General features: G+C 44.4%; 36 protein-coding genes and 2 pseudogenes. 20 read left to right on the top strand and 18 right to left on the bottom strand.

Annotation, left to right across the window (positions count from 1 at the left end):
- Positions 1-208 (bottom strand): annotated as a pseudogene (locus RIG27_RS10195) (hypothetical protein); the annotation flags it as partial.
- On the opposite strand from RIG27_RS10195, the gene RIG27_RS10190 reads away from it, so the two are divergent.
- Together RIG27_RS10190 and RIG27_RS10185 are read left to right on the top strand one after the other, a co-directional pair.
- Positions 153-1,466 carry a DUF2330 domain-containing protein gene (locus RIG27_RS10190; RefSeq protein ID WP_446344815.1) on the top strand — a complete coding sequence of 438 codons (1,314 nt, stop codon included), beginning with the start codon at positions 153-155 and terminating at the stop codon, positions 1,464-1,466. The pseudogene RIG27_RS10195 and the gene RIG27_RS10190 sit on opposite strands and share 56 nt — an antisense overlap.
- 250 nt (positions 1,467-1,716) lie before the next feature.
- The gene (locus RIG27_RS10185) at positions 1,717-3,516 is read left to right on the top strand and encodes an LA_3751/LA_3752 family putative glycosyltransferase (protein WP_446344810.1); all 1,800 of its coding nucleotides are present in this window, start codon (positions 1,717-1,719) and stop codon (positions 3,514-3,516) included.
- Between the two features lie 373 nt (positions 3,517-3,889).
- Here RIG27_RS10185 and hrcA read toward each other — a convergent pair whose 3' ends face one another.
- From hrcA to RIG27_RS10170, 3 genes and pseudogenes are all read right to left on the bottom strand, one after another.
- The gene (hrcA, locus tag RIG27_RS10180; protein ID WP_446344808.1) at positions 3,890-4,978 is read right to left on the bottom strand and encodes a heat-inducible transcriptional repressor HrcA; all 1,089 of its coding nucleotides are present in this window, start codon (positions 4,976-4,978) and stop codon (positions 3,890-3,892) included.
- Positions 4,956-6,321 (bottom strand): annotated as a pseudogene (locus RIG27_RS10175) (RNA-guided endonuclease InsQ/TnpB family protein). Before RIG27_RS10175 ends, hrcA begins: the two are co-directional and overlap by 23 nt.
- 414 nt (positions 6,322-6,735) lie before the next feature.
- Entirely contained in the window at positions 6,736-7,095 is a 360-nt protein-coding gene (locus RIG27_RS10170) for a rhodanese-like domain-containing protein (protein WP_446344814.1), read from the bottom strand.
- A gap of 186 nt (positions 7,096-7,281) precedes the next feature.
- On the opposite strand from RIG27_RS10170, the gene RIG27_RS10165 reads away from it, so the two are divergent.
- From RIG27_RS10165 to RIG27_RS10120, 10 genes are all read left to right on the top strand, one after another.
- On the top strand, positions 7,282-9,021 hold the full coding sequence (locus RIG27_RS10165; protein WP_446344806.1) for a DUF3352 domain-containing protein: 1,740 nt from the start codon (positions 7,282-7,284) through the stop codon (positions 9,019-9,021).
- Positions 9,022-9,246: 225 nt separating this feature from the next.
- Positions 9,247-9,921, top strand: coding sequence for a phosphoribosylanthranilate isomerase (locus RIG27_RS10160; RefSeq protein WP_446344804.1), 675 nt, complete (start codon positions 9,247-9,249; stop codon positions 9,919-9,921).
- Positions 9,922-10,307: 386 nt separating this feature from the next.
- Entirely contained in the window at positions 10,308-11,945 is a 1,638-nt protein-coding gene (gene aepX / locus RIG27_RS10155; RefSeq protein ID WP_446344802.1) for a phosphoenolpyruvate mutase, read from the top strand.
- Entirely contained in the window at positions 11,946-13,088 is a 1,143-nt protein-coding gene (gene aepY / locus RIG27_RS10150; protein WP_446344800.1) for a phosphonopyruvate decarboxylase, read from the top strand.
- A gap of 51 nt (positions 13,089-13,139) precedes the next feature.
- Complete coding sequence (locus RIG27_RS10145) at positions 13,140-14,243, top strand: 2-aminoethylphosphonate aminotransferase (protein WP_446344798.1); 1,104 nt, start codon at positions 13,140-13,142, stop codon at positions 14,241-14,243.
- 48 nt (positions 14,244-14,291) lie between these two features.
- A complete protein-coding gene (locus RIG27_RS10140) occupies positions 14,292-14,969 on the top strand; it encodes a hypothetical protein (RefSeq protein WP_446344796.1) in 678 nt (225 codons plus the stop codon).
- A 48-nt stretch (positions 14,970-15,017) separates the two neighbouring features.
- On the top strand, positions 15,018-15,989 hold the full coding sequence (locus tag RIG27_RS10135; RefSeq protein WP_446344794.1) for an iron-containing alcohol dehydrogenase: 972 nt from the start codon (positions 15,018-15,020) through the stop codon (positions 15,987-15,989).
- 5 nt (positions 15,990-15,994) lie between these two features.
- Positions 15,995-16,702, top strand: a complete 708-nt coding sequence (locus RIG27_RS10130) for a CDP-alcohol phosphatidyltransferase family protein (RefSeq protein ID WP_446344792.1) — start codon at positions 15,995-15,997, stop codon at positions 16,700-16,702.
- Positions 16,703-16,804: 102 nt separating this feature from the next.
- A complete protein-coding gene (locus RIG27_RS10125; RefSeq protein ID WP_446344790.1) occupies positions 16,805-17,455 on the top strand; it encodes a class I SAM-dependent DNA methyltransferase in 651 nt (216 codons plus the stop codon).
- A 74-nt stretch (positions 17,456-17,529) separates the two neighbouring features.
- The gene (locus tag RIG27_RS10120) at positions 17,530-18,276 is read left to right on the top strand and encodes a phosphocholine cytidylyltransferase family protein (protein WP_446344788.1); all 747 of its coding nucleotides are present in this window, start codon (positions 17,530-17,532) and stop codon (positions 18,274-18,276) included.
- Positions 18,277-18,510: 234 nt separating this feature from the next.
- On the opposite strand, the gene RIG27_RS10115 is transcribed toward RIG27_RS10120, so the two are convergent.
- The 5 genes from RIG27_RS10115 to RIG27_RS10095 form a co-directional block, all read right to left on the bottom strand.
- Complete coding sequence (locus tag RIG27_RS10115; RefSeq protein WP_446344786.1) at positions 18,511-20,757, bottom strand: glycoside hydrolase; 2,247 nt, start codon at positions 20,755-20,757, stop codon at positions 18,511-18,513.
- Positions 20,758-20,861: 104 nt separating this feature from the next.
- A complete protein-coding gene (locus tag RIG27_RS10110; protein ID WP_446344784.1) occupies positions 20,862-21,116 on the bottom strand; it encodes a NifU family protein in 255 nt (84 codons plus the stop codon).
- A 790-nt stretch (positions 21,117-21,906) separates the two neighbouring features.
- Positions 21,907-22,299: a hypothetical protein gene (locus RIG27_RS10105; RefSeq protein ID WP_446343274.1), complete on the bottom strand. Its 393-nt coding sequence runs from the start codon at positions 22,297-22,299 to the stop codon at positions 21,907-21,909.
- A gap of 23 nt (positions 22,300-22,322) precedes the next feature.
- The gene (gene dusA, locus RIG27_RS10100; RefSeq protein ID WP_446344782.1) at positions 22,323-23,339 is read right to left on the bottom strand and encodes a tRNA dihydrouridine(20/20a) synthase DusA; all 1,017 of its coding nucleotides are present in this window, start codon (positions 23,337-23,339) and stop codon (positions 22,323-22,325) included.
- Between the two features lie 164 nt (positions 23,340-23,503).
- A complete protein-coding gene (locus RIG27_RS10095) occupies positions 23,504-24,583 on the bottom strand; it encodes an aromatic ring-hydroxylating dioxygenase subunit alpha (protein ID WP_446344780.1) in 1,080 nt (359 codons plus the stop codon).
- Between the two features lie 149 nt (positions 24,584-24,732).
- Between RIG27_RS10095 and RIG27_RS10090 the strand changes: the two genes are divergently transcribed.
- Both RIG27_RS10090 and RIG27_RS10085 read left to right on the top strand, forming a co-directional pair.
- Complete coding sequence (locus RIG27_RS10090; RefSeq protein WP_446344778.1) at positions 24,733-25,881, top strand: MFS transporter; 1,149 nt, start codon at positions 24,733-24,735, stop codon at positions 25,879-25,881.
- A 681-nt stretch (positions 25,882-26,562) separates the two neighbouring features.
- Positions 26,563-27,444 carry a hypothetical protein gene (locus tag RIG27_RS10085; RefSeq protein ID WP_446344776.1) on the top strand — a complete coding sequence of 294 codons (882 nt, stop codon included), beginning with the start codon at positions 26,563-26,565 and terminating at the stop codon, positions 27,442-27,444.
- A 2-nt stretch (positions 27,445-27,446) separates the two neighbouring features.
- Here RIG27_RS10085 and RIG27_RS10080 read toward each other — a convergent pair whose 3' ends face one another.
- A complete protein-coding gene (locus RIG27_RS10080; RefSeq protein WP_446344774.1) occupies positions 27,447-28,847 on the bottom strand; it encodes a UDP-N-acetylmuramoyl-tripeptide--D-alanyl-D-alanine ligase in 1,401 nt (466 codons plus the stop codon).
- 383 nt (positions 28,848-29,230) lie between these two features.
- On the opposite strand from RIG27_RS10080, the gene RIG27_RS10075 reads away from it, so the two are divergent.
- Positions 29,231-30,505: a hypothetical protein gene (locus RIG27_RS10075; protein ID WP_446344772.1), complete on the top strand. Its 1,275-nt coding sequence runs from the start codon at positions 29,231-29,233 to the stop codon at positions 30,503-30,505.
- A 163-nt stretch (positions 30,506-30,668) separates the two neighbouring features.
- On the opposite strand, the gene pth is transcribed toward RIG27_RS10075, so the two are convergent.
- The 5 genes from pth to RIG27_RS10050 form a co-directional block, all read right to left on the bottom strand.
- On the bottom strand, positions 30,669-31,274 hold the full coding sequence (pth, locus tag RIG27_RS10070; RefSeq protein WP_446343260.1) for an aminoacyl-tRNA hydrolase: 606 nt from the start codon (positions 31,272-31,274) through the stop codon (positions 30,669-30,671).
- 169 nt (positions 31,275-31,443) lie between these two features.
- Positions 31,444-31,674: a DUF2811 domain-containing protein gene (locus RIG27_RS10065; protein ID WP_446342984.1), complete on the bottom strand. Its 231-nt coding sequence runs from the start codon at positions 31,672-31,674 to the stop codon at positions 31,444-31,446.
- A 664-nt stretch (positions 31,675-32,338) separates the two neighbouring features.
- Positions 32,339-34,030, bottom strand: coding sequence for an HD domain-containing phosphohydrolase (locus tag RIG27_RS10060; RefSeq protein ID WP_446344769.1), 1,692 nt, complete (start codon positions 34,028-34,030; stop codon positions 32,339-32,341).
- 629 nt (positions 34,031-34,659) lie between these two features.
- A complete protein-coding gene (locus RIG27_RS10055) occupies positions 34,660-36,189 on the bottom strand; it encodes a DNA phosphorothioation-associated putative methyltransferase (RefSeq protein ID WP_446344767.1) in 1,530 nt (509 codons plus the stop codon).
- Between the two features lie 179 nt (positions 36,190-36,368).
- Positions 36,369-36,518, bottom strand: coding sequence for a hypothetical protein (locus RIG27_RS10050; RefSeq protein WP_446344765.1), 150 nt, complete (start codon positions 36,516-36,518; stop codon positions 36,369-36,371).
- On the opposite strand from RIG27_RS10050, the gene RIG27_RS10045 reads away from it, so the two are divergent.
- The 4 genes from RIG27_RS10045 (at position 36,496) to RIG27_RS10030 (ending at position 45,745) form a co-directional block, all read left to right on the top strand.
- Positions 36,496-39,858, top strand: a complete 3,363-nt coding sequence (locus tag RIG27_RS10045) for a helicase-related protein (protein WP_446344763.1) — start codon at positions 36,496-36,498, stop codon at positions 39,856-39,858. The two genes, RIG27_RS10050 and RIG27_RS10045, sit on opposite strands and share 23 nt — an antisense overlap.
- Positions 39,859-39,872: 14 nt before the next feature.
- Complete coding sequence (locus tag RIG27_RS10040) at positions 39,873-40,442, top strand: Uma2 family endonuclease (protein ID WP_446344812.1); 570 nt, start codon at positions 39,873-39,875, stop codon at positions 40,440-40,442.
- A gap of 123 nt (positions 40,443-40,565) precedes the next feature.
- Positions 40,566-41,213, top strand: coding sequence for a restriction endonuclease subunit R (locus RIG27_RS10035; protein WP_446342992.1), 648 nt, complete (start codon positions 40,566-40,568; stop codon positions 41,211-41,213).
- A gap of 488 nt (positions 41,214-41,701) precedes the next feature.
- A complete protein-coding gene (locus RIG27_RS10030) occupies positions 41,702-45,745 on the top strand; it encodes an Eco57I restriction-modification methylase domain-containing protein (protein WP_446344761.1) in 4,044 nt (1,347 codons plus the stop codon).
- Between the two features lie 168 nt (positions 45,746-45,913).
- Here RIG27_RS10030 and RIG27_RS10025 read toward each other — a convergent pair whose 3' ends face one another.
- The 3 genes from RIG27_RS10025 to RIG27_RS10015 all read right to left on the bottom strand — a co-directional run bounded on the left by RIG27_RS10025 (position 45,914) and on the right by RIG27_RS10015 (position 47,843).
- Complete coding sequence (locus RIG27_RS10025) at positions 45,914-46,204, bottom strand: acylphosphatase (protein WP_446344759.1); 291 nt, start codon at positions 46,202-46,204, stop codon at positions 45,914-45,916.
- Positions 46,205-46,479: 275 nt separating this feature from the next.
- Positions 46,480-47,115 (bottom strand): glycoside hydrolase family 24 protein, encoded by a 636-nt coding sequence (locus tag RIG27_RS10020; RefSeq protein ID WP_446344757.1) that lies wholly within the window; start codon positions 47,113-47,115, stop codon positions 46,480-46,482.
- 68 nt (positions 47,116-47,183) lie between these two features.
- On the bottom strand, positions 47,184-47,843 hold the full coding sequence (locus RIG27_RS10015; protein WP_446344755.1) for an SDR family oxidoreductase: 660 nt from the start codon (positions 47,841-47,843) through the stop codon (positions 47,184-47,186).
- A gap of 240 nt (positions 47,844-48,083) precedes the next feature.
- Here RIG27_RS10015 and RIG27_RS10010 point away from each other — a divergent pair, with 240 nt between their 5' ends.
- Positions 48,084-48,794, top strand: coding sequence for a DUF1997 domain-containing protein (locus RIG27_RS10010; RefSeq protein WP_446344753.1), 711 nt, complete (start codon positions 48,084-48,086; stop codon positions 48,792-48,794).
- Positions 48,795-48,943 lie beyond the last annotated feature (149 nt).

Below are 48,943 nucleotides of genomic sequence, written 5' to 3'. Positions count from 1 at the left end.
ACCAATGACCAATGACCAATGACCAATGACCAATGACCAATGACCAATGACCAATGACCAATGACCAATGACCAATGACCAATGACCAATGACCAATGACCAATGACCAATGACCAATGACCAATGACCAATGACGAAAATGTGAGGAGATGATGAAAAAGCTATTACAGGTATTAATTGCGTTATTTTTGGCGGTTTTTGCCATCATGATATTTGCGCCAAAAGCCTTAGCCTTTTGTGGATTTTATGTGGCAAAAGCAGATACACAGCTTTACAACCAAGCCTCTCAAGTGATTATCGCGCGGGATGGCGATCGCACGATTTTGACGATGGCAAATGATTACCAAGGAGATGTTAATGATTTTGCCTTAGTTGTGCCTGTTCCCGTGGTGCTAAAACAAGAACAGGTACAGGTAGGAAATCCGAAGATTATCGAACGACTGGATGGGTTTAGTGCGCCGCGATTGGTAGAATATTTTGATCCCGATCCCTGTATTCCTATGCCAAGATATAGTGGAGCTGCACGCGGAGTAGTCGAACTAGCAGACGAGTTTGGGGAGAATCGGGGAGACAGTGCTTTAGGTGTCACCGTCGAATCTCGTTTTTCGGTTGGTGAATACGATATTTTAATTCTCAGTGCTAAAGAATCCGATGGGTTAGAAACCTGGCTGAGGCGTAATGATTATCGCATCCCGCGTGGTGCTAGTCGGCTACTGCAACCTTATATTCGCCAAAATATGAAGTTTTTCGTGGCGAAGGTTAATCTGAAAGAATTTGAATCAGGGGGTTCTCAATTACTTCGCCCTTTACAGATGGCGTATGAATCACCGCGCTTTATGTTACCGATTCGCTTGGGAATGATTAATGCCACAACTGAGCAAGATTTAATTGTTTATATTTTATCCCGCAATGGTCAAGCCGAAGTTACGAATTATCGCACGGTTCAAATCCCGTCTAATGTGGGACTTCCTCTATTTGTTAAGGATGAGTTTGGTCAATTCTATAAAGCCATGTTTGAGACGGCGTATGATCAAGAACAGAAAAAAGTGGCATTTTTAGAATATGCTTGGAATATGGGATGGTGCGATCCTTGTGCGGCTGATCCCTTAAGCAGAGATGAATTAGAACAAGCGGGTGTGTTTTGGTTGGATACTAATGCAGCCAATAATGTGTTTATTAGCCGTTTACACGTTCGCTACAGTCGTGATACATTTCCTGAAGATTTAATGTTCCAAGAAACAGGGAGTCGGCAAAATTTTCAAGGTCGATATGTACTGCGACATCCTTACACCGGGGAAATGAATTGTCCCGCCGCTGATGAGTATAAACGCACGTTAAATCAAAGATTTGAGCAGGAGGCGCAGACGTTAGCTAAGCTGACGGGATGGCAAATTGGCGATATTCGTCGGAAAATGGATATTCCTGAGATGAAACCGAGTCGCTGGTGGCGCAGGATTTGGAATTGACGAGGGCGTGATGGTTATCTATAGGATGCATGTCAACGCCAGTAGGTTGGGTTGAGAGAGGAAACCCAACTTATCCGGGTAACTGGGGTATTGCGTGTAAACCTGACATGCTCCCTATCTCTAGGGTTCTAATCTAGGATAATATAGATAATCAGTGCCTAAATAGTTGCATTGTATTTTAAATCGAATGGTACTGAATTAAGGTTGGTGGGTTTCGACTTCGCTCAACCCACCCTACGGTATATCAAAAATGACGATAAAAGACTATAAGTTACCTCTCATTATTATCGGTGTTGGTATTTTATTTTCCTTGTACCTACAATGGCTAATACCTGAGGGGGTTTTCTTTAGTGGCGATGCGGGATTGAAGGCGTTATTGGCGAAACAGTTGAGTCAAGGTCAATTTAGATTTGATTTGGTGTCTCCTTCCTTACCTTGGGTACGTCAACTTTGGCAGAATGGCTTGTATCCCTTTGAAGAGCCGTTTGTTTATTATATTAATTATCGCTATTTTATTACGTTTCCCTATACCTTTCCCCTGGTAACGGCTCCCTTCCAGGCTTTGTTTGGCTATCGCGGATTATACATTATTCCTCTGGTGTCAACCTGGGTAATATGGTTCACCTGTTACTGGGTATGTAAACGGTTAGAATTATCCCAGACGATTGCATCAGTGGCTTTAATTGTTTTAATATTTGCTTCACCGTTAACCCTCTACAGTGCGATGTATTGGGAGCATACTCTCGCCTTGGCATTGGCATGGTTAGGGTTAGCGTTGTTCTTCTTTCCTCGACAAAATCAACCGCTATCGATTAGGCGGGTTATCGTTAGCGGCATTCTCATAGGCGGTTCAGTTTGGTTTAGACCTGAATTTTTAGCGTTAGTGAGTTTAATTATCGTTTTGGTGTATGCTGTGTCGTTGTGGAATTGGGCACGGCAACAGTTTAAGATTGATCAATTTAATCTGAGTAAACTCTATTATGTGACGGAACACCAAGAAATTTTTGCTATTAGTCTAATTGCCACGGTTGGCTTGTTTTTTCTCTCGAATAAAGTTATTTATAACCATCCTTTGGGAATCCATGGGATTCAAGTGGTGGAGGAAACAGGTTTATCTGAGCGACTGTTAGGGGGATGGAAGAATTTTCAGGGATTAAGCTTGGCTTTGTTTGAATTTTTACCGATTACTTTTTTTGCCGTTGCTTACCTGTTGATTGGGTTGGGTAGAAACTCCCAAATGCGGTTAACGATGCCAAAGATGGTTCTCTTAGGATTAAGTTTTGGGATAACGGCTTTGGTTGGACTTTCCGTAACTCAGGGGAGGATTTACAAAGTTTTATGGATTTTGGTTTTAGCGGGATTGTTGTTTCTGGCGTGGCTGAAAAGGTATGATGTAAGGTTGAATTTGGAAATGCTCCTGATTTATGGCGGTGGATTACTCTTTATCATCCTCGTCTCTTTAATGGTGCCGGAGGGAACAGCAGGTTTAATTGCTGGGGGTAAACAATGGGGAGCCAGGTTTTTATTGCTCCTCGTGCCGATTATTTGTTTGTTGGCGACGAAGCAGTTAGAGTTTATGCTGAATGTCTCGTCAGGGGGGTTAAAGTATATCGGTATTGTTGGCTTTGCTGCCCTTTTGCTGGTGAGTATTCATAAAAATAGTTATGCTGGGGTCAAGTTTTTACAGAAAAATCACGATGGTATATTACCGGCGATTCAAGTTTTACAGAAACAGCCGAATCCTGTGATTGCTGTTTCTCATCAATTTGTCGCCCAGGCGATAGAACCGGGTTTGGCGGGGGACAAGATATTTTTTAAGGCGGAAACGAGTCAGGATTTAGTGCAATTAGGTAAAACGTTGGTGGAGGAAGGGCAGCAGAAATTTACGTATGTTTGCTATCCGTTTCGTCAGTGTCAGCCGCCGGAAGAGGCGTCAGCCGCGAGGAAATTTAGTCACGATAGTCAGCAATTTAGGATTAAGTTATCTGAAGTAGGAGAGTTTGGTAAGTATCCTATTTATGAGGCATTAATTCTGAAGGAATCGGAGTAATTCCTTTTTTATGGGGGTGAATTGTGTAGGTGCGGGTTTCACAACTATGGTGGGAAGGGCGGGTTTTGTAGAAAGGTTATTGGTTTATCCATTAATTTTGCCCCTAAACCCGCCCCTACATTGGATTTATTGTGCCGATATCAGATTTCTATATTAACTAACCTTAAACTGGGCAATAAAACCTAGCCGATTTTTAGGCGCGATCGCATCCCAAAGAGGTAGGGGCGGGTTTAGGGATTAAATGAGTTAACCCGCCTCAAAATAAACAACGAAACCCGCCCTGATCCCAACCTAAATTTGACGAATGACGTAGCTTGCTTCTCGCGAAGCGAGTATGACATAAGACAAATGACGAATGACATAAGACATAAGACTAAGCCACCTGACTCAACGCCTCCGTCAGATAATCAGCCGTGGCTTCCACAAGCGCGATCGCGTTTTCATAAAGCATCCGAGTCGGACCCAAAATTCCCACACTGCCTACGGGTAGATTATCCTGTTCGTAGGTGGCACTCACTAACGTACAGGTTTGCATCGGTTCCAAGGGATTTTCTGTGCCAATTCGTACTTTTGCCCGACGCTTAGAATTCAAACTATCAGGAAGTTCAAAGATTAGGGGCCAAAGTTGTTCCTGTTCTTCTTCCAACAGATGCAGCAACATTTGAACTTGTTGCAACTCAGCAAATTCTGGCTGACGCAATAACTCGGCAATCCCCCGAACTAAAATCGGCGTGGCTACCGATGTTTTCATCGGACGAGTTAATTCTGCCAATACCTTCTTCAAAAAATCAGCATACTGGGTAAATTCGCGGTCAAGTTCACTCCAATCCAAATTAACCAATTCACCCAGAGAACGTCCCCGGAGCTTACTACTTAAAAAATTAGATAATATCTGTAACTCTTGCTCAACAGCCGCTTCATCCGGTGGATCATCTTCTGATACCAAGGGTAATTCCATGACAATGGATTGGGTTTGATAGGCATCAGTCACCACAATCAACATCACCCGCCCTGGTGCGACAGACACCAATTGCAAATGGCGCAATCGTGTTGTTTGAGTTTGAGGTAAAGTAATCAGGGTAATATACCCACTCAAGGTTGAGAGAATTTGCCCCGCATCCCGTAACAAAGCCTCAAAATTGAAATCGTCTCCCTTCAAATGATCCGATAGTAATGTTTCCGCTTGACGTCCCAACGTATTGGAGGGTTTAATCAGCCGATCCACATAAATCCGATATCCTGAATCCGAGGGAACCCGTCCTGCAGAAGTATGAGGTTGATAGAGTAAGCCAGATTTTTCTAGAACGCTCATACAAGAGCGAATTGTAGCAGGACTAACACTCAGATCATACTCGTGGGCTAAAACTTTGGAACCCACAGGTTCTGCCGTCGCAATGTAATGACGGATGGTTGCCCAGAGAATATGTTGTTGCCGACTATTAAGACTGACGTGTACAGACATATGAACTACCCAGACCTACTTCGTTGAGGTCCCTTGTTTCTACAACCAGACCAATAGGTTTGTGTTTCTGACGCTTCGCTTGTCCTAGTTGCTTCATGCTTCCCGTTTGCTTGCGCTGACGAGTTTCTGAAGTAGAGCTAGAGACTTGACTCGTCTACGAGGCTCGTTCCAAGCCCCGGTAGAATTCCTAATGCCCACAAAAGCATAACTAAAGCCGCCGCTAAATCTCTATCCATCGTAAATCCACATTTATGACAATGGTGAACTCTTTCGTCTAAGGTCTTTTTCTGCTGATTTCCACAGTTAGGACAGGTTTGGGATGGTTTCACTTGGCGAGTAGGAACCTCAATAAAAACCCCGCCAGCGTCTTTTACTTTGTATTCAATCGCTGACCTTAACATCCCCATCCCCACATCCAAAATGGATTTGTTTAGTCCGGCTTTTTGTTTTTTGCGCTTGCCTTTTTTGGCTTGGCGGGTCATTTTAGAGACTTCTAGCTTTTCCGTAGCAACGAAGCTATTACAGCGCACAATGTCTGTTGCTACTTGGTGTACCCAGTTTTGGCGCTGATTAGCTACTTTGCGAGTTACTTTGCTAATTTTTGCCTGGTTTTTTTTCCACCGCCTAGAGCCTTTCTGTTTTTTCTTTCTATTGGGCGCTGTTTTACGACGCTTCCCTTTAGAAAGATGCTTGATTTTTGCCTCAGCTTTTCGCAAAAACTTAGGGGCTTCAACAAAAGAATGGTTTTTCCCATCAGTAATTGCTAATGCTGACTTGCAACCCAAGTCAATGCCGACTGAGCCAAAATCTGTTTGCCTTGTCGCTGCCTGCAATTCGGTTAGGTTAACGGTTATGTTGGCATACCATTTCCCATTACGGTAAACAAGGGTACAAGTTGTTGGAGTTCCCCAACTTCTGGCTTTACCGCGCATCTGGATAGAACCAATTTTGGCTAAATCTAGATAACCGTTATCACCCGTTGTGTGTACCTTCCAACCTGTTTTACTGGGATACGTCCAGCCAGAGTAATGCCTGATTGACTTATACTTAGGTCGCTTGGCTAACCCTTTAAACCACCGATTAAATGCGTAATCAACACGCTTTAACGTAGCCTGCAAGGTCATACAATTACACTCTTTGTACTCTACCCAAACTTCCTTGAAGGCAGGTAAAGAGTTTTGTTGCTCGAAGTAGTCAACCCGATGGTTAAACTTTTGGTACTGAGTGAACCGATTACAAACAGCAGCGTTGTACAAATCCTGGTGCAACTTACGGTGATACCGCAATATCTGCTCTTGCTTTCTATTGGGGTATAGCCGAAAAGTTACACGTCTTGTTCGCATTGCTGTTTCCTCCTGTTAAGATTAATCTAGCACATTCAGGTGGGGTTAAGTTAAGGCTTATATCAAATCCCAGGAAACACCTCAAGATTAACCCTGAGCGAAGTCGAAGGGTTGATTGCCTCCGTTCCTCCGGCAATCCGCTATCCCTCCCTACCCTACTTCGTTGAGGGTAGGGACTCCCGCGATACGTTGAAAAAAAGCCGAACTTAATCAGATTTTCACCAGAATCCTTTAAAATCATGAGGGTTATGGCGAATTTATGGAGAAATGTTTCTCCTAGATATCCCTAAAAATAGGTTAAATCGCCAACGCCGCTAAACAGACCTTTTAAGTGAGAGACTTTCCTGGTTGGATGAGCATTGATCCAAAGATAACAGAAGAAACTAGGATTCTGTAGCTTGCCATGATCTACCGCTAGTAGCGAGGGATGGTAGGATCGACCGTTGCGGAGTATGCATCAATTCCACCGACGACATTTTTGACATTGGTAAACCCCTGATCCGCTAACCACTGGCACATTTGAGCAGAACGGATACCATGGTGACACATTACCAAGGTTTCAGCATCGGCTTCAAAGCGACTGTGGATTTGGTCGGACCATTGGGCAAATTCGCTCAAGGGTAGAACATCAAACCCCTGAATACGCGCGATCGCGACTTCCTGGGGTTCTCGCACGTCGATAAGCTGGAGCCCTTCCGGGGATTGGCTGATCCGCTGCGCGAGTTCCTCAACACTGATTTTGGGAATGGGTTGATTAAAGGATTGAGCTGACATAACTGGTGCAAGGAAAATAATATATACCAGAATACCGATATCCTTAAGATTGGCAAAGGGTGTGGGGAAGCTGGGGGAGCAGAGGGAGCTGGGGAAGCTGGGGGAGCCAAGGACAAATGACAAATGACAAATGACAAATGACGAATGACGAATGACAAATAACAAATGACAAATGACAAATGACAAATGACAATGAAACTACGCTCGTTTTTTTATGCCCTGGCAGCCGGTGTGGTAATGTTGCTGTTACTCGCTGGTGGTGGTTGGTTCTGGGTGAGCGCCCACAGTCCCCTAACTCTCTTGCAGGAACAGGAGGTCAAGACTCCCACGGCGGCGATTTTTGTGCCGAAACAAGCCCCCGCCATGATATCGTTGCTTGTGAATCCAGACCGTTTGGCAGCATTGCGGCAAGTGGTGGTTCCACCCCAAAAGCGACGAGGTGCGATCGCGGAATTTAAGCAACTGGAAAATAGCCTGCTGGCGAATTTGGGGCTGGACTATCAACAGGACATTCAACCCTGGATTGATGATGAATTGACGCTGGCGGTAACGTCATTAGATGTTGACCGGAATCCTGAAAATGCGGCACAACCTGGGTATTTACTCGTTTTTACGACCAACGATCCTGAAGCCGCCCAGGAGAAGGTGTATTCTCGACTCGCGATTACCAACCCAGCCGATTTAGTCGTTGAATCCTATAAGGGGGTTAATCTAATTTATCAACCCTCTCCTGTTTCCGGGAAAAAGAAGTCAGATGATCGAGACTCTCGCCCCAACTCTAATATCTTAACCAGCGCGATCGTGGGCGATCGCTTTGTCCTCTATGCCAATCACCCTAAAGTCTTGCGGAATGCGATTAATACAGTACAAGTTCCCGATTTGAGTTTGGCAGAAAATCTTGATTATCAACACCTGCTACAAAGTCTGACGGAACCGCGTATTGGCTTAAGTGTGGTGAATTTACCCGCCCTAGCCGCTTGGATTTCCAATCAACCGATTCCTAATCGCGAGTCATTTGAGGCGTCTAAAAGCTTGGCAATTGCCTTATCCTTAACTCGTCAGGGGCTATTGGCACAAACGGCGATTCCTCGGTCAAAATCGAGTCCAGAACCGATTACCCCAGTCTTATCTCAGCCTGTTGATGCCCTTCAGTACATTCCCACCCAAAGTGCGTTGGCAATTGCTGGGGTGAATTTAAACCAATTTTGGGAACAACTGTCCACCCGACTAGAAACTGATGAGAATCTCAGTAGCTTACTCGACCAAGGAATTGCCCAGTTAGAGTCTCGGTGGGGAATTCAATTACCAGAAGAGATTTTCAGTTGGGTGCAGGGGGACTATGCCCTATCCCTATTTCAGCGATCGGATCAACCGAATCCCGACTGGATTTTTGTGACGCAAACGGCTAATAATGATCAGGCAATTGACGCGATTGAGCATTTGGATCTCGTCGCCAAACAGCAGGGATTAAATGTGGGAGAACTCCCGTTTGGCGATCGCACGACGACGGCGTGGACGAAGTTGGTTACGGCTCAAACCCTGAAGAATCGCCAAGATGGGTTGTTAAGTTTACAAGCCCAAGTTCGGGGCGTTCACACCACTGTGGGAGACTATGAAGTGTTTGCCACATCCATTGAGGCGATGGACGCGGCGCTGAATGGGGTGAAGGATTCACTGGTTCAGAACCCAGACTTCCAGAACGCGATCGCGGCTTTACCGGGTCGAAATGATGGGTATCTCTATCTCAACTGGTTAGAGAGCCAACCCTTAATTGAGCGTCAGCTTCCCATTTTGCGGGTGGTGGAACTCATTGGTCAACCCTTATTTGACCACCTGCGATCGCTAACCATCACCAGTTATGGTGTGAATCAGGATGTTCAACAGAGTCAGTTATTTTTCCAATGGGTTGATCGTTCCTCTGGCTAAAAGGAATTGGTCTCGGAATAGAGTTATCATCGACAAGGTAGGGGCGACCCGCTGAGCCTAATTAACAACACCAGAAACAGGGCGGGTTTACATAAGTTACCAGTTTTTGCTTACATGGTATCGGTAAAACCCGCCCCTACAGAAGGTCGGGTCGCCCTCTACTCAATTGGGTCGGTTCGCCCTCTCCTCAAACCTTTGTATCAGAACGTTTTTCTTAGGAAGTTGATGGAACCAACAATCCGACCCAGAGTTAAAATTTGCTGTATTGGTAGCATGGACGAAGCCAATCTAGCCATTCATTATGGCGCTGCTGCCATAGGCTTAGTATCCGAGATGCCCAGTGGACCGGGTATGGTGTCTGAAGGCTTGATTGCCCAAGTCAGCGCTAAAGTCCCTCCGGGTGTCTCATCATTTCTGCTCACCAGTAAATTTGATACCTTAGCGATTATTGCTCAACAACGACGCCTAGGCGTCAACACGATTCAGATTTGCGATCGCCTACAGTGGGGAAGCCATGATGATTTACGTCAGGCGTTACCTGGAATTGCCATTGTCCAAGCGATTCATATCACCAGCGAAGCCGCGATCGACCAAGCGTTAGCTGTTGCCCCCTCTGTTTCCGCATTGATACTCGATTCGGGGAATCCCCTGTTACCAGAGAAAGAACTGGGCAGAACCGGGCGAGTGCATGATTGGACGATTAGCCGACGCATTCGGGAATTAGTTAACGTGCCTGTTTTCTTAGCTGGCGGACTCACTCCAGAGAATGTCAAGGATGCGATTCAAGCAGTTCAACCCTTTGGTGTGGATGTCTGTAGTGGGGTTCGCACGAATGGCAAATTAGATGAGGGTAAACTCTCTGAGTTCTTCAATCAAGTGTACAAAAGTTTCAGCACTTAGTTATGTTGAAACATTGGGATATCATCATTTTACCAAATAATAGGACTTACGCAAAGCCTCTATGTGTAGGGTGTGTTAGCCCAGCGTAACCCACCTTTCCCCCCATCAGTGGTGTGTCTGCGTAAGTCCTGAATAAGTAGGTTGGTGGAAATAAACTCAACCCTATTAAATTATGTTAAAAAGCCTGATCTGTTATAAATGCTACCAAGTACATGTTACTATCTATACAAAGTTAAATTCAAAGAAATAACTTTCTCTCCCCCTGCTTCAGGAACGTCACCCTGTCACAGATTCCCCTTGTCCTCTCCTCTGGCTATCTACATTGATATTTTTTTCCCAGAGAATAGAGCGATAGACGCAGGGCTGTGCAATTTTGAGGAGTATAGATGACCATAACAGCACAACCTAGAAAAACAACACAACTTAGAGCCTTGCTGAATTCTAAGCAGTTAGAGTTTCTGATCGAAGCCCATGATGGAATCAGCGCTAAGATTGCTCAAGAGGCAGACTTTAAGGGCATTTGGGGTAGTGGTCTGAGCATTTCTGCCCAGTTGGGTGTGCGTGATAACAACGAAGCCAGTTGGACTCAAGTCTTGGAAGTGGTTGAGTTCATGTCCGATGCCACTTCTATCCCAATTCTGCTGGATGGGGATACGGGCTACGGAAATTTTAACAATGTGCAACGCTTGGTCAAAAAATTAGAGCAGCGTGGTGTGGCGGGTGTCTGTATTGAGGACAAACTCTTCCCCAAAACCAATAGCTTTATAAAAGGCACAGCTCAGCCCCTGGCTGACATGGACGAGTTCTGCGGCAAAATAAAGGCAGCTAAAGATGCCCAAAGTGATGATGAATTTGTCTTAATTGCTCGGGTAGAAGCCTTTATTGCCGGTTGGGGACTCTCGGAAGCATTAAGACGAGCGATCGCCTATTACGATGCGGGAGCGGATGGCATTTTAATCCATAGTGCCTTGCATGTGCCTGATCAAGTGTTGGCTTTTAAACGGGAATGGGGCGATCGCGCACCTGTGGTGATTGTCCCCACTAAGTATTACGCAACACCGACTGAGGTCTTTCGAGATGCGGGGTTCTCCATCGCTATTTGGGCAAATCAGCTCATTCGAGCTTCTGTTACCATGACCCAAAAGGTAGCTCAGACGTTAATGCTAGAGCAGAACCTGCTGAATGTCGAAGACGAGATCGTCCCTGTTTCCGAGATTTTTCGGCTTCAAGGCGTTGCCGAACACCAGGAAGCGGAGCAGCGCTATTTACCCCAGAACGGTGATTGTGGGAGCCGCACGATTCTACTAGCCGCCTCCCGGGGGATTGAATTGGGTGAGTTCACTAAAGATAAACCCAAGTGCATGGTCGATCTACAAGGGGAACCCCTCTTATCAAGGATTGTCGATGAGCATTACAGTGTCGGTATTCAAGACATCACTGTTGTCCGTGGCTACAAAAAGGAAGTTGTCAACTTACCTAGCCTCGATTATGTAGATAACGACGACTATGACACCACCGGTGAACTCGTTTCCCTGAGTCGAGGCTTGCAGGAGTTGCCCCAAGACGGACAAGATTGGAGCATTAGTTACGGTGATGTTCTGTTCAAGACGTACATTCTGCAAATGCTGTTAGCGGCTGAGCATGACTTTGTGGTGATTATAGATTCGAGTCAGCACCGCCAAACCCAGCAAATCCGACCCGATTACGTTGCCTGTTCTCTCCCCGACTCGACTCAGGCATTTTATCAGAATATTTATCTACACCAAATCACTCATAACCTCGGTGATCAGGAAATCTGTGGTCTATGGACTGGATTGCTGAAAGTTTCCCCACAGGGGCAGCCAGGACTAAAGGATACCCTTAATACTCTGCTCCAGTCAGAGAACGTGCGGCAACAGGGTCGAATGCCGACTCTGATTAATGAGTTGATCGCCCGTGGCTATCCAGTACATGTGCTTTACATTAAAGGACATTGGCTCGACATCGATCAAGTCGAAGATCTGTTCAAGGCGGGAAATTTCTAGATGATCAAATCCGAATACTTTATCCAAGCCGCCCAGAAAAAGGGTTTTGGGTTATACACTGGCGTGCCCTGCTCCTACCTCAAATCTTTTATTAACACCGTGATTGACTCGGAGCATCTCCGCTATGTAGGGGCTGCCAATGAAGGGGATGCTGTCGCGATCGCGGCTGGGGCTGAGTTGGCTGGAGTCAAGGGTGTGGTCATGTTTCAGAATTCGGGGTTTGGCAATGCGGTTAATCCCCTCACCTCTCTGACTCACACGTTTAAGATTCCCATCCTGGTGATTGTCACCTGGCGAGGACAACCTGGTGGTGCACCGGACGAACCCCAACACCAGCTGATGGGAGCGATTACTCCTCAATTACTTGATCTAATCCAGGTGCCATGGGAACTTTTTCCCACGGAAATAGACCAAGTGGAGCCAACTTTGGATCGGGCTGTTGCCCATATGCAGCAGCATCAGACGCCCTATGCCCTGGTGATGCAAAAAGGGTCCGTGGAATCTTGCCCCTTAAGCTCTCAACTGGCGATGAAGCCCCAGCCAATCTCCCCGACTAATCTGCCTCTGCAACAGGCTCCTGCTTTCACTCGTTGTGACATCCTTCAAGCTATCCAAGCAGGAACCGATCCCGATGACATTCTGTTGGCGACGACGGGTTATACCGGTCGGGAATTGTATGCGATTGAAGACCGAAGCAACCAACTATATATGGTAGGTTCTATGGGGTGTGTATCCAGTCTAGGCTTGGGCGTCGCTCTGGCTCAACCTCACCGTCGGGTGATTGCGATCGATGGCGATGGTGCTGCGTTGATGCGCTTGGGAGCTTTCGCCACCATTGGTTATGAACGTCCGCCCAACTTGCTGCATATTCTTCTGGATAATCAGAGGCATGAATCGACAGGGGGACAGTCTACAGTGTCTGCCTCGATCAATTTTGGCGCGATCGCAAAAGCCTGTGGTTACGAACAGGTTGCTGTAGCCACAACCCCTGAACAGGTGAAAGCTTTGACTCAACACCCATCCGAGCAATTAATGTTCATTCACGTCAAAATCAAGCCTGGTATTCCTGACAAATTACCTCGCCCCAAAATCACCCCCCTAGAGGTGGCTCAACGTCTACGGCAATTTATACAAGCCCGATAATCACACCTTGATTCGATCTGAATCTAGCCAAACCCTAAGCTCTAAGACAAAATGAACCGGACGATCTTACTCAACCCTGGTCCCGTTACCCTCAGCGATCGCGTGCGTCGCGCCTTGCTCCAGCCAGACTTGTGCCATCGTGAACCTGAGTTTGCTGAACTTACCCTGGATATCAAAGCACGCCTAGCCAAGGTGTATCCCGCAGCAGCTGAGGACTATGACGCTATTTTACTTACCGGTTCGGGCACTTGTGCCGTAGAGGCAATGCTATCAACCCTTGTGCCTCATGATGGCAAAGCTCTGGTGGTAACAAATGGGGTCTATGGTGAACGCATGGCAGCGATGATTAAAGCCCATGGTAAGTCCCTGGAGATGGTTACGGCTCCCTGGCACGAGCCAATGAACCTAAAGGCAGTTGAAACTTGTCTGAAGATGGATTCAGCCATTACCCATGTGATTGCCGTTCATCACGAAACCACCACTGGACGACTCAATGATGTGGCTCAGTTAGGACAAATCTGTCAGCGTTACAATGTAGCGCTACTGCTTGATACTGTCTCCAGTTTTGGGGCTGAGGCGATCGAGTTTGCCCCTTGGAATTTAGCAGCCTGTGCCGCAACTGCTAATAAATGCTTGCATGGTGTACCGGGTATATCATTCGTATTGGTCAAGCGATCGATTTTTGAGACTCGCCCCTCTGCCGCTGGAACCGTATACTTAGACCTCTATCGCTATCATCAAGAGCAGGTAAAGGGTTATTCTCCCTTTACTCAAGCTGTACAAGTCGCCTATGCGCTCCAGGAAGCCCTCAAAGAGATGGAAGAAATGGGGGGGATAACCGCTAGACATAATCATTACCAGCAGCGTGCTCTTAAGATTCTGCAAGCTTTGCAAAAACTGGGGATTCAACCACTCTTGGATGTCCAAGATTATAGCTGTGTTCTGACTTCTTTTAAATTGCCCCCAGGCTACAGCTATGACCAAATCCATGACACGCTGAAAGCATCCGGTTTTGTGATTTATGCGGGGCAGGGGGGATTCAAAAACCAGATTTTCCGGATAGCCAACATGGGTGATATCCAACCGAGTGATCTAGAGCGTTTACTGGCTTGTTGTCATGCTTTGTTTAAGCCAAGCAGGATAACATACCAGTAATTTTTTGGAAGTGCCAGAAGGTATTCACTGATTTTATAAGATGTATTTATGCAGGTTAAAAAGGAAGCTATTTTTTTAGATTTTGATGGGGTAATCGTAGATTCTCTTGAAGAATGGTATCACATTGGCGTACTTGCCTATCATGGTATCGACCAAGCTATTCCTGATAATCAACATAAAGAATTATATAAAGATAATTGCCATCTTCTTTATTCCTATGCAGATGAATATTGTTTGTTCAAAGCCTTAGAAAATCAAACCATAAAAGACTTTACAACAATTAGGCAAAACGCCAATCAAAAAGAAGTTGATACTTATAGTAAAGACTTCAAAAAAATTAGAAAGTTTTATCAAAACAATCATTTAGACTGGTGGTGTGAGTTACATGGTCTTACCGATTATGGAAAAAGACTGACAAATCCCCAAAACACCAAAGATTATTTTATTATAACTCGTAAGAATATGGATGATGTTTTAATCTTAAAAAAACATTTCAATATTAAAATCCCCGATATAAAAGTATTTGATTATAGTCATTCTGTCAAATATGGTGGGAAAGTAGATTTTATTGAAAGGTTTTTAGATAACCATCCAGACTATAATAAGGCGGTTCTAGTTGATGATAAAATAGAGAATTTGTGTGAATCTTCAAAAGTTACGTGTTATTTCGCCTCTTGGGGTTATGGTAAAGGAAATAATGAATTTGAAACATATCAGGGGAGTTAAACGCTAATAAAACTGATGAATTGTAGATTGCAAATATCAAGAAATCCAATGTATGAATGCATAAAGACAATCATAGAAAATGAAAAAATTGACGGGATTGTTATCGGATCAAATGTCTATTTAATGAACTACTTTTCTCCTATTTATAACCACGTCAGACAAAGCAAGCTTCCGGTTACTGTACCCAAATTCCCTTTAACGTATTCAAATATTGACAAATTTATGTTTCCTGCCAGCGGTCAACGCTTTTTAGTTTTTGGAGGGGGGAAGCTCATCGATTTTACAAAAATTTGTGCCCAACGAGATCAAGTTTCTTTAATCGTATTGTTATCTTCTATTTCAAATGATGGGTTTTCATCTAGTTTTAGTTCCTTAAAGCCAGATGAAAAGTCATATAATCAGAGTTATAAATCAAAACCACCTAAAGCTGTTTATGCTTGTTTGCCATTATTAAACAAGTACATGCCACATAGGTTTTGGGTTAGCGGCTTGGGTGAATTATTATCAAAATTGAATGTATGGGAAGACTTGAAAATTGACAAGAAAGTCAAGGAATTTGATCAAACACCTTTTTATAAAATTGAAGAGTTTATAAACAAATATACAAAACGCAATGAAAACTCATTAATTGAATTAATCAAACAGCTTTATTCATTTTCTTTATTAATGAAAAATGATAGTAGTTGGTGTAGCCGTTCTGAACACGAATTTGAGAAGTTATATGCAGATAGTCAAATGTCACACGGTCAATTAGTTTTAATGGGTGCTTTAGTTGCCATGAAAATAAGATGTATTTATAATTTTCCTGATTTATATGAGCGAATATTATATTATTGTCAAAAATTAGAAATAAACTTAGAATTGAAACAAGGATTTGATACTTTGATAATATCAAATACTTATAAAAGAATGAAAAAACTATCTTCAGTACGACCTGAAAGATTTGGTTTGTGGAATCTTGTCGATTCCACAACTGTTGACTGGAAAATGATTATCAAAGAAATCATAAAGGAGTTATAGATATCGTGATTAAACCGAATCACATTACATTATTTAGATTAAGCTTAATTTTTATAGCTTTTGTTTCATGGTATCTTGTTCCCCCTCAATACTATCTGTATATTGGTATTTTATTCTATATAGCATTCCTCTTGGATGCTGTTGATGGATGGTTAGCTAGAACAAAGGACTTAAAAACAGATTTCGGTAAGTATTTCGATCCGATTGTAGACTATATAGGTTTCCTCGCCTTGTATGTCATTAGCATTGAAATGGAAATTATCCCTCTATGGTTTGTCTTTCTAGCTCTCACAAGAGACTTTTTAGCAACATTTGCCAGACAGATATTAAATTTAAATAATATTGTGATTGAAGCCAATGTTATTGCTAAATTAAAAGCTGTATATATTGGTTATCCTTTGGTAGGACTTTATTGCTATAAAATTTATGGGCTTTCCAGTCAATGGTTGTTTATTCTTATTGGGTTACACATACTAATAGAAGGTCGAGTTTTTGGATATTCTGATCCTTTAGAAAATCGTTGGAATTCTATAATATTGTGTTTCGCGACTATTGTAGTAGTTACCTTGACTACATTAAGACCTGCCAGTGAGATTCTTTCTGATCTGACTGTGTTATTCATACTTATAACTCAATCATTGATCTGGGTTTCTGGTATTAAATATTTATGGGATGCCCGAGAGTATATAATGAAATCATTTGAGTCAAACTAATCACGATCAATAGTTGTGACATTCAATGCTATCTAAAAAAAGTTACGAATATGCTATAGTTTAAATTGAACTAAAATTAATTAGAGTTGGAAAACAAGAAAAATGCAAAATAATCAACAAGCCAAATTCTTGGCTAAGTGGTCAAAGGGAGGAAGCAGTGAGAGCAGCGAGGTTGAGAAGGAATATGATACGTTAGCTCCAGTCTATGAGGATAAAATATTGAATTGGCAGTATGCTTGTCATCAGGTTGCTGCTGAACGGATGGCAAAATTTGTTGCTACCGATGGCAAAATTTTGGATCTCGGATGTGGAACTGGACTGGCTGGACAAGCTCTTCGAGAACAAGGTTATCAAACCATAATTGGAGTGGACATTTCTGGTAAATCTTTAGACATCGCTAGGGATAAAGATATTTATACTGCTCTATATAAAGCTGATATACAGCAAGAATTGCCATTTCAAGATAATGAATTTGATGGCATCATTTGCACCGCTGTGCTTACTAATATGGAAACGTCAAATGTTTTGTATGAGTTTTGCCGAGTAGTAAAACCGGGAGGATATCTGGTGTTTACAAACCGAGAGGATATCCACTATCAAAAAAAATTCGACGTTACCTTGCAAAAGATGGAGTCAGAAGGCATTTTAAAACAAGCCTATCTTTCGCCACCACAACCCTATCTTCCCCATAATCATGATTATGCGGATAAGATCAAGGTTCTTTATTGTGTCTATAGCATTTCCAATCTGTAGGTGAAAATCTTACCCCTCCCAGGGGTGGGGTTCACAACTATTATGAAACGCTATATATTAATTTATAAACAGGAATGAAAGTAAGAACCGCCGTTATTCTTGCTGCTGGCATGGGTACTAGACTGAAGGAAATAGGGCAAGCAGCCCCTAAAGGATTCCTTCAGTTGGGAGATAGACCTATTATTGAAGAATCGATAGAGCGACTGACAGACTGTGGTATTCAGCAGATCATCATTGTAACTGGTCATTTATCGGAATTTTATCAGCGTTTGCAGCAACGTTACAATCATCAGATGCTCACAATCGTTCATAATCCATACTATGCTGACTCAGGCAGTATGTATTCCCTTTATTGTGCCCGTGAGTTGATTGAGGATGATTTTCTGCTGTTGGAATCAGATATAATTTACGAACGGCGTGCCTTATCGACAGTCTCCAATTTCCCTAAGGATAATGTCGTTTTACTATCTGGCACAACGAACGCTGGCGACGAAGTCTATGTCGGAACTTCAGGTGATACCATTGTCACAATGTCTAAAAGCAAGGCGGAAATTGGGCAAAGAATTGCTGGTGAATTGGTCGGTATTTCTAAAATATCTTATCCCTTGTTTGAAAGGATGTTAGGGTTAGCCAGCTTAAGATTTAAAGTGGACTTGATGATGGACTATGAAACTGATGCGCTGATAGCAGCAGCAAAGTCCTATCCAGTTTACTATACTGTCATTAGCGATCTACTTTGGGCAGAAATTGATGATCAAAGTCATCTTGTCAGAGCGAAAACTCAAATATATCCAGCAATTATTCAGAAAGATTTTCAGTAAGTTCAATCACACTTGTTACCCCATTTGGATAGTTGTTTTCAACTCACATCTTGCACGCTTTTCCCAGTTGTGTAGCCAATAAACGTCAACGGTTAACTCGTGGGCTTTGTTCCATTCTTTCAACTTGCGAAAATCCGTCACCCTTCCAATTCTCCTTTCGTAATCAATTGGTGAAATTGTTCATCATTCATAGCGAAAAAACCATGAACAATGAACAATCAACAATCAACCCCTTTACGGCACCTGTAACCCCACCAATTTATCCTCTGGAATATAACTATGGAACATCCCATTATCCGCAGAAACCATCACCAACTGTAGCAGATAATCCGGTTCCACCTGCAAATCTGCCCAGGGTACAGCCACTTCTAAACATTGCTTCAGCGCAACTTGGGCGCGACTGGTGCGGGGATGCCAGTGATAATAGTCTGCGGCTTCTTCTAACCAAGTCGAACCAGTTAACAAATTAATTCCTAAGTGATGGTGAAACAAATAGTTGACCGGCGCAGTATCAGGAACCTCAGCTAAAGGGGCTGGACTATTGTTAACCGTTCGATTCGGATAAAACCATAATAAATGCAATTCCGGAGGAATATCCTGACCAATTTTAATCCCGGCTTGAAAATCCAATCGCAGGTAAAAATTCAGGTGATCCAACCCATACCATAACCGTTGAATCGCACTACTCCGGTGCATCGTTCCCCGTGCGCCACCGACATCAATTCGACCCGCTTTATCCCAATCTTGCTCATCGCCCAAGCCATCAATCACCGGATGAATAAAACTCAGGGGTCGGTGATCACCTTTCGATTCGTAGGTGTCTAGGGGTTGGGTAAGACTAGCCGGAATTGGTTCATTTAATGCCTCATAAATCCCACTCAAATGTTCCCGGAATAACTGGTCAAAAATAGCATCTTGGTTGGATGAATGACCCTCACCAAACCACCAGAACCAATCTGATCCTTCCGCTGCATACAAGGCTTCCCAGACTTCCGGATTATTTTCCGGTGTGGCTTCGGGATGATTGGCTAAGGTTTGCCGCGCTTGGGTGAGTAAATCCCATGCCCGATTTTTAACGGGATCACCAATCCAAGTGGTAAAGCTACCATCCACCCATGATCCACTATGAAGTCGGTCTGCTGGAAGTGTGGCGGTAGGGGGAAACTGATCCAGAAATTCCGACACCGTGACCAATTTTATCTGAGGATGCGCCGAGAGTTTTTCATACAGTGAGGTGAGGAAAGGAATCCCGTCTTTTTGGTAAAATTCCCAGCAATTCTCTCCATCTAAGGCAATGGTTACTAGCCAGGGTTGATCTAATCCCGTCCCTCCCTCTGGCTGTCGGCGTTGGATGGAACGGGAAATCGCTTCTAAGTGACTGACAAAATCCGTTGACGCCTGCTTGGGTTCCATTGACCCGTAAGTAAAGCCAATTAAATCAGATAAGCGGTGATCGCGAAAGACAATGGCTAAATTTCCCTGGGGTGTCTCTAAGCGATAGGGGCGATACAGTAAGGTGGGTTCCATCAGGGTTCCAGTTTCATCCCGATGGAAAAAGTGCTGTACTGTCCACCCCAATACTGCTTCATCGGAACAAATCCACTTAAATCCCGCCTCAGCAATATAGGGTAAAATTTTCGGACTCACCGACTGTTCTGAGGGCCACAAGCCGCGTGGTGTCCGTCCAAATCGTTCTTCATACATCTGCCATGCTTTTTGCAGATGACGGGGAATATCTTCTTCCCACTGGAAACGCTGTTGCGGTAATGTCATATCCGGAATCGCCACCCGCCCGGAATCAGTATTTGCCAGTAAGGGTAAAATCGGGTGAGTATAGGGCGTTGTTGTCACTTCTAGCTGACCCGCCTCTTGCATATGGCGATGTTGAGGGATAATCCGCTTGAGGATATCTCGTTGTTTAGAATAAATGCGTTGGCGATCGCTTAATGTAAAGTTTCGTCCTTTTTCCAACCAAGCGGCAATTTCTGGGTCATCCCAGAATATTGGGTCAATCCACGCCAAGTTATGCCATGCCAGTAAATCGCTGAAATCCTGATGCGTCCAATGATCTGCACACCAAGTTTTCCCCTTTTCTTGCCGCATCTCGTATAACTCAGCATATCGAGGATGAGGGTCTATCAAGGTGCGGTGATTGGCATCAAAAAAATGCTCAACGATAAACTGTCGTTGATCCAGCTTAAGTTGATCGGTTGGCGTCAGGGTCAACTCCAGATAGGGGTCAAAGGCTGTCCCCGCCATGTAATCTTCCAACTGCAAAATCAGCGATGGCACCAAGTTGACCGTTTGGTGTAACTTAGGATAGCGCTCTAACAATAGCACTAAATCCAGATAATCTTTCGTCCCATGCAGCCGCGCCCACGGGAGGCGATACCGTCCATTTGAGCCGGACACGCTGTTGCGACTTTTATAGAGAGGTTGATGCTGATGCCAGATAAAGGCGACGTATAAGGGATGACTCATCGTTAACAGTTCAACGTTAAGGGGCTAGAGTTTAGGTGTGAACAGAGGATTTCTCTCACTTTATAGCTCTTAACCCCTAACGCCAAACTAAAAACGCAGAATAATTACAGGACTTGTTCAACTTCGACGATTTCCGGGATAAATTCCCGTAAGCGGCGCTCAATCCCCATTTTCAGGGTCATGGCAGAACTGGGACAAGACCCACAAGCACCTTGTAGCTTTAGTTTCACAATCGGACCATCGATTTCCTCTAAATCAACATTACCGCCATCCGCCATCAGGTAAGGACGCAATTCATCGAGAACGGCTTCGACGTTTTCCGAGGTTAATGCTAAGGGGGGAGATAGTGTTTGAGCCATAATTCACCGAGTTTGACAGCACAACTAAGTCAATCCTAGCGTTCTTTGAGCATTTTGAATGGTTGTCATCCTATAGCACAAGGCAGAAGGCAGAAGAGTCCTTACTGGTACCTTCTCGTTTCAGCCGTCAAGAAAGTTCTAACCCGCTATACCTTGGACTTGAATAAAATTTGGTGTATGAACCAATAATTTGTCGGACTTATCGGGATTGTCAGGATTATCGGGGTTGTAGGGGCGAGTCGCTGCATATCGTAGGTGGTATGAGAATTAATCTATCTCGACTCGCCCTTTTCTAACGGTACGCGGTGTCCGATAATTACTGATAAGCCGTCATGCATTTAAATTGGGTATTAGTAGCGAGCAAGATGCTTAGTAGTGAGCAAGATGCTTAGTAGCGAGCAAGATGCTTAGTAGCGAGCAAGATGCTCAGTAGCGAGCAAGATGCTTAGTAGCGAGCAAGATGCTTAGTAGCGAGCAAGATGCTTAGTAGCGAGCAAGATGCTTAGTAGCGAGCAAGATGCTTAGTAGTGAGCAAGATGCTTAGTAGCGAGCAAGATGCTTAGTAGCGAGCAAGATGCTTAGTAGCGAGCAAGATGCTTAGTAGCGAGCAAGATGCTTAGTAGCGAGCAAGATGCTTAGTAGTGAGCAAGATGCTTAGTAGTGAGCAAGATGCTTAGTAGCGAGCAAGATGCTTAGTAGCGAGCAAGATGCTTAGTAGCGAGCAAGATGCTCAGTAGCGAGCAAGATGCTCGCACTACGACAAGGATTTCGTCATTATTGACATTAAGGTTTAAATGCCGAACAGTTTACCTGATGCAGGGCGACCCGATAAAATTAAGGGTTGGGCGATATTAATTGTGTGCGGCGGGTCGCCCCTACAATCTATCCTGTAACTACCTCTGACACAAAAAACAGCAAAATCTAACACTTCCTGTCGGCGTTCCTTAGACAAGCGATATTCTAAGTAAGGCGAAAATTTATAAGTTCCGCTTAAACACTTATCATGAATGACCTGAATCTGAGACTGAGCTTGTTTTTCAAATTGTGAGCCATTTATTCGATCAATGCCTTTAGTTGTGTTATGTTTGAATTTTTCTTCATATATTTTATTCAATGAATCAATTTGGCACAATTGACACCAGGAATTTAATATTTGTTCTGGAGTCTGAGAAGTATTAGTCATGGAACAATAGGACTATATTTCATCTAAGTGACATCTGGTACTTTCGCTAACGCTTCCCGCACAACCTCAGAACCTGCACCCAAAATACAAGACTTTTCCGTTAAATGTCGCTTCCAAGCGCGACTCCCAGGTTGTCCGGAAAATAATTGCAGGATATGACGGGTTATTTTATTTAGCTTCAGTCCTTTTGCCACCCAATTATCAATATAATCTAACATCCCTTCCGCAACCTGATGGCGAGTAGGTGCTATACCTTCCTCCCCAAATATATGACAATCAGATTCAGCAAACAGATAGGGATTATCGTAAGCGGCGCGTCCAATCATGACCGCATCGACAAATTTTAATTGTTCCTCTACCTGTTCTAAACTGGTAAATCCGCCGTTAATCTCAATAAATAACTGGGGAAATTCTTGCTTGAGGCGATGCACATCACTATACCGTAAAGGGGGAACCGTGCGATTTTCCTTGGGACTTAATCCCTGTAACCACGCCTTCCGCGCATGGACACTAAAGTGTTGACATCCGGCTTCTGAGACAATACGGACAAAGTTTGCCATATCCTCATAGCGATCGCACTCATCTATCCCAATCCGATGCTTGACGGTAATCGGTATTGTAACCGCCTTTATCATCGCTTCCACTCCCCGCGCCACCCGTTCCGGTTGCGCCATCAGACAAGCACCGAAGTTCCCATTTTGCACGCGATCGCTCGGACATCCTACATTAAGATTAATCTGGTCATACCCCATCCCTTCAGCAATTCGGGCGCATTCGGCGAGTTCTAGGGGATTATCTCCCCCCACTTGCAGCACTAAGGGTTTCTCTTCGGCAGAAAAACCCAACAGGCGATCGCGATCGCCATGTATAATTGCTGCACTGGTCACCATCTCGGTATAGAGGAGAGTGCAGCGGCTAATCTGGCGCATAAAATACCGAAAATGACGATCAGTGCGATCCATCATCGGCGCAATACTTAAGGGATAAGTTCCCTGGATAGCGTGAGGTTGAGGTAGAACGACGGTATTGGAACTGACCATTGGATTGTAGAATTTGTCTGGATGCGATCGCGGTTTGTATCAGATCCAGACTAACAACTCAGAAACTTCCCAAACATCTAGCAGACAAGCCACTTGAGTGAATCCCAATCGTCAAATCTTTTAACGCTTATTCGACTTCACCCAATTACTTTTCCGTGGATGGATCAAGTTCCTCTGTCTGCTGAGTCAGTACCTGCTTCATAGCTTTCCAGTAGTTGAAATTGCCGCCGGATCAACCGCTGTATAGCAATAATCGCGGGATTGACTTCCACATAGCGACGCTGGGGATTTGCCAGATAGGTTTGCTGCTCACTTTCCATCATTTCAATATCTTGATTGAGAAATCGCATAAATACAAACCGTTCCAGTATGGTAGACAAGAGGGGGTCGAATAGCTGGCGGAACCATTGAGGTAGGGGAACCTTGAAAAAGAATAGGGCAAAGGAACGACTTTCCGTTAGTCCGATGGGAAGGCGCATCAGGTAGAGGTTGGAGACGCCTTCAAGGGAACTGTAATAATGGGGATAGCGATACTGTACCGATATCGTGCGCCGAGTCACTTGATCCGCGCGATCGCTTAATCCTAACCATTTCGCCATGCGCCCTTTATAAGAGACATCATACTCTGCACAGACTGTATTTTCAGTTTCCTGCAAACATTTGAGAACTGGATCAAACCATCCTTGCAGGTTTTGGTGCAAAAATCCATGAAAAACATCCATGGTATTTTCATTACAGATAGAAAAATGAGACTTCATCCTGGCACTCACGGGAACCATAAACCAGTCAGGATGGTCAAATTCTGGCATATCTGGCGGTTGGCTGGTTGTGGCTAGGGTAGGATCTCCAGGAAAGATCCAGATCAGCTTGTATTTTTCCTGAATCGGGTAAGTACGGATTTGAGCACAGGGTAGTTTCTGTTCCGGGGGAAAGTAGGGAATGCCTACACACTTTCCTGCACCATCAAACTGCCAGCCATGATAAGGACAGGCTAAATACTCATCTTGGACAATGCCTTTGTGCAGTTCTACCCCTTTGTGAGGACAAGCATTTTCTAACGCATGGAGTTGACCCGTGGGAGTCCGGTAAACAGCGATGGATTGTTGCCAAATCTTGACAGGCAAGATTTGACCGGGTTTGATTTGATTTGCCCAAGCCACTGAATACCAGTAGTTGGGGTTAATCCCTACTTCTCTAATCGCGTTTTGAACGTTTTGGCTAGTTAGCGTTGTTGCCAGTTCCATTCGGAGCCTCTGTTGTCGATTTATTTGACAATATGTAGCCTGGAATTTTTTATGCGTCAATTAGATCGTCTTATGTCATTTGTCATTCGTCCTTCGTCTACCCCTTGGCTCTCTGCTATAGTTGTCAAAATATTTAGGTATTTTAACTTATGTTACGTGATCCTCGGCTGTTAGTGCTGCTAGTCGCTGGCTCTCTCACCACCATGGCGGGGGGAGTGGTGGCGCCAATTTTGCCAGAGATGATCCAGCAACTTAACCTTGATCCGGCATTAGCAGGAAATTTGGTCAGCCTGCATTGTCTAACCATTGCCCTATTTAGTCCGCCATTAGGAATCGTGGCAGATCGGATTGGTCACTTGCGGGTGCTGATTCCGTCATTAATTCTCTACGCCTTATTTGGCACAGCCGGTGCCTTCATGCACTCACTGATGCCGTTGTTAGTCGTGCGGGGACTATTAGGTGCCGCCAGTGGCGGAATTGCGGCGGCGAGTTTGGGCATCTTGGGGAATATGTATCAAGGCGAAGCGCGATCGCAGGCGTTGGGATACGCAACCAGTACCCTAACTATTATGGGCATTGCTTTCCCCCTACTTGGGGGTTGGGTGGGTTCATTTCACTGGCAATGGGCATTTGGTCTGTATGGGATAGGACTACCTCTGGCAATCTTAGCCGCACGGTTCTTACCGGAAAAATCCTCCCCAAAAACCAAAGGAGAGGTTAAAGAGACTGGAAGTAAACTGCGTCATGTATTAGGACAATCCTACACCCTACGCCTCTTATGCACACTCAGTTTGGTATCCATTGCGATGTACGCAGTGGTTATTTATGCCCCACAATATCTCAAACAAACCATTGACGCCACAAGTGTGATTAATGGAATTGTTTTAGCATCACGGGCAATAGGCGCAGCTATTATATCAGCATTTGGCGCGAAAAGGCTTGCCCAGCGCTGGGGACGACCTACGACTGTTGCGATCGGGTTGGGTTTGATGGCGTTAACCTTAAGTACGATTCCCGTACTGCATCAACTCGGTTGGATTTTAGTTACGGCTGTCTTCTTTGGCGTAGGATTTGGTTTGGTACTCCCCACCCTTTACGGCACTCTGGCGAATCTAGCCCCCCCAGACCTGAAATCTAGTGTACTAGCCGCTGGGACAGGCGCGGGGTTTTTGGGACAGTTTATATCTCCGATCCTGTTAGGACCCGTGTTAGCGTTCTGCGGTTTAGCGTGGGTGTTCTATGCGGCGGCTATTGTGGCACTCTTGGCAGGAGTTTTACTATTTGCTCATCAGCAATAATTTATTGGTCATTAGTCATTAGTCATTACAGAATTCGGGAAAGGTCAAACTAACCATAAAAAGCCGAAACGCCCTATTTTTCCTTAAAACTCTTCCTTGTCTACTGGTCTACTTGTCCTCCAAGTCTAACCTGAACCCCCATCTTAAAAAACCTACCCTTGTGAGCACCGAGGCGGGAAGGGGGAAAAATCAAAGCCTCTCTCCTCGTAGGAGAGAGGTTTTCCACCTCCCGTGAAAAGTAAGGTCATTTGTAAGGGTTTGAGGTAAGTTTTACATAACTTAATATAGTTGAGTTTATTTCCACCAACCTACTTATCCTCCTACATTCAATCAAAGTAAGACATGTAGGCTTCCTTCTGATGTTATTAAACCCATTCCCACCCAAGTATCGCGTCCACTTTTTTTTTATGGCTTTACTCAAACTTTAAACTATCTGTAAATAATTAAAGATTTTGTGAAGTTGCAATCTGATGCCTATCTTATGTCTTGATGATTGGTTACTATGACAGAGGCATAAAAAATCTGAATATTTCCCGCACATAAAACCTAGTTCTTTAATTCCGCTAGAGTTAATGAACTATTCTTAACCAGGATTTACCCTTAAGGGTATATCGTGCATCAATCCCTAATTTATTTCCTCGGTAGCCTATTTTATTTCAACGGATTGAAAGATATACCCAAATGATGGCAATTGATGTAAATTCTAATCCTTTCAAAAACTTTAACCCATTTACACCCTCCATTCACAATACAACTAAAAATAATTATTTTAATGGGATTATTCCGAATTATTTTGTCAAGAAATCCAAGGATTTTAAGTTAATTGAAATTCAGTCTCAATATTGTCAGGATTCAATTTTCAATAATATTGATTTGAACGAGACTATACACTCACTCAAACAAAAAGGAATCTCCCGCAATCTTAACCTACCTGCACAAATTATCCAAGAAATTCGAGACTTAGCGCTGACAACGCCTTGCCATGAACCCAACAATACCCGATTCAGTTGTGATGTGTCGGAAAAAGAACAAGTCATGATGCAGAGGGAAAAACAATTGATTCGGGGAATTTACGACAATACTCTATTGTCATGTCCAACGATCAAGAAACTAGAAACTGATCCAACATTATTAGCAATTGCCGCCACATACCTCAACGCCGAACCGATTCACCACGACACTCAGCTATGGTGGAGTTTTGCTGTAGAATCAACTCTCTATGAGCGACGTCAAGAGGCTCAGAGGTTTTATCGAGCCACGAATAACCCGCGTAGCTTGACCTTTTACTTTTATTTAACGAATGTGGATTTGTGCAGTAATCCTCACGTTTGCGTGCTGGAGAGTCACCGGAAGAAAAAGCTTGGCTATCGATTTTTGAGTAAAGACTATTCACTCCAAGACATCAGTAAGTATTATGGCTATCACAATATAACCTCTATTTGCGGTAAAGCGGGTTTAGGATTTGTGGAAGATGCCCGTTGCTTTCGCAAAAAAAGCTCTCCCAGCAGTAACGATCGCTTAACCTTAGAACTCAAATTTGCCGCCAAGCCTCGTTCGATTTAAGTTTAGAGTTTTTCCGAAAGTCGGGGCGATTCCTGACTCAATTCGCCAGACATTAACTCTCGAAACTGATGCAAAACCCGATCCAAACCCACAGAACGTGAGGCTTTGAACAGTAAGCGATCGCCCGGTTGCACAAATTCAGTTAAATGCTGTACCAAGGCGTCATCCTGGGCAAAAGCTTTGCTGGGTAACGTTGAGATTCCCCTAGTAATGGCTTCGGCTTCTCTATCCTTAAGAGCAATCAATACGGCATCTAATTGAAGTTGCTGGGCTTTCTGTCCAACTTGCTGGTGAAGTTGTTCCGAATGGTCTCCTAATTCCTTCATTGATCCCAAAATAGCAATGTGTCGCTTACCCGGCGTCTGGGCGAGGAGATGTAACGCCGCGATCATGGCTTCAAATCCAGCATTATAGGTTTCATCGAGAATCACGATATTATTAGGCAACTCATAGCGTTGCGATCGCCCCCCAGACATCTGAACCGATAATCCTCTCCTCAAGGGTGTCCAATCAATCTGGAGATGTTTCGCCACGGCTAGGGCGGCTAAATAGTTGAGGGCATTATGTTCCCCCGGTAAAGGTAAGGGCAATGTGATATCATCTACCGCTAGCCTAAACAGGTCAATGAGTGTCCCCTGGATATCACCACCATTTAAGCCAAACGTCAACGTTTCCTCTTGCCAAACCGTAGCCGCCGTATCCATTAACCGTTGGTTATCATGATTGAGAATCGCCAAGCTTGTGTTCGGCATCTGCGCCAATAACTCACACTTTGCCTTTGCGATCGCATCCTCAGATCCTAACAATCCAATATGCGCCGTCCCCACATTCGTAATCACGCCAATCGTCGGACGGGCAATTTGGGTCAATAGGGCAATTTGCCCAGAACCCCGCATCGCCATTTCAATCACGGCATAATCATGATTGGAGTCTAATTCCAGCAATGTTTTTGGCACACCAATCTCATTATTGTAATTTGCCTGGGTTTTCAGGACATTGCCTTGAGTAGACAAAACCGCCGCGATTAATTCCTTCGTCGTCGTTTTTCCAGCAGAACCCGTAACCGCAATCACCGGAATATCAAACTGATCGCGCCACCATCGAGCAAGTTGCTGATATGCCTGTAGAGTATCATCGACTTGAAGCTGGGGTATATCCTGAAGATGGCGACCTTGGTCACGGTTAGTAATCACCGCGATCGCCCCTTTCTTAATCGCTACCTCAGCGTAGTCATGTCCATCAAAGGTTTCCCCCCGCAGTGCCAAAAAGATTTGACCCGGTTCCAGGTTACGGGTATCAGTGGTTATACCACAGACGCCGTTAACCGTCATCGGCGCTGACAGATTAACCGGAGTAGCCGCGAGGACTTCAACGAATTGGGTTAACGAAAGCTGACAAGGCATAATTCCAGGGTGGTGAATAGGTTATGGCTAGTTGTGGTGGTGGGAGTGGGCGAGCCACCTTTATCCCCTACCCGATTTCCGACTGTTTCAACAAGTCGGGGTCTAAATCGCGTTTTATTCTATATTCACCGAATCTTCACACTTTTGCGGCATTATTTTACAGTATGCTCCATACTTAGTTTAGTATGCTTGTATATAGAGATAATATAGTTTATTAGATTTAAGCAACTCTTGACCAAGCTCGTTTAGGCGGGGTAATTCATAAAATAGATCAGGGTTTTCGGTTGTTGAAATACAGGGCAAGTCAAATTTGAGCTTAGATCTGCCAAATTCCATTCAAATCAACCAGCCCACGACTTTTGCGCGTAGGGGGGTAAACTGAAGTGAATACTAGTACTTGGACAGACTCTGACATCAGACAAACTAGCTCACAAGAGCAGCAACTGTACGACCATATCCTGTATTGCGTACAGGTAGAATCTCCGACGCAGACGCTTGAACGCTTCAAACAGCTATTCATGGACGGCTCTCGATATCCAGAGCCGGAAATCTGGATGGTCTTGGAAAAGCTAGCAATGGATAAGCAGGCTGAGCAAGAGTTCAAGTTCATCCTGAATCGTTGCTGTCACATTCTGATTAACCGCTGGCAAATACAACCGCAACACCAAAGCGCCATCCCTGAATTGGTCGCATTACTGGATAATATTCCACCCGCAACCGGGGTTTACTCTCGCGGTTCTAGGCGTCTGCGACATCTGCTACAGCTTTTTAAAGAAACCGACCAATATCTTACCCTACATCGCTTATCTCAGGTGGTCGGTGAAACATCCAACAGTTCTCAAGAAGTCGGACCTCTAATTCAGCGATACCCTTATCTGTACGAACACTGTTTGCTGAGTGAAGATAGTAGTTACGAACATCGGCAAACCGTCCGGCAAATTCAATCCCGGCTCCAGCGGCGCTTTGAGGTAGATTTGTCACAGTACGTTACTTATCAGGTGCGATGCGCTCAAATGAAACGTCGGGACTCGAAAGAAGCCTCAACCAAAATTATCCAACCTGTCAAAAATCCCACCCTTTTAACGGATCATGAGTTGGGGACTGCCCTAAAACAGTTTGTTGGCAAAGTCCAAGGCTCTCATACGTGCCGGGATTTGGCTCAAAGTTTTCTAACTCATAGCAGCCAGACTCCTTGCTACAAAGACTTTAAGGACGATTTGTATGAGTATCTGACGGCTTCTATTGATTCAGCTTACGGAAAACGGCAGTTTAATAGTCGGTTGCATGAGCATCTGAAAAATACCTTACCTCAAAGTGATAATCAGAAACCCAGCGAATTTCTGATTTTGCGAACCTGTAGCCAATTATTAAATTTTCTGGTTGTTGAGAGTTCTGTTCGCCCTAAACATTTTGTTTTTGTCGATCTGATCACGAATTTAGGCGCAACGGTTACTACGGTGTTGCTACTCAAGATTGTATTGCTGTGTCGTAAAGTTAAGCCCTATTTGGAGAAGCGATTTTCCATTTTGTTTAATCATTACGAATCTTCAACTAGAGACGGTGTACCCTGGTTAATTAAGTCTCTGGAAAACTTAAATGTTGCGTTTAGTATTCATTTTGGTAGAGCTGACTTGTCCTGCCTGAATCAAATTATGTAATGAACAGGGAACAGGGAATAGGGAACAGGGAACAGAAGGTGAAGGATCAACACTCAACACTAAGTCCGGACGGGTTTTGTAGAAACGTTAACATCAGTAGCCAAGCCTAAAGTCCCTAAACCCGCCCCTACAAACCATGCCCTCGAAGGTCGGTCGTGAAGGGTCAACACTCAATTATCCGGCTATTGTAGAGGCTCATTGCCTTTTCGACGCCTTGCTTGAGGGAGAGTTCTATGGCGTCAACGGCGAGTGGAATGACTTCGGAGATGATCTTAGATTCTTCCGGAGAGAATTTGCCTAAAACGTGACCGACGGTGTTCTTGTCTGGCTCAGACTTGCCAATCCCAATGCGTAGGCGGGGGAAATTTTGTGTCCCCAGATGCGCGATCGCGGATTTCATGCCATTGTGTCCTCCCGCAGAACCCGACAGGCGTAGGCGTAGCCGCCCTACGGGTAAATCAAGTTCGTCATAGACGATCAAAACTGACTCTGGGGGCATTTTATACCAATCTATCGCGGCACGAATCGCTTGCCCAGAACGATTCATGTAGGTTAGGGGTTTGAGTAAACGTAGTTTGTCACCTGTTAAGCTACGTCCTTCCCCCAACAACGCTTGAAATCGACGATTTTCGCTCCAAGAAATTTGCACCCGACGGGCTAACTCATCGACGACTTCAAAACCAATGTTATGACGGGTTTTGTCATATTTGGGTTCGGGATTACCCAAACCTACAATTAGTTGAGGAATCACTAAACTGTCATTTGTCATTCGTCATTCGTCATTCGTCATTCGTCATTCGTCATTCGTCATTCGTCATTCGTTGATTGTTCATGGTTCATGGTTCATGGTTCATTGTTGATTGCAAATCTTCTCCCTCATCTTCAAGAGCTCCAAGAGCTTCAAGAGCTCTTGGAGCTCCCCCATCTCACTACTTCACTCAAGCCGGAGACTGAAATAGGGATTCTAGGTAGACACGAGCGCAAGCGCGATAGGTCTGGGATGCTTCATGGGTCTTACCACTTTCATTTTGGTTTTGGAGCAAAAACAGTGATAGCGCTGCGGCAAAAACCCGATCTTGATCCCAAGTGGGATGGGTTTCTAAGTAGCGCTTGAGGGACTCGTGTAGGTCTTCAGGGATTTCTGCCAAAATGCTTACGGTTGCGTTCATAGTTACCTCTGTATCAAATAGCGTGTTGGGACAAAAGCCACCTTGCTCGCTCTCTACATGTCTGTGGAAATCGGCTAATGTAGCTAAAACCTAGCGGCAAATAGACTTAGACACAGCACCCACTGCTCTTGTTGCTTTGAGATGTCTCAAGTTTTTTTATGGGTAGGTCGCACTATTCTCAACTGAGATGGGGTGGGGTTGTCAATGATACGAAATATTACAAGGTCACTCAAATCGGCAAAATGCTAACGATAGAATAAGCCTTTGAACTCGATTTTAGTTACATAAGTTTACACAAATTCAGTCTAGTATCGCCTCCATATCCTTGATGGGGAAAATCCCCAACATGAGGGGATAGGCTCGATCCCGCCGTTCATCCCTGTGGAAAACCTTATGTAATTTGTGGAAAACGTGGAAATTTTATGTGGAAACACTGGGGAATCTAGTGGGGAAAACTAGGTGAAAAGATAAGAATTGCAAATTGTTTGATCGGGGACGGATCAATACACGGATGAATACTACTCGGCTCAGCTTGAGGGCGTCGATCCAGTCCCCACAGTTGACACTCAAAAGAAGTAGAGACGTTGCATGCAACGTCTCTAGTTGCGGGTCTTGTTCCCCGTGCTTCCCCTGCTTCCCCGCACCTGTCTGGAATTGCCAGGGGTCAAGCCACAGAGTCAATGTTGAGGGAATGACCCAATACGCTAAAAACTTGGCGTTGCTCAAATAACTCCACTAAGTCGCCGTTAATTTTATTTTTGGTTGCTTCTTGGCGAAGGATTTTCAGTGCTGTTTCCAGGGGTAGCCGCCGCTTGTAGGGGCGATCGCTGGCGGTGAGGGCGTCATAGATATCGGCAACGGTGAGCATCTGGGTTTGGATGGGAATTTCATCTTGCTTTAAGCCTCTGGGGTAGCCACTGCCATCGAGTTTCTCGTGATGTCCATAGGCAATAATCGGAACGTCTTTGAGATGTTTTGTCCAGGGAATGCGTTGGAGAAAATGGTATGTGTGGGTAACATGAGACTCAATGCCCAGACGCTCTTCAGGGGTTAAATTTCCTTTTGGCACAAGCAATTGAACCATCTCTGCCTTGGAAATCAGGGGTTTGAGTTGACCATCTACATCTCGATAGGTGTATTGGGATAAAACAGTTAGTTGAGTTAATGTTTCCTCTGTAAATGCCTGAAAATCGCGAGTGAGCAGTACTTCTGGCTGATTAAGTTGTTGCACAAATTCCCGATAATGCTTGATTGTTTGAATGGCTTGAGCCAGTTGGGTATCAAGCTGTTCTAGTTTTTGGCAGTGAGGACAGCTCGAAGTTGAATTGTTATTGTCATGGCGATGGTCAGGATGTTCGAGTAAATACTTGAACTTGTTTTGAGCGCATTCCATTTCTAGAGTGCGCTGCGCTAGGGCAAAGCGATGGAGAATCACCTCTAGCTGTGAGGGATAGAGTTTCTTGCGCTTGCCCAAAATGGCTTCTGGGACTCCCACTTTGCCAAAGTCATGTAATAATGCCGCATAGCGAAGTTCTCGGATTTGGCGATCGTTCAAATACACGGAACTCAGAGAACCCTTGGTGATTGCCGACGTCTCTTCACAGAGTCGCACGGTGAGTTCTGCCACCCGTTCCGAGTGACCAGATGTTGTCGGGTCGCGTGTCTCAATAATTTGCACAGAGGCTCTGACAAAGCCCTCAAACAGATTTTCGATACTTTCTTGAAGATGATTGCGTTCAATGGAAATCGCCGCCTGAGACGCCAGCGATCGCACAATCCGCTCCTCCCATTCTGAATAGGGCTGGGTCACGTCCACAGCGTTTTGGGGTGTGAGCATGACATCAGGGCGGCGCTTGCGATTAATCAGTTGTAATACGCCAATAATTTCCCCGTCTGGTTTTTGCATCGGCAAAACTAATACCGAACAAGTCCGATAGGGCATATTCGTGTCAAAACTGCGTTCAAGGGCGTAAGGCACATTGGCGGGCAATTGATACGCATCTGCCAACTTTAAACTTTCACCCGTTAGCGCGACGTACCCCGCCAAACTTTTACGGTTGAGAGGCATTACGAACTCGTTGAATGGCTTGTTGGGTAGTGAGTCATTCTGTGCCACCTTAAATAACAATTTCGGCTCTGCCTGAGTGTGATCGATCAGATACAGACTACCTGCATCACTAAACGTAATTTCCCTGCTTTTGGATAAAATTAGTCTGAGTAATTCGTCCAAATCATTACTACTCGAAAGGGCTGTACCAATTGCCAGTAACTGCTCTATCAGTTCTACCCTCTCAGATGATTCTTGTAAAAATTCTTGATTCTCAAGGTTTGAGATCTGGATTGGCGCTACTTTCATAAGTTTTTCCACAGATATAAAGGATCACATCTTAAGGACTTGTCATGAGTTCAATTCTTTGACCAGCAAAGCATTGAAATACTCCTTTGATAGGGATAGATTCTTTTCTATTCAAATATTAAATTGAATGAAAGTATCAAAGATCTAGTATACCCACTAAATTTACCAAAGGAATCCGCCAAATATTGTATTTTTTCGATAAAGATGCGCTTCATTTTTCTCTGAATAAAGAAAATTTTACCTTGTTTTTGTATAGTGTCATTGGAGAATGGCATTGTTTTTTAGGCGTATTTTAAATTAATTGATAAAATTTTTTTCAAATTAAATTTGATTCTATTGTTTAAAGTGTTTAGGCAACGATTAAACCTCAATTAATTGACAAGACAATAAACATCATAGATCAATATTTTTATCCATTAAATGCTTATGTCGCTAACCTCCATAACTAGGCTATGGGCGGGGTCGTTGATGGCTCTGCATACTCAGTCATCGGCATCAATAAAATGCCGCTTAATACCCTTATTCAAGGGTTCTGGCAAAAACTCCGGACATTTAGGCGAAATTGTTAACCACCCTTGATATTAAGTCCGGTTGAATACTTACACTTTGGTGGAAACAAGGCAGAAGGGTTAAACCTGGCGTTTCGTCCGTTGACGGTGTGCCGCTTGGCGTAGTTTAAGGCGGTAAGGATCAGCATCTTTGCGCCAGATGACACGATGCCCTTGGAGTTGGGCGCAATGGTCGATTAGGCATTGTTGCCAGCCTTGGCGCGTACCGATAGTTTGGGTATTATCCAGCAGTCCCCAGTCTTCTTCCTGACGAGTGAGTTTGGCAAATTTTTCGTACAGGGGATAATCTGGAGTGACGAAGGTTTCTTTACGGTGTAAGATGGGGGGATTTTTGGAGGCATCGTAATGGCGATAGGTAACCTGTAAATCCTGCAAGTCAATGTTCATGCTTGTGTGTAGTTCTGGATGGGGTTCAGTGTCGAAATTGGGATAGAACAGGTAGGATATTTTGGGTTGATTAATATGAAACTTGACTAAGGTTGCCCCCTCTAGACGACCAACAGTACGGCTGGCGCACCCTTCGTAGAGTCGGAGTGGGGCTTCGAGGGCTTCGAGGGCACAAACGTGGACGTAGAGGGCGCTGGGGAGAAGTTTACCCACTGGAGAGCGCTTGCAGCAATTGGCAATTAAGCCGGGATTGCCCACACTCAAGAGGATTAAATCAGCCGCAGCACAGGCTTGTTGATAGTTACCAAAGAAGGCTCTAATATCATTTTGGACTAAGGGATGTAACTGACCGAACTTGGGACGACCATTGAATTTAGCTAGGGCGAGATAGACGAGGAAATCATGGCGACGTTTATCTGCGATCGCATCCCATTCATTTTGCTCAGTCACTTGTAAAATAACCTTAAAGGCACGGCGTAGGGTGCCGAATTCTTCCAGGATTTCTTCGGTATTGGCGAGTTCTAGGGGACTGGGAAGGCGTCCCCGTTCGGTGATAAATGCCATCAGAGGGGCAAGCATATCTTTATAGCTCTCGAACCGCTTCACGCTAACGCGGATTCTGGGGGTAATGGTACGAGAACGGAAGCGGGATGCCCGGAAGCTTTCGGCTTGAGTGGAATCTCGGAAGATAAAATAGATGCCTAAGTCAACGGGAATAGCATCAACCCCTAATACTTGGTCAATGTAGGCTTTGAGTTCTTCTTGTTCGTAGTATTTCTGAAACGTATTCCGGCGGGTGACAATACCATCACCATAAGCAATTTGCCCAGAACTACGGTCATCAATTAAAACTTGGGCAGAGACAATCAGCACCTTTTGGGTGAGTTCCCAGGCTTTTAGTAAGGCTTGGCGACGTTCTCCTGGCTTTTCAATCACGTTGATTACGTAGCCCAGGTTAACGATATCAGCGGGGACGAGGGAATTGCCGCCATGGTAGTAGGGGTCCCAACCTGCACAGGTATAACCTTGCTGACGCATACGGTTGATGTCACTACCACGACCACAGCCGTAGTCGAAAAAGGAAGTATCTTTAGTCAGAATGGCACTTTCTAGGGCTAGTCGCACTGGCTTAGACAAGTTAGTGCGGACTATTGCAGCCCTGTGACGCTCGATTTCAGTACCGTCTGGGATAGGAGCAACCATAGCTGAGTCAGCGAGCTTTTTGACTAATATACTAGGAAATTTAAGTGAGCGCTACTCTTGATGATCACAAAACAGAGATGCGATCGCGTTTCCTGGTTTTTCGGTAAACTCAAAGGTATTCCGCCCCTCATCATCACCCAGCTATGACCACAGTGACGATTGTTTGAGTTAGCGGACGTTTAAAATAAATGTGACGAATCAAACGTTAATGACAAATAACAAATGACAAATGACGAATGACAAATGACAAATGACGAATGACGAATGACGAATGACGAATGACAAATGACAAATGACAAATGACCAATGCCACGCATCTTTGACAACATAGAACAATCGCTGTTACCGACATTACGGGATACCCTGAGAATTTCCCAACGGGCTGATTTTTGTGTCGGCTATTTTAATCTGAGAGGATGGCGTAAAATTGATGATACGATTGAACAGTTTGGTGGTGGTGAAGGTGCTTGTTGCCGGCTGTTAGTTGGGATGCAGCGCTTACCGAAAGATGATGTGCATTCGGCGTTGGCGTTGGGGTATGAAGATAGAGGGATTGATAATAGCACGATTATTATTTACAAGAAACAAATTGCCCAAGACTTTTGTGAACAATTAACCTGGGGCGCACCCACGAATGAGGATGAAGCAGGTTTGCGCCGATTGAGTCAGCAACTTAAAACTCAGAAACTGAGTGTTAAATTATTTCTGAGATATCCGCTTCATGCCAAATTGTATCTGATTCATCGCCAGGATATCAATAATCCCACGATTGGCTTTTTGGGTAGCAGTAATCTGACATTATCGGGGCTACAATACCAGGGCGAGTTAAATGTTGATATTTTAGACCATGATGCTTGTCAGAAGCTACAACTCTGGTTCAATCAGCGCTGGAATGACCGCTGGTGTATTGATATTTCCCAGGATTTGGCGGAAATTATTGATCAGAGTTGGGCAAGGGATAAACTGATTCCGCCTTACTATATTTATTTGAAAATTGCCTATCATTTATCTCAGGAAGCCCGGGCGGGATTATCGGAATATCAGATTCCGCGTGAGTTTCGCCATCAGTTATTTTACTTTCAAAAAGCTGCTGTACAAATTGCTGCCCGTCATTTAAATCGTCGCGGTGGCGTATTGGTGGGAGATGTTGTCGGGTTGGGAAAAACGTTAATTGCTTCGGCGTTAGCGAAGATTTTGGAGGAGGATTTTTTCCTGGAAACTCTGATTATCTGTCCCAAAAACTTGGTGACAATGTGGCAGGACTATGTTCACCGCTACGGGTTACGGGCAAAGGTTTTGTCCTTAAGTCGGGTACAGATAGAGTTACCCAATGAACGCCGTTATCGGGTGGTATTAATTGATGAGAGTCATAATTTGCGAAATCGGGAGGGGAAACGTTATCGGGCAATTCAGGAGTATATGGCGCTGAATGAGAGTCGTTGTATTCTGTTGACGGCGACGCCTTATAATAAAACTTATTTGGATTTATCGAATCAACTGCGTTTATTTGTTCCTGATGATCAAGATTTAGGGATTCGTCCGGAAAAACTGTTGAGTGAGTTGGGCGGAGAAATCGAATTTAGCCGTAAACATCAAGCCCCCGTGCGTTCATTGGCGGCGTTTGAAAAGAGTGAGTATCCGGATGATTGGCGAGAATTGATGCGGCTGTATATGGTGCGTCGAACGCGCAGTTTTATTCAGGAAAATTATACGGAAGATGATGAACGAGGGCGCAAATATCTCAGGTTTCCGGATGGGAGACGGGCATATTTTCCCCTGCGCCAACCCCAGACGATTCGGTTTAGTTTGGGTGCGGGGAATGAGCCTTATGCGGCGCTTTATTCAGAGGAGATGGTTAATCTGTTGAATTCCTTAAATTTGCCTCGATATGGGTTGGGGAATTACGCGATATCAGAAAAGTCAGCCAAGGAGAAATCCTTAACCGCAGCGGAAGCGGTACAGCTTAAAGGGTTATCTCGCGCCGGGAAACGATTGATGGGATTTTGTCGGACTAACTTATTTAAGCGCTTAGAAAGTGGTGGGGTAGCCTTCCTGCAATCCATTGACCGCCATATCTTACGCAATTATATTTTCTTGCACGCGATCGCACAAGGCTTACCGTTACCCATTGGTTCCCAAGCGGCGGCGCTGCTGGATACTCGCACCAATGATGAGGATATGGATTCGGTGGCGGGAATGCTGTTAGATTCTGATGAGGAGGAAGAAGTCACCGGGGAAGAGTTATTATCTCAAACCGAGATAGACTATCGCCAACGGGCGGCGCTAATTTATCATGACTATGCGACTCGGTATCAGGGGCGGTTTAAGTGGTTGCGTTCTCAGTTATTTAAGGCGTCGCTGAAAAAAGATTTACTGGCTGATGCGAAAGCCTTAATCAGTCTGCTGAATCAATGTGGGGAATGGGATGCAAATCAAGATACTAAATTGGCGGCGTTAGTTCAGCTACTCACTCAGGTTCATCCCCAAGAAAAGGTATTGATTTTTAGTCAGTTTGCGGATACGGTACATTATCTGACTAACCAACTCCAGCAACGGGGAATTAATCAGGTTGCAGGCGTAACTGGGAATTCTATTAACCCGGCTGAAATCGCGTGGCGTTTTAGTCCTCTGAGTAACGATAAGTCTGTCTCCTCTGAAGAGGAATTACGGGTTTTAATTGCCACCGATGTCCTGAGTGAAGGGTTAAATTTACAAGACTGTGCCATTATTGTCAATTATGACTTACCTTGGGCAATTATTCGCCTGATTCAACGGGCGGGACGAGTAGACAGAATTGGTCAAAATGCGGCTAAGATTCTTTGCTATTCGTTTTTACCCGCAGCGGGAGTGGAACGGATTATTCGACTCCGAGAACGCTTGCGTCAACGATTGCAAGAAAATGCGGAAGTGGTGGGGACAGATGAGGCGTTTTTTGAAGAGGATGGCAATGAACAGACGCTATTAGATTTGTATCACGAAAAAGCGGGAATTCTGGATGGCGATGAAGATAACGAAGTAGATTTAACGTCGGAAGCCTATCAAATTTGGCAGAATGCGACTCAGAATAATCCCACGTTGAAAAAGCAGATTGAAACCTTGGCAAATGTGGTCTATTCCACCCGCAAGCATCTCCCCACGACTAGGCAACCGGAGGGGGTATTGCTGTATATGAAAACGGGGGAAGGTAATGATGCTTTAGCTTGGATAAATAAGCAGGGTAAAAGTGTTACCCAGTCTCAGTTTGAGATTCTGCGGATGGCGCGTTGCGAACCAGAAAATCAGGCAATTAACCGTCATCCTGACCATCATAATTTAGTGCAAAAGGGGGCGGAGTTAATTGCGGAGGAGGAGAAAAGTACGGGGGGTCAATTGGGTCGTCCTTCGGGGGCAAGATTTCGTACCTATACACGGCTGAAACGTTATGTGAAAGAGATGCCTTTGTTAGCCACGCCAGATTTACATAAAGCAATTGACCAAGTTTATCGTTATCCCTTGCGACAGTCAGCGATTGACCGCTTGAATCGGTCATTAAAAAGTGGGATGGATGACTCGGCATTTGCTGAGTTAGTCGTGGCGCTGTATTTAGATGACCGTTTGTGTTTTGTTCAGGAGGAAGGGAGAACTCAAGACCCGGAAATTATTTGTTCGTTAGGATTATTTCAAGGATAAAATAGGAAATCATGATGACATCACTCACTATTCCAGAAACCCAGTTAACCCTCGCCGAGTTTTTGGCACAACCGGAAACCAAGCCAGCCAGGGAATATGTCAACGGTCAAATTCACCAAAAGCCCATGCCTCAAGGAGAACATAGTGTTTTACAAGGTAGTTTAGTCACTGCCATTAATCAAGTAGCGATACCCGATAAGTTAGCCTATGCCTTTCCGGAATTACGCTGTACCTTCGGTGGACGTTCTATTGTTCCCGATGTATCCGTTTTTACCTGGGAGCGTATTCCACGTAAAGCCAATAACCGGATTGAGAATAAATTTAAAATTGCCCCAGATTGGACAATTGAAATTCTCTCTCCTGACCAATCCCCTAGTCGGGTGATTGATAATATCCTGTTCTGTTTAAATCATGGAACAAAGCTGGGGTGGTTTATTGAACCGGATGATGAATCGGTTATGGTATTTCAACCGAATCAGTTACCTGTTGTCAAGTATGAGGCAGATAGTTTACCCATTCTGGATAATTTAGGCGATTGGCAGCTTACGGTGGCAGATGTATTTAGTTGGTTGAATTTAGAGTAAAATTGCGTAGGGGCGCACCGACGTGCGCCCAGATAATAGGTAACTTTGAGTTGAATGGTACTGACGGAAGGCTGGTGGGCAGTGCCCACCCTACTACAGAAGCTATAGAAATGCGGTGATAATATGGTTCAAACAATTCAAGCTAGAGATGTCACGTTAGAACAATTAGAAACCCACTTCCAGCTTCAGCGAGTTGAGGATGAACAGTTCTTCCCAGAATGGCATGGTGATTTACCTGAACTTACCGACTGGCAAAACCAACTTTTAGAACAAGTTCGTTCGGGCTATTTCAATTTACTCAAACAACCCCCCCTACTGGAAAAACCTATCAACCTCGCCGTTGTCTCCCCGTTATTATTTATCGGACAATTTTATCTATCGCCTTGGAATTTAAGAGCCGAGAGCAGTGTCCAAATCTCAACTCAAGACGAAGAACGCGGAATTATGGTTAAAGGGAATCTTGACACCTTGGTTCTCAAGGACAGACTTTGGGTGATGGTGATTGAATCCAAGCAAGCTCATTTCTCTGTAGAAGCTGGATTAGCGCAAATTCTCGCCTATATGCTAGGAAACCCTAATTCAGCGCAACCGAGTTTCGGGATGATTACGACTGGGGGAAGTTTTCTTTTCCTGAAAGTTGTCAAAGATACTACCCCTCTGTATGCTATGTCTGATTTGTTTGGAATTGGCAATCGCCAAAATGGTTTGGGTGATGTCCTCAGAATCTTAAATAAACTGATTCATCTATCTATTTCTGCTAATTTGGAATAGATAGTGGTACATCATCCGTGTCAACTTAAGGTGAAACCAATACTGGCAATGGTTTAAGCTGTGTCTATCTACTCCTCGACATTTTTCCCCTCATCCCCTAACCCCTTCTCCCCAGAGAGGGAGAAGGGGAACTGCCCTCACCCCTCACCTGACAGGTGTAGGTTTTTTATTTTAGGGTGGGGACAAGACAAGGAGGGCAAGGAGGACAAGGAAAGAAAGAAGACAATGGGGTAAAACCGTACAGAATTAGGTTCGGTCAAGCTAACTATAAAAAGCCGAAACGCCCTATTTTTCGTTCTCAATCTTCCTTATCTACTGGTCTACTTGTCTTCCAAGTCTTACCTAAACCCCAATCTTAAAAAACCTCCCCTCTCCCCGGTGTGGGAGAGGGGCTGGGGGAGAGGGGTTAAGCTTAAGTTGACATCAACACCAATGACGGAGCGTGCGCCCCTACGAACCTGTATCCTGAATTTTAGGAGATACGACTTATGCCCCTCAATTTTAAGCGCACCCGCGATTTACTCTATGATTTCCAGTTTCATGAGTTGTTTATTGAAGAATTAGGCTGGTATCAACCCTCCACGAAGAAAGCGGTATCTTTGGAGATTGAGGAGAAAATCTATCAGTATCAACGAATTGCGGAAGCCTCTGGGGTGGTTGTGTTTGAAGTAACCGGAGACGATGGCAAAATTCCGGAAGCGAAACATCGGGTGGCGATTCATAAAGAACTGACAGAAAAAATTGCGGAAAATTTGTTGATTTTTGTGGATAAAGAGCGCAGTCGTAGTCTTTGGTATTGGGTGAAGCGGGAGGAGTCTAAGCGTTATGTGCGTGACCATTTATATGTGAAGGGTCAACCGGGGGATTTGTTTTTAAGTAAGTTGGGTGGGTTGGTGATTGATATTTCTCACCTGGAAGATGGTGAACCGTCGGTAATTGAAGTCGCTCAACGGTTACAAAGTGCTTTTGATATTGAGCGGGTGACGAAGAAGTTTTATCATGAGTTTCAGGAACAACATCAGGAGTTCCTTAGGTTTATCCAAGGGATTGATAGTGAAGCAGATTCTCGCTGGTATACGTCGGTTATTCTGAATCGCTTAATGTTTGTTTACTTCTTGCAGAAGAAAGGGTTTATTGATAATGAAGATGGCGATTATCTGCACCATAAGTTAGCGGAGAGTAAACAACGGGGAGAGAACCGCTTTTTTCGAGAGTTTCTCCAGGCGTTATTTTTTGAAGGCTTTGCTAAACCGGAATTTGAACGGGAACCAGAGGTGCAAGGGTTAATTGGGCGGGTAAACTATTTGAATGGGGGATTATTTCTTCAGCATCGGATTGAGCAAGAGTATCCGCATATTGATATCGCGGATGAGGCGTTTGAGCAGATTTTGGATTTGTTTTCTCGCTATTCCTGGAATCTGGATGATACGCCAGGGGGTAAGGATGATGAGATTAACCCAGATGTGTTGGGGTATATCTTTGAGAAGTATATTAACCAGAAGGCGTTTGGGGCGTATTATACCCGCCCGGAGATTACCGAGTATTTATGCGATCGCACGATTAATAAGCTTATTCTAGATCGGGTGAATGCGACTATTCTAGGGGATTCCTCCCCATCTGTCTCCAACCCAGGAGAAGGGTTTACGGATATCAACGAACTCCTGATTAAGCTTGACTCCCCGTTGTGCGATCGCTTAATCCAGGATATCCTTCCTAATCTATCACTCCTTGACCCGGCTTGCGGTTCTGGAGCCTTCCTTGTTGCGGCGATGAAGACGCTTATCTCAGTCTACACGGCGGTTATCGGCACAATCAAGTTAAAAGGCGATCGGCGCCTTAAAGCGTGGTTAAATAAGATTGAGGCAAATCATCCCTCATTATCTTATTTTGTCAAAAAGCGGATTATTACCGATAACCTCTATGGCGTAGACATCATGGAGGAGGCGACAGAAATTGCTAAATTACGGTTATTTTTGGCGCTGGTTTCTTCCGCCCAGGAGGTTGAGGAGTTAGAACCCTTACCGAATATTGATTTTAACATCATGGTGGGGAATTCGTTAATCGGCTTGATTCGGGTGGATGAGGAAGGATTTGATACCGTTGGCGACTCCAAATATAAACAGGGTAATTTACTACAATCTCTAGCCGCCAGTAGTTATCGGCAGATTTTGGACGAAAAGAACCAAAATATAGATTTATACAAAAAACACGCTTTTCAGTCAGAGGATATTGAAGGAACCTCTCAGGATTATCGATTACAAGCGCTGCGGAATGAGATTGAGAAGCTAAACCGTGATTCGTACACGAAGTTAAATCAGTTATTGCTGGATGAGTTTAGTACGAAGTTGGGGATTAAGTATGAACAGGCGCAGTTGAAAGGGAAAGCTAAGAAGCGGGTATTGACGATTGAGGATATTAAAGCACTGAAGCCGTTTCACTGGGGCTATCACTTTGACCAGATTATTGAAGAGAGAGGCGGATTTGATGCGATTATCACTAATCCACCGTGGGAAGTATTTAAACCAAATGCCAGAGAGTTTTTTGTTCAACATAATGAACTGGTCAAAAAGAGCAAAATGGATATTAAGCAATTCGAGAAGGCTAAGAGTAAACTCCTGGAAAATCCTGAAATTGCCGCAGCTTGGTTAGACTATCAGAGTCAGTTTCCTTATGTCAGTGCCTACTATCGCTCATCCGAACAGTATAAAAATCAGATTTCTATTGTAAATGGCAGAAAATCTGGGACTGATATTAATCTCTATAAGCTTTTTCTAGAACAGTGCTTTAATTTGCTACATTCTGGAGGATGTTGTGGTATTATTTTGCCAACAGGAATTTATACAGACCTCGGCGCAAAGCAACTGAGGGAAATGCTGTTCACCCAGTCTGAATTAGGCGCTTTATTTGGATTATCCAATGAAAGATTTGTGTTTGAAGGTGTAGACCACCGATTCAAGTTTTGTCTACTTGATTTTGAAAAAGGCAGTAAGACTGATTCATTTGGTGCAGCTTTCCGGATTAATCCACGAGAGGCGATTAAACCTGAAAAATTAAATATTTTCCTAAATGATAAGGATGAACATATTAAAATTTCAGTCTCACTAATCCGCCAATTATCCCCTGATTCTCTGTCGGTGATGGAGTTTAAGAATGATACCGATATTCGTATTGCCCAAAAGATGAGTAAGTTTCCCTTACTGGGAGAAAAAATTCCAGGGAAGTGGAATCTGAAATTAACTCGTGAGTTTGATATGACGAATGATAGTCATTTATTCAATCCGCAACCAGCAGCAGGGAGATTACCGCTCTATGAAGGAAAAATGATTCATCAATTTACCCACCAATATGCTGAACCGAGATATTGGATAGATGAAGAGGAAGCTAGGGTGAAACTCTTAGGACGTGGGAAAGAAGAAAAAGAACAAAATTTAGATTATCAAAATTACCGTCTAGGATTTAGAACAATAGGCAGAGCCAGTGATATCAGAACACTGATAGTTAGTCTAATACATCAGAACGCCTTTTGTGGAAATTCTATCTTAGTGTCGTCAACTAAAGATTCAGAATTGGATAAATTATCCAATTCTGAACTGCTGGCGGCTTTAACCATCTTCAATTCTTTTGCACTTGACTTTTACATTCGTCAGATGGTTTCAGCAAATATCAATATGTTCTATATCTACCAACTCCCCATCCCCCGCCTCACAGAAGGAGAACCCTACTTCAACGAAATTGTCGAACACGCCGCCAAACTCATCTGCACCACTCCAGAATTCGATGATTTAGCCCAAGAAGTCGGACTCGGTTCCCATAAAAACGGCGTCACCGACGAAACCGAACGCGCCAAACTTCGCGCTGAACTTGATGGCATGATTGCCCACCTCTATAACTTAACCGAAGCCGAATTTAAACACATTCTCAGCACTTTTCCCATCGTTCCCGAAGAAACCAAACAAGCCGCCCTAGACGCCTATAAAGCCTTCACCCCCCTAACCAGTGACGCAGAAATTATTGACCTCATCAACCAAGGCGAAAGCACCGAATTAGAATTCAAATCATCCTCCCGTTGGGATATGCGGGAAAATAATAAAAATAAGGCGATGGAACAGGTTATCCTCAAAACCGTTGCCGCTTTCTTAAACACCCATCACGGTGGAACATTATTAATCGGCGTCAACGATGAAGGTAAAGTGATTGGCTTAAACCACGACTACCAAACCTTACAAAAGAAAAACCGCGACGGCTATGAACTCTTTTTAACCAACGACTTGCTGCTAAAAGAACTCGGTAAAGACATCGCCCCCTACATTCATATCACTTTCCACGAAATCGAGGGTAAAGACGTTTGTCGGATTAGCCTTGACCCCTCCCCGCGTCCCGTCTATGTTAAACTCAAAGACGCTAAAAGCGGTCAAACCAAAGAATGTCTATTTATCCGCACGGGCAATTTAACTAGCCAACTCGATACGCCTAGTGAGATTCTCAATTATTGCCAAAATCGCTGGAATTCTAGCAGTAGACACATCGATTAGGACAAACGAACAGTTGTTCCAGACGCGCCATGGCGCGTCTCTACATAATGATGTGTCTCTACATAATGATGTGTCCTAACCGCTATGGCGGTTGCTATACATGGAAAAGGGCGCAAGCCTTGCGCCCCTACAATACAATATGATCTCTATTTTCCAAACAACGAACAGTCACCGCCTTGTCTCAAATCCGCTCAACCCTTCCGGTTCTTCATACTCCACCGCCACATCTTTCACCACAGCAGCAGAAGGACCCTTATGACACCAATTAATCATTTCCTCAACTCCTGATTTATTTCCTTCAAATACCGCTTCTACTCGACCATCTGGCATATTTCGCACCCAACCAGTTACACCCCATCGATGGGCTTCACTGACGGTTGAAAAACGATAGCCAACGCCTTGAACTTGTCCAGAAATGAAAGCGTGGGCACGGATTTGTTGCTGTGATTGATTCGGCATTTTATTTTAACTTCGGTTGAATACTTACAGAAAAACAAGGCATAAGGTAAGCTATTCGGCATTTAAACCTTAACGTCAATAATGGCAAAATCCTTGTATGTAGTGCGAGCATCTTGCTCGCTACTAATACCAAGTGAGCTAGGGCGGGTTTTGTTGTTCAGTTATTTCACCAATAGCTGACTGTAGTTCCTAAACCCGCCCCTACAATTGTGACTAAACCCGCTCCTACAATTTACCTATTATTTATAAATTTAACATTTATCCTTTGCTTTTGTTCAGCTTTGTTGTAATTCTTCCTGAAGAATTCGCTGATATATTCCTGGCAAGTATCGAGTCATCGAATTCGTTTCAATACCATAACCCAGACTTGTCCAAGTTCCCGACAATCGTCGCAATACTTGATCCACTTTACCTTGGCGCAATTGTTGGGAAATATCCATTCCCCACGCTTGATTATCACTCAACCAAGCATAAACGACTGCATCCTGATATTGTGGCTCAAAGCTATAGTTATTCCACCACAATAATTGCCAAGGCTGAGGATGATAGCGTTTAGCTTTGTCATACCAAGTCGTGTTAATAAATTGATATCGTCCGGCGGCGGTGGTACAATTACCAACATTGGGACCTGCGACAATCGGCACACAGCGGTTAGGATGATCACTCAAATCCCAAACATGCTCTCCTCCATACAATACCGAATAAGGTTGAGACACATTTGCCTCACTTGCGGAAATTGTTCGCATCAGCGCCCGAATATAAGGATCACCGCCTCGCATGACTAACGGTTGAGTCCCCTTTTCACCTCTGGGATTATTAAAACTCCATTCCCCTCGTTGATATCCTTCACGCAGTTCGAGGAATAGAATCATTAAAATAAGGATATTAATCCACTGAATTAGACGTTTCATAACCCATGGCTATAAAATTCGATCCCATAGACTGTAGAGACGCGCCATGGCGCGTCTCTACAGTTAGATTAGACAACATTAGCGAATAGTTCTTGCCAACTGCGATCGCTCGCTTCTTTTTGGGCAATCACTTCTACAATCTTATTACGCGCCTCGTCCTGAAATAGCGCCTCGACGCAAACCTGTGCCACTTTCGTGCGGGGAATACTCCCATCAAACAGTGTATCTGCTGATGACATTACCACAGAATCAGGCGTATCTTCGTTTTTCAGCCCCCCAGGTCGGACAATGGTATAGGTTAAGCCACTTTTCTGGAGGTACTCCTCAGCCTGCTTTTTCCAAACCAAAATTAACCAAAACAGATTCAAGGGATGGAGTAGTTGAGAGACGCAAAGTGAGGAAACCATGACAAAATGCTCAACGCCCTTAGCTTTGGCAATATCGATCAGGTTCTTTGTCCCCTCATAATCCACTTGGTAGGGTTCTAGGGGATTGAAGCTGGGTGTAGCACCTGTGGCACAAAAAACTACCGTGCTATCTCCCACAGCAGCGCTGAGACTCTCAGGCTTCAATACATCCCCAACGACTAACTCGGCTTCAGGGGGCAAAATTTCCTGCCCTTTCTCCAAGTTACGCACCAAAGCGCGGACGGGGATATTGCGTTTGACCAGTTCATTGACGATTCGGCGTCCTGTTTGACCTGTCGCTCCGGCGACCAATGCTTTCATCTAGAAATTTCCTTCAACAGTGAGAGTTGACGGCAAGATACACAAGTTATGCTGTAAAGAGCCAGTATTTTTTGATTCGATTCCTTAACATTCTCTTTTCAATTCTATAAATTATCAATGAAGTTTTACCAGATGTGCAGATTTATACCGTAAATTCGTGAAGATGAAAGAGAGAATGAACAATCGCCAGTGGGCATCCTAGCAATAGGCACCAACCCTAACTGACACCGTGGAGCAATTATGCAGTCCCAATTCCTTAACCAGCAACCCATCACAATCGAGCCAGTGCATCTAGATACCCAATCGACTTTTACCGAGCCTGAGAGGGACGAGTCCCAATCATGCCAATTAGCACCTGAGTTGACTCAGTTTTACGGTCACTTCCAAAATGGTGTAGAGATGTATGCCGAACCGGAACGAGTAACGGCTCATCTGGATACTCACCAAGAGTGGTTTTGTGACTGCGCCCAGCCGATGAAGGCTGAACCGATTGGAGCCAATGGTTATGCTTTAACGATTGGGCGTTTTGGGTCATTCGGCTATGAAGTTGAGCCAAAAATCGGGCTAGAACTACTCCCGCGCCAGGATGGGATCTATAAGATTCAGACGATCCCCGTCCCCGGTTACAATCCTCCTGGCTATGAGGTTGACTTTCAGGCAACTCAAGGGTTTGTGCCGATTCCAACTCACGAGTATTTTTCTGAGCAACAGCTTGAGGGACTAGACCTTCCTCCCACGATTACCCTTATCCAGTGGGAGCTTGATTTAAGCGTTGGTGTACGGTTTCCTAAGTTTATCCAGAAGTTACCCCAGTCTTTGATTCAGACTACAGGCGATCGCCTGTTGCGGCAAATCGTCCGCCAAGTGTCTCGCCGCTTGAGTCACAAGGTACAGCAAGACTTTCACAATCGGATGAATATTGCGATCCCAAAAAAATTAAAGCGACGCTGATGTGATTTGTCATTTGTCATTTGTCATTTGTCATTTGTCATTTGTCATTTGTCATTTGTCATTTGTCATTTGTCATTTGTCATTTGTCATTTGTCATTTGTCATTTGTCATTTGTCATTTGTCATTTGTCATTTGTCATTTGTCATTCG

Origin of the sequence: Coleofasciculus sp. F4-SAH-05, assembly GCF_040222985.1 — a bacterium.
GTDB lineage: Bacteria > Cyanobacteriota > Cyanobacteriia > Cyanobacteriales > Coleofasciculaceae > Coleofasciculus > Coleofasciculus chthonoplastes.
The sequence above is the reverse complement of the archived record's forward strand: the minus strand, read 5'-3'. Positions and strand labels throughout refer to the sequence as shown.

What these genes read in the sequence shown, in the direction of transcription:
- RIG27_RS10115 (WP_446344786.1), bottom strand. Translation starts at nt 20,757, where the DNA reads ATGAGTCATCCCTTATACGTCGCCTTTATCTGGCATCAGCATCAACCT.
- RIG27_RS10015 (WP_446344755.1), bottom strand. Translation starts at nt 47,843, where the DNA reads ATGAAAGCATTGGTCGCCGGAGCGACAGGTCAAACAGGACGCCGAATC.
- aepY (WP_446344800.1), top strand. Translation starts at nt 11,946, where the DNA reads ATGATCAAATCCGAATACTTTATCCAAGCCGCCCAGAAAAAGGGTTTT.
- RIG27_RS10135 (WP_446344794.1), top strand. Translation starts at nt 15,018, where the DNA reads ATGTATGAATGCATAAAGACAATCATAGAAAATGAAAAAATTGACGGG.
- RIG27_RS10020 (WP_446344757.1), bottom strand. Translation starts at nt 47,115, where the DNA reads ATGAAACGTCTAATTCAGTGGATTAATATCCTTATTTTAATGATTCTA.
- dusA (WP_446344782.1), bottom strand. Translation starts at nt 23,339, where the DNA reads ATGGTCAGTTCCAATACCGTCGTTCTACCTCAACCTCACGCTATCCAG.
- RIG27_RS10105 (WP_446343274.1), bottom strand. Translation starts at nt 22,299, where the DNA reads ATGACTAATACTTCTCAGACTCCAGAACAAATATTAAATTCCTGGTGT.
- aepX (WP_446344802.1), top strand. Translation starts at nt 10,308, where the DNA reads ATGACCATAACAGCACAACCTAGAAAAACAACACAACTTAGAGCCTTG.
- pth (WP_446343260.1), bottom strand. Translation starts at nt 31,274, where the DNA reads ATGACAAATGACAGTTTAGTGATTCCTCAACTAATTGTAGGTTTGGGT.
- RIG27_RS10025 (WP_446344759.1), bottom strand. Translation starts at nt 46,204, where the DNA reads ATGCCGAATCAATCACAGCAACAAATCCGTGCCCACGCTTTCATTTCT.
- RIG27_RS10125 (WP_446344790.1), top strand. Translation starts at nt 16,805, where the DNA reads ATGCAAAATAATCAACAAGCCAAATTCTTGGCTAAGTGGTCAAAGGGA.
- RIG27_RS10170 (WP_446344814.1), bottom strand. Translation starts at nt 7,095, where the DNA reads ATGTCAGCTCAATCCTTTAATCAACCCATTCCCAAAATCAGTGTTGAG.
- RIG27_RS10080 (WP_446344774.1), bottom strand. Translation starts at nt 28,847, where the DNA reads ATGCCTTGTCAGCTTTCGTTAACCCAATTCGTTGAAGTCCTCGCGGCT.
- RIG27_RS10030 (WP_446344761.1), top strand. Translation starts at nt 41,702, where the DNA reads ATGCCCCTCAATTTTAAGCGCACCCGCGATTTACTCTATGATTTCCAG.
- RIG27_RS10185 (WP_446344810.1), top strand. Translation starts at nt 1,717, where the DNA reads ATGACGATAAAAGACTATAAGTTACCTCTCATTATTATCGGTGTTGGT.
- RIG27_RS10145 (WP_446344798.1), top strand. Translation starts at nt 13,140, where the DNA reads ATGAACCGGACGATCTTACTCAACCCTGGTCCCGTTACCCTCAGCGAT.
- RIG27_RS10045 (WP_446344763.1), top strand. Translation starts at nt 36,496, where the DNA reads ATGCCACGCATCTTTGACAACATAGAACAATCGCTGTTACCGACATTA.
- RIG27_RS10035 (WP_446342992.1), top strand. Translation starts at nt 40,566, where the DNA reads ATGGTTCAAACAATTCAAGCTAGAGATGTCACGTTAGAACAATTAGAA.
- RIG27_RS10010 (WP_446344753.1), top strand. Translation starts at nt 48,084, where the DNA reads ATGCAGTCCCAATTCCTTAACCAGCAACCCATCACAATCGAGCCAGTG.
- RIG27_RS10055 (WP_446344767.1), bottom strand. Translation starts at nt 36,189, where the DNA reads ATGGTTGCTCCTATCCCAGACGGTACTGAAATCGAGCGTCACAGGGCT.
- RIG27_RS10095 (WP_446344780.1), bottom strand. Translation starts at nt 24,583, where the DNA reads ATGGAACTGGCAACAACGCTAACTAGCCAAAACGTTCAAAACGCGATT.
- RIG27_RS10065 (WP_446342984.1), bottom strand. Translation starts at nt 31,674, where the DNA reads ATGAACGCAACCGTAAGCATTTTGGCAGAAATCCCTGAAGACCTACAC.
- RIG27_RS10165 (WP_446344806.1), top strand. Translation starts at nt 7,282, where the DNA reads ATGACAATGAAACTACGCTCGTTTTTTTATGCCCTGGCAGCCGGTGTG.
- RIG27_RS10040 (WP_446344812.1), top strand. Translation starts at nt 39,873, where the DNA reads ATGACATCACTCACTATTCCAGAAACCCAGTTAACCCTCGCCGAGTTT.
- RIG27_RS10085 (WP_446344776.1), top strand. Translation starts at nt 26,563, where the DNA reads ATGATGGCAATTGATGTAAATTCTAATCCTTTCAAAAACTTTAACCCA.
- RIG27_RS10110 (WP_446344784.1), bottom strand. Translation starts at nt 21,116, where the DNA reads ATGGCTCAAACACTATCTCCCCCCTTAGCATTAACCTCGGAAAACGTC.
- RIG27_RS10090 (WP_446344778.1), top strand. Translation starts at nt 24,733, where the DNA reads ATGTTACGTGATCCTCGGCTGTTAGTGCTGCTAGTCGCTGGCTCTCTC.
- RIG27_RS10190 (WP_446344815.1), top strand. Translation starts at nt 153, where the DNA reads ATGAAAAAGCTATTACAGGTATTAATTGCGTTATTTTTGGCGGTTTTT.
- hrcA (WP_446344808.1), bottom strand. Translation starts at nt 4,978, where the DNA reads ATGTCTGTACACGTCAGTCTTAATAGTCGGCAACAACATATTCTCTGG.
- RIG27_RS10140 (WP_446344796.1), top strand. Translation starts at nt 14,292, where the DNA reads ATGCAGGTTAAAAAGGAAGCTATTTTTTTAGATTTTGATGGGGTAATC.
- RIG27_RS10120 (WP_446344788.1), top strand. Translation starts at nt 17,530, where the DNA reads ATGAAAGTAAGAACCGCCGTTATTCTTGCTGCTGGCATGGGTACTAGA.
- RIG27_RS10050 (WP_446344765.1), bottom strand. Translation starts at nt 36,518, where the DNA reads ATGTTGTCAAAGATGCGTGGCATTGGTCATTTGTCATTTGTCATTTGT.
- RIG27_RS10060 (WP_446344769.1), bottom strand. Translation starts at nt 34,030, where the DNA reads ATGAAAGTAGCGCCAATCCAGATCTCAAACCTTGAGAATCAAGAATTT.
- RIG27_RS10160 (WP_446344804.1), top strand. Translation starts at nt 9,247, where the DNA reads ATGGAACCAACAATCCGACCCAGAGTTAAAATTTGCTGTATTGGTAGC.